We start from the raw sequence: 55,395 nt of genomic DNA on the forward strand, positions 1-55,395 counted from the left end.
CCCATGGAGGGTCAGCGTCGAGGGTGGTACCGAGCGTTCGGACAGTCTGCCCGGGTCCAGGCCGGCGCATTTCAGCTCGAACGTGCGCCGGTAGTAGTCGAGGCTCTCGGTCAGGGCCTGCCGCTCGCCCGCGACGGGTGTCGGGTCGATCCGGTCGCCGGTCAAGCGGGCCGGGGCGAGCACCGGCGGGGTGTGTTCGGTCATGAGCGGAGCGTGCCACAGGGGTCCGACAGTTTTGGATCACCGCAGGTCAGGATGGTCGCCCACGGAGGAAAGCGACCCGGCGCCGGACCGCGTCGACTGTCTCGTCGATCGTCTGGCCGGAAGTGTCGATGACGTCCTGTTCGAGCTCGGCCAGGTCGGCGAAGGCGCCGTGCATCCCTTTGATGGGCTCGACCTCGGTGAGCTCCCGGCCTTCGCGGGCGGTCCCGCGGGCGAGGGTGACCTCGAGACTGGGCCGCAGCACGACGTAGAAGAAGTCCAGACCGTCCCGCTTCGCGGCGTCGCGGAAGGGCTGCAGGGCCCACGGCCCGACAATCCCGTCGAGCACGACGTCGTAACCCCCGCGGCCATAGCCGCAAGCGGCTTCGGCGATCACCCCGAGCACAACCTCGTTCTGCCGCGCGGCCTCGGGCAGGTAAGGCGGCACGAACCCGGTCCGGATCCAGCGGTAGAAGCTGTCGGTGTGCAGGTGCACGGCCGCCCGCGGCGCATCCTCGGTGATCAGCCGCGCAACGGTGGACTTCCCGGCCCCGGGCGGCCCGGTGAGGATCAGCAGCGAACCAGACATGCAGGCATCATGGGCGGCCACCCCGGCAAGATCCAGTCTTGACCTTCGCCAACGCCTCAGCCGGACCCGGTGTGCGGGTGGGTGACCCGGCCCTGGCTAAACTGAAGCCGCGGGCCGTTAGCTCAATTGGTAGAGCTGCGGACTTTTAATCCGTAGGTTCTGGGTTCGAGCCCCAGGCGGCCCACTCGAAATCCCCAGGTCAATGCAGCCACCAGGCTGCCGAAGGCCAGCCCGGCTCACTCCTCGCCCGAGGCCGAAGGCTCGGCGGACACCGGCGCCGGCTTCTCCTCGGCCGGCGGGTCGACAACCTGCAGCAGCTCGTCGATGACGTCTTCGTGGTGTTCGAGGAGATGCACACCCGCGGATTCGAACGGCTCCTCGTCCTCCGGTGAGTGACCATCTCCGAAGCCGACCCAAGCGACCGTCGTCGACGCGCAGAGTTCCGCCAGCCGGTTCCGGGTGTCCTCGCCCACGTGCGGCAGCGCGCCCGCGACGAAGACCACCGCCGTCCGTGTGGTCTCGACGCCTCTTCGCCGAAACGAAGACCGGTCCCGCGCGCCGGCGTCCAAAATGTCGCGGACCGTGTCGAACAGATCGAGGTGATCGCCCCAGTGATCGGGGAAGTCGCGGGGACGCAGCAGATCGGGTGTGGTCAGAGGCCGTCCCCGGTGGAGCTTCCCGTCGGCGCTGAACGCCCGGACGAACCAGGGGTCGCCGTCGGTTGCGGTCAGCACCGAGCGGGTGAGCGCACAGGCGAATTCGGCCCGGGCCTTGCGCTCCGCGCGGGGTGGCTTCACGGGCGCCGACACGAAGATCAGGTAGAGCAGGACCACGCGGTCTGCATGTTCACTCAGACCTTCGATCACGTCGACGCCGGTGGTCGGCCGCCGTCGCCTGGCCATGAGGTTCCGAGAGCGGTCCAGCACCAGGTTCGGCACCAAGGCGCCCACAGTCAGCTTGATCCGCTCCCCGTACTCGGCCGGCGGAAGCGCCGAGGGTGGTGGCTCGTATTTTCGTGTCACCGCCGTCGGTTCGGCGGCGGGTCGCTGCACGGGCCCGGTCACCTGGGTGTTCACGGCAAGCCGGGAAAGGTGCGCGGCCTCGAGGTGAAAGTCCGGGTTCTTGTCGGCTTCGTGGGCCGTCGCGTTGATTGCGTCGACGATCTGCGGGACACCCCACGTGGCCGGGTCGGCGTCAGGCCCGTCGGACGGCGGGGCGGCCGTGCGGAAGATGATCGGCAGCTCGCCGAGACACGGTGTCTCGGCCAGTGCGGTCACCAGCCGATCGGCTTCCTCGAGGTCCGGGTGCACCACCAAGACGCAGAACGTCGTGCACGGGGCGGGGTTGCGTGCCGGGGACGCGCCCCAGTACACCAGGTCGCGGTACAACGTGAACGCGACGGTGTCGAGGTCGCCGCTCAGGGGGGCGTCCGTGTTCGCAGTGGACACGCGTGCCGAGTCGACGTACACGGGATCGTCGTGGATCATTCGCTCGACTCGTGCCACCGCGTCGGCGATCGGTGCCGACAGCTGCTTTGGCGCGACCACGAGTACGAGGCACCCGATCCAGGTGGCCACCGGATCCGTCACGGCGTGCTCCCGTTCGTCGCGCTGATCTTCTTCCCGTTCGGCAGGTTGAACTGACTGCGCACAATGCGCTGCCCGTTCGACGGCGGCGGTGACGACGGGTGCGGCTGCCCGCCGTTCGTCGGGCCGCCCGCGGCTTGACCGGTCGGCTGACCTGCGCCGGCCCCGGTCGCGGTGTGCAAGGTCTTCTGCACGTCCTTCGCCCACTGGGCCAGCGCCGCGTCGAGGATCTTCTCCATCTCCTTGCCGACCCGCGCGTTCGCTTTGATCCCCAGGTCCCGTTCGCGCGAGCGCATGTCGTCGACGACGGCGCCCTCCTTCTTGACTTCCTCCGAGGCCCGTCGCTCGGCCTCGTCGCGGTCGCGCGCCTGCTTGCGCTTCTCGACCTTCGCGTTCTCGACGTCGGCGTCTTCAGAGGCTTCACGGTTGCGTTCGTACGCCGTCGGCGGGCCCATCCCGGTCATGATCTTCACCAGCACCGGGAGGAGTTCGATCATGAACAGCAGCCCGGCGACGGCGTAGTGCGCCATCGCGGCGGAGTTGCCACTGCTGTTGAGGTGACCCAGGGCCACGATCTGGGCGAGCAGGCCCTTGTTGTCGCTGTTCGTCTTGCTGACGCCGTCGACGTCCCCGCTGACCTGCGCCTGCAGCGCATTCGCCCGGTTGCGAAGCCCGGGGAGCTCGGCGTTGGCGACTTCCTGTGCGTGCTTGAGGGCGTCCTCGCCCTGAGTGGACACCGAGTCGCGCGCTTTTTTGAGATCGGCCTCGGCCTGGGTGACCGTTCCGCTTGCGTCGTCGGCCTGCCGCTGGGCGTCGCGGTACTCGGCTTCGCGGGCCTTCGCCAGGTTTCCGTTACCCGGCACGTTGGTCGAACCCTCGCACGAGGAGCCGTACAGCTCGCACTGCCAGGCACGGTACTTCGCCTCGGCCAATTCGCGTGCCGTGTTGTACGTCTGGCGCGCCTTGTCCAGGTAGTCCTGGCGGTTCTTTACTTCCGGCGAGTCCGCGGCCGGCAGCACACCACGGAGGATGTTCTCGTCCGTTGCGATCTTGTCCCGGGTGTTCTTGAGCTCGACAGCCGCCGGGGTTTGGTCGGCGGTCTTGCCGCTCTGCACGGACTTGTCGAGGTTGTCCTGGACGATCTGGGCCGCGATCTCGCCCTGGAAGATCTGCAGGACGAGCGGGGTCGAGATGACGATGCCCAGGAGCGCCGCGATGGCGACGCGGGCGCCGACGACGACGACAGCCTTGGCGAACCCGCCGCGCAGGTTGAGGCTCATGACCAGGAAGCGGTCGATCACCGCGATGATGCAACCCCAGACCAGGCCGCCGAACACAGACAGTGCCACGGGCAGGTGCAGGCCGCTGTGCAGGGCGAACGACATCGACAGGACCCCGAGGCCCGCGGTCGCCAGCACGACCAGTCCCATTTGGACGAAGGAGCTGCGGTTCGTGGGCGCTGTCCGGAGGATGGCCCGATCGGCGCCGCCGATCCAGGTGAGCGTGTCGCCCAGTTGCCGGCGGGGAGCCGCGGCCGGGCCGTGGGGGTGCGTCATGGTCTTGTGCTTCCCTGTCGCAGGGCGGTGGCGACGTCGGCCGCCACCCGGTCCTTGAGGAGCTCGCGCGCGTCGGCGAGCGTTTCGTGTACGTCCAGCACGGTCTTCGTGGCGGCGGCGGCCAGGTCGGGCCCCGGCGTGTCGTGGAGGCGGGCCCACGCGGCGACCTGCCGCGGCCCCGCCTCGCCACCGGCCACCGCGGCCGTCACTCGTTGCATCGGCGCGGGGGAGGCGCCCACCGAACCGAGCGCGGCGGCGACGGCGTCCATCGGCGGGAGCTGGATCCGAGGCACCGGGTGTTCCGCGGAGCTCACCCCCGGAACGGACGGCAGCGCGTGCAGCACGGGCGGGACCTGCACCGCGGGTACGTCCGGAACGACCGGCCGCGGGAGGCCGAGGAGGTCGACGTGGAAGGCCGGGAGGTCGTACAGCCGGACATCGCCCGCGTGCATCCGGGCACTCCCGTGGTTGTTGACGACCTCCACGTCGATCGGGCCGGAAGCCAGGGGAGTCACCGTGTGGGCGCCCGTGGCGGTGCCCTGGTCCGGCAGCCGGACGTGCAGGCCGTTGGCGCCCCTGATGACGATCTCCTTGGCGCCGTCGCTTTCCCAGTGCACGCGGACGTCCTGGCCGCGAACGGTCACGGCGGGGTCGACCCAGGCCGCGCGCAGGGCCGGCGGAGAAGCCAGGTGCAGGAGGTTGCGCTCCAGGCAGTCGAAGAGTTCGCGCGCGGTCGGCCGCCGATCACGGTCGGCGCTCACCGCCCGCGCGACGACGTCGATCGCCTGCTGGTCGAGCTTGCCGGCCAGCAGGGCGGGATCCTTGGCCTGGGTGATCCCTTCGCCCTGGGACAGACAGCGGATGACGCACAGGCCGAGCTTGTAGATGTCCGTGCGATCGTCCTGCAGTCGGACGCCCGAGGAGATCTCCGGCGGGTTGAACGAAGGGGAGTGCAGCTGCTTTCGGCCCGGGTCGGTCAACGCCGCCGTGGCGTCGCAGTCGAGCAGCTTCACCCGTATCGGGTTGAGGGCGAGGGCAGCGTTCTTCAGGCTGAGATCGCCGTAGACGAGCCCGTGCTCGTGCAACCGGCCGACGGCGTAGACGAGCTGGGCCACCAGCGCGATCCGGACGAGCAGATCCTGGTAGCCGGCGCGGTCGATGCCGAGGCGGCGCACGAGAACGTCCTTGGCGCACAGCCACTGGAGCTCCATGACGAGGCTTCCGGACTTGCCGTTCGGGGGGTTCGTCCGCGTGAAGAAGTCAGACGGGATCAACGCCATCACGGCGCCGCACGGCTGTCCGCCGTCTTCCACGACTTCGACGGGCCAGGTGGTGTACTCGTCGAGGTCGTCGCGGTCGGCCTGGCCGAGACCGGCTCGGAAGGTGACGGCTTTGACAAGGCTGTCGAGCGCTTGCGCACGGGTCGCCGCGTCGATGGCGCCGACCGGCTTGATTTCCTTGTACGCCAGCGGTGGGCAGCCGGGCAGGGTGAACTTCGTCAGCCGGTGGACCTTGCCGACCGCGCCGGCGGCGATGAAGTCCATCGGACCCAAGTCCGTCCTGCGGATCACCGTTCTCCCCCCTCCCGGGTGCGCGTCCAGATCCCGACCACCGTGCGGTCGTCAAGCTGTCCCTTGCGGCCGAAGCCGACTTGGCCGCCGAAGTCGAAGATCGGGGGTGGCGCGCTCCACCACTCGGCCAGCTGCGCGCGGACCTCGGCCGAACTCCGCAGCGGCCCGTCGACGCCGTCGGTCATGACGAACAGCGCGGTGCCGTCCAATGTGGTCTGGGCCAGCTGCAGGACGGGCTTCTCGGCCGGCAGCGCACGGACCGATCCCGTGTGCAGCTCGCCTTCCCCGACCGTGGCCTGCCCGAGTTCGGACCACGCGCCCGCCGGGGACAGCTCCCACGCCGTGCTGTCGTCGCTGCGGGCGAAGTCGACCTGCAGGCCCTCCTGCGTCGGGGAAATCGCAACGGCGACCACCGTGGTCGCCATGGTGGCTTCGGGATCGTGATCGGCGCGATGTGCGGCGAAGGTACGGAGCTCGGCGTTCACGGAGTTCACTGCCTTCTCCCAGCTCCGGCCGGCCAAGTAGTGCCCGGGCAGCCGGTCGGCCACGAACGCGGCCGCCTCCTGCGAGCGGGGTAGCGAGCCGACGCCGTCGCACACGACCACGATGACGATGCCGCTCTCCAGGTCGCGTACGACGGAGAACGCGTCCTGCCGTGGTTTGCCGAGGTAGCGGTGCAGCAGGCCCCGCACCGAGGCGGCGCGGATCTCCAGGTCCGGCGTCGAGTGCTCGGACAGGGCGTGGTCGGGCACCTCGGGCTCGCCCGGCGGCTCGCCCGCCGCAAGCTCCTTGGCCGCACGTCCGGGAGCGCCGATCGCGGGTGAGCCGCGGCCGCCCACGAGCGGCGGCCGGGAAGCGGCGTCCGCGGCCCCGCTCACACCTCGCCTCCGGCTTCGCCGAACTGGGTGTCCATGTCCGCTGTCGGCTGCGGAGGCATGATCTGCGGGACACCGGCCGACGCCGACTGGCCGGAACTGAGCGCCGTCTGGCCGATGACCTCCGTCATCGCCCGCAGGACCTCGCGCACCTTGGTCGAGCGCGACAGGAACCACCGGCCGCGGGTCTTCCCGAAGTCGGGGTACGCGAGGGACTGCATGACGTTCTCGGACGCGGACCGGAACCCGAACGGCACGAAGTACGGGAACGCCTGGTTCCCGGTGCGGGCCGCGGGGTCGTAGGCGAACAGCGAGCGGAAGGTCGTGAGGTAGTCCTGGTCGCCCGGGGCTCCGTCGGTCAGGAAGAAGACGCAGGGCCGGTAGACCCGCATCCCCTTGCCCTTCAGGCGGGCGCGGTCCTCTTCGAAGACCCGGTTGTACTCGCGGAAGGCCGCGCCGTAGCTGGTGCCACCGGACGACTGCAGGGCGGGCACGGTGATCTCGCTGGGTGGCGACAGGGGCACGAGGGTCGAAGCCGCGTGGTTGAACGTGATGACGCTGAGCATCACCAGGTCGTCCACGACCGGATCGGTGAGAATCGCCTGGATCATGTCGTTGATGGCGACGCTGAGATCGGCGACGTCGCCGCTCATCGAGCCGGAGACGTCGACGATCAGGTAGAACGGCATGATCAGCTGACCGGCCGATGCAGACGTTTCCGTCATGGCTTCACTGGATACCTGGGTCATTGTTTCAGGTCCTTCTGTGTCGATCGAATTGCCGGTGATTTCTGCGCCGGATCGGAAGAAATTGTCAGCGGCTGCGCAGCCATTTTCTGGTAAGGCTTCCGGTCGTCGCCAGCAACAGGAGAAAGATGACGGCTCGCCACAGGTCGCCGCTGTCTTCCTGGCGTCCCGTGTAGGCGACGGCGCCGTAGAAGAAGAACGCGATGTCGACGGCGATGAACGTCAGGAGTACCCACCCGCTCCAGCCGCGCTGCTTCGGGACCGGGAACTGCCCGTTCTGGTAGATGTTGGTGGTGTTGAACTGGGGCCCGTTCTGGTTGACGAAGCCGTTGCCGCCCTGGCCGACGTTGATCTGCTGGTTGTTGTGCGAGCCGCCGTGCTGAGGTGTGCTCATCCCCGGCTCCGGCCTCGGCCGGGTGGGAGAACGCTGTTCACCTGGCGGCCCTGGTTCACGTAGACGGTGCTCCGGTCGGCGTTGACGTGCTGGACGTTCTGGCCCGCGCCGGGTTCCGGAGTCCTTTGTGCAGCGTGCGGCGCGCCGCCCGGGAGTGCTTCGATCAGCCCGCGCACGTCGGACTCGAAACTCCGGTGGCGCACCTGCCAAAAGGTGTGCACGCAGAGCTGCGCGAGATCGGCCGGGAGGTCCGCCGGGCTCGGAAGCGGCGTGCCGTCCAGGAGAACCGGCACAACGGGGATCCGGCGCTCGAACGCCGTCCTGAGTTCGGTGCGGACCCAGTCGTGCGGGGCGTCGAGCCTCCGGCGCCCGGACTCGTCCCGGATGTCGAGCCACTGTGGACCGATCAGGGCCAGCACGACGTCGCACGTCGCCAGCGCGTCCCGGATTCTCGCCGGGTAGATCTCGCCCACCGGCAGCGAATCCCGGTCACGAAAGACGTTCTCGGCGCCGAAATGGCGGCCCAACCGGTCCGCGATCGCCGCCGCGACATGAACGCTGTCGGCTACTCTGTAGCTGATGAACAGTCTCGACACAGTACGCCCTTCGCGCTCTTGACATCCCCGTCCAGCGAATCGTCGGACCTACTCGTCTCTTCGTTACAGGCGACCTGAAGTTCCTGATGAAACCGTTGGCGCAGTGCTCGGAATAGTGGTCAATTAGTGGACATTCACGAGACGTGAAATGTTCGCGAGATGAGGATCCTCTTCGTCGATTCGGTGGCTGTTAGGCTCCGGTATGGACGCGACGAGGTGGCTCATCGTGCTGCGGCACGCCAAATCGGACTGGACGGACGACCTGCCCGATCACGAACGGCCGCTGGCGGCCCGTGGGATCCGCGCCGCGCCGAAGCTCGGCCGGTGGCTGGCCGAGGGTGGGCATGTTCCCGACGCGGTCCTCTGCTCCACGGCTCGACGCACGAAAGAGACCTGGCACCTGGCCGGCGGTGAACTCGCCGGGCGGCCGGCTGTCAAGTACGACCGCGCGCTCTACGGCGCCGACGGCGACGAGGTGCTGGCCATCGTCCGCCGGACATCGCCGGACGTGACCCGGCTGGCCGTCGTGGGGCACGAACCTGCGGTCAGCGAGCTGACTTTGCTCCTCGCCGGAAACGGCGAAGACACCAGGCAGGTCCAAGCCAAGTTCCCCACCGGCACTGCCGCCGTACTGGCCACCGGTGACAGCTGGGAGGCACTGACCGACGCCCGGCTCGTGGCCTTCTTCCGGCCCCGCGAACAATGACGGCAAAGGGCCCGGCCACGAAATGGCCGGGCCCTTTCAGGGGAAATCAGACCCCGGCCACCTGGGAAATCCAGCTGCGATAACGCGTGATGTTCGTGTACGCCGTGTTGTTCGAACGGTCGCTGGTCGACGCCACACCGACCTGGCGGCCGGAGGCGAACATCGGGCCGCCCGAGTCGCCGCCGGCCGTGATGCCGTTGACGCGGTTCGCGCACACCGCCGTGCCGCCCGTGTAGTCGCTGCAGCCGATCGAGTTGACGCGGACCGTCGCGACCTTCAGGTACCGCGACTGGCAGTTGATCTCGGAGCCGCACTGGCTGGTCGCGCCCCAGCCGTAGACCGAGACGTTCTGGCCGACCGAGACGTCGCCGACGCTGCCGAGCGGGGAGTACGTCGCGTTCACCGAGGTCGTGAGCTTGACGATCGCCAGGTCGGCGGCACCGTTGTAGCGGGTGATCGTCGATCCGGTGGCCATCGTGCCGCCGCTGGACTGGTCCAGGCTGCCGATCCGGAACGTGTAGGTGCCGGAGCTGCTCACGCAGTGCTTCGCGGTCAGGATGTACTGCGGCGCGATGATCGTCGCGGTGCAGTTCTGCTGGCCGTTCACGAACAGCCGCGCCGCCCAGGGCCCGCTCGACGCGGTGCTGCCGCCGATGATCGACGGCTGGGCCTGCGGGGTGCTCTCGGCCGCCGCGGGGCCGCCGAGGCCGACGACGGCCAGTGCGGTGCTCGCGGCCAGCAGGACGAACTTGCCGAATTTCACGCTGACTCCTTTTCGCGCGGGAACCCGCACGGGGGAAAGCCGGTGGGGACCGAACTCCGAAAGTGTCCGAGTTCGCAGGGAATGTCCGGAACCGACGAAAGTCCGGTCGCGTCCGTATTTATTTCCCCGAACGGGCTACGTGCAGTACCCCGTACTGTTCCGCGCTCAACCCACGGGTGGAGGCTCTCGCGCCGGGATCAATCCGGGGCTTGAGGACTCCGGCGTCGCGCCGCCCTAGCGTTTTCGGCGGGAACCGGAGGGGGAGCCATGACGGTGACGGCCGAGGTGCGGACCGGGCGGGGCGAGCGGATCGCGGTGGGGGTGGTCCTGGCCGTGGCCGCGGCGCTGTGGGGATGGGCGCTGGGCAGCCGGCCGCTGCAGCCGTACTACGTCTCCGCCGTCCACTCGATGTCCCGCGACGTCTCGGCGTTCTTGTTCGCGGGCTTCGACCCGGCGGGCGTCGTCACGGTCGACAAACCGCCACTCGCGTTCTGGGCGCAGACGCTCGGCGTCGCCGTGTTCGGCTTCCACCCGTGGGCGATCGCGCTGGTCCAGGTCGTTGAGGGGGTCGCCGCGGTGTTCGTGCTGCACCGGGTCGTGCGTCGCTGGGCGGGCCCGCGGACCGCGCTGCTCGTCGCCGCGCTGTTCGCACTGACGCCGATCACCGCCGCGGTCAACCGCGACAACCTGCCGGACGCGCTGCTGGTGTTCCTGCTCCTGCTCGCCGCTTACTGCGTCACCCGGGCGGTCGAAGACGACGGGATGCGATGGCTGGTGTGGGCCGGCGTGTTCGTCGGGCTCGGGTTTCTCACGAAGATGCTCGCCGCGTGGATCGTGCTGCCGGGCCTGGCGCTGGCGTACTTCGTCGCGGCGCCCGGCTCGCGCGGCCGCCGGCTCGCCCGGATCGGGCTGGCCGGTGGTGTGACGCTCGCCGCGTCGCTGGCCTGGCCGGTCGTCGTGAGCTTCTGGCCGGGGGCGAAACCGTTCGTCGGCAGCACCACGGACGGGTCGGTCTGGCAGCTCGCCTTCGGCTATAACGGCCTGACGCGCCTGGTCGGCGGCTCGACCGGGGTCGGCGGCGGTTACGCCGCGACGGTCGGCGCGGCGCTCGGCGGCGGACCGGGCCCGTTGCGGCTGTTCGACGCCGAGGTCGGCGGGCAGATCGCGTGGCTGCTGCCGCTCGCGTTGGTCTCCTTGGTCGTCGCCGCGTGCCGGGCTCGTGGCGCCGCGCCGCGGACGAAGGCGGGCTGGGCGCTGTGGGGCGGCTGGCTGGTCGTCGGCGCCGTGGTCTTCTCGTTCACCGGTGGTGTCTTCCACGCGTACTACACCGCCGAGCTCGCCCCGGCCATCGCCGCGCTCGCCGCCGCGGGGCTGGTCACGGCGTGGCTGTGGTTCCGCTCGGAGGGACCGGCCAGGTTCGTGCTGCCGGCCGCGGTCGCCGGGACGGCGGTGTTCGCGTACGTCCTCCTCGACCGGACGCCGGACTGGGCGCCGTGGCTGCGCTACGCCGTGCTCGCGCTGGCCTTGCTCGCCGTCGTCGCGGCGCTGGTGCGAGCCCGGGCCGCGACGGTCGTGGCCGGCCTGGCCGCCATCGTCGCCGGTCCCGCGGCCTTCGTCGTCGACACCGCGGTGCGGCCGGTCAGCGTGCTGGAGACAGCCGACCCGGGCGCCGGGCCACCGTCGACGGCCGCTTTGCGCACCGTCGTCGGCGTCAACACCGGTCAGGGCGCCGAAGCCGGATACATCCGGTTCATCGAAAGCGCGTACCGGCTGAGCCCGGGGCAACGGGAGGTCCTCGACTACGCCGAAGCGCAGGCGCCGTCCGCGGGCGTTGCCCTTGGTGTCGAGGGCGGCACGTACGGCGCGGACCCATTCCTGTTGAACACCGACGCCCGCGTCGCGCCGCTCGGCGGTTACCTCGGCTTCGACCCGGCGCCGTCCGCCGCTGACCTGCCGCGATGGGTTTCGGCCGGGAAGCTGCGCTTCGTGCTGTTGCCGCGGGTGTTCCTCGAGATCCGTGGCAGCGGTTCGGCCTCGCAGACCGTGGTCGACGCCGGTGAGCTCGTCCGGCGGATCGCCTGGGAGGCGAAGCACTGCCGTCCGGTGCCCCCGGCGCGGATCGGTCCGGACGCCACCACGGCCGGGGTGCTGTTCGACTGCGCCGGGGTCAGGCCGTGACCTTGGCCGGGGCCGTCCGGCGCAGCCAGTACAGGCCGACGACCGGCAGCACCAGCGGGATGAACAGGTAACCCTCGCCGTAGACCGACCAGACGGTCGGGTGCCGGAACGCGGCCGCGTCGACGAGGCTCAGCGTGCCGATGGTCAGCACGCCCAGCAGCTCGATCGAGCAGGCGGTGAGCGCCACGCGCCACCAGCCGTCACCACGGCGGGCCAGCGCGATCGTCGCGACGATGTAGACGACTGCGGCGAACGCCGAGAGCAGGTAGGCCAGCGGGGCTTCGTGGAACTTCGTGCCGATCTGGACGCCCGCTCGCGACGTCGCCGCCAGCGCGAAGATCGCGTACACGGCGACGAGCACCCGTCCGGGCCCGCTGGCCGTCCTACGCTGTTGCTCCACTCCACACCTCGTTCAGTCGCAGCACCATCACCGGGATGGCCAGGCAGGCGATGCCGAGCACCGCCGTGCTCGACCGGCTCCGCTCGGCCAGCGCCCACGCGGCGCCGACCGGCAGCACGACCAGGCTGCCGATCAGGTAGGCCAGGTAGGTCGCCAGGCTGCCGGGGCGGTCACCGCCGGCGAGCAGCACGATCCCGACCACGAGCTGGGCGACCAGCAGCAGTTCGAGGACCGCGAGCGCGACCAGGAGCGGGTTGTCGGGCAGCCGGTTGCGAGCCGACTGGACGAAGCTCCACAGCGCGACGAGCGTGGCCGCCACGGCGACCGTCACGGCGAATCCGAAGACCACCCGTTCCTCCTTCCGGTCCGCCGGCCGCCAACTTACTCCGTAGTACCGGTGGGGCCGTTCGCCGCGTGCCGCGGGCGTGGTGTGCGCCACGACGACGTCCACTGTGGACGTCCAAGAGGTCACGGGACGTGGTGATATCGAGAAAATTCATCACCAGGTGGCCTTGATGGCATTCTGCCAATTCGGTGGTTTATTCCGGACCACCCTTGTGTAGACCTGCGGGAATGTCGTAAAAAGCTTCGTGTTACACCCCGACAGAGTGGTTGCCGGTCACGCCGGAATCACGCTGAGTTCGGCTACCGACTGGTAAGTGACCTTTTTGCCTACCTCGGATAGCCCAGTTGAACCCCCGGGTTGGCGGATTGGCCCAGGGCCGTTCGGCATGGGGGAATATTCCTCGTCCCGGAGCCGAGGCGCGCCGGGGGATCGCACCGGAGGGGTATCTCGGATGGACCTGCGCTACGAAGCTTTTTGCTTCGCCGACCCGTTGTTCTACGACGAACAACAGGAAACCGGCGCGCTGGTCGACGATTACGCCACCGCGCTGCCGGCGCCGGAGACCGGCTGGGTCACCGCCGACCGCGGCGTCTGGCGGGTGCTGCACCCCGAGGGCCGCGAACTTCCCGGCCAAGGCTGGAAAATCCACGTTTCCGCTGGTCTGGACAACGCCCGCCGCGTGCTCGTGCAGGTGCACGAGTATTGTCTCGAGTACCGCGTCGCCTACAAGCACCTGCGCTCGCCGCTCATCCTGCTCGCCCGGAACTCGAAATACGCACCCCGCGACGGCAGCGGGAAACTGATCACGATTTATCCGGCGAATGAAGACGAGCTCAAGTGTGTGCTGGACGACCTGTCGGTTCGCCTTGAAGGCGAGCACGGCGCCTATATCCTGAGCGACTTGCGCTACGGTGACGGCCCCCTGTACGTGCGCTACGGCGGATTCGCCGAGCAGTGGGTCGAACACGACGGCAACCGCGTCCTGGCAATCCGCAAGCCGGACGGACAGCTGGTACCGGACAAGCGGGAACCGACGTTCTCCGTCCCCGAATGGGTGAAAATTCCGGCCTGTTTGCGCAGCAGCATCGCAGCGCGCAAGGCTGGTGACCCGAGCCAGTTCCCCTACCGGGTGACGAGCTCCCTGCACTTCTCGAACGGCGGCGGCGTCTACCTCGCCGACCCGAAGGCAGGCGGCGACCAGGTCGTGCTCAAGGAGGCCCGGCCCCACGCCGGCCTGGACCGCGCCCAGATCGACGCCGTCGCCCGGCTGCGCCGCGAGCACGAGGTGCTCGACGCGCTGGCCGGCGTCCCCGGCGTGCCCCGCGCCCTCGAGCACTTCACCGTCTGGGAACACCACTACCTCGCCATGGAGTACATGCCCGGCACGTCGCTCGGCAACTGGCTGGCCCGCAACTACCCGCTGACCAGGCGCGACACGACCGAAGCCGACCTGACCGCCTACGCCGCCCGCGCGCTGGCCGTGCTCGCGAAGGTCGAGGAGACGATCGAGGAAATCCACGCACGTGGCTTCGTCTTCGGTGACCTGCACGCGCTGAACATCCTGATCGACGAGGACGACGAGAGCCGCGTCTCGCTGATCGACTTCGAGATGGCCGCGACCCTCGAGTCCGGTGAGCGGCCCGCGCTCGGCGCGCCGGGCTTCCGGGCACCGGCCGACCGGACCGGCTTCGAGATCGACGAGCACGCTCTCGCGGCGCTGCGGTTGTGGATGTTCCTGCCGCTGTCCGCGCTGCTGGAGCTGGCGCCGGCGAAGCTGCGAGGCATCGCCGACTTCGTCGAGCGCCGGTTCGGCCTGCCGGAGGGGTACGCCGACGCCGCAGTCGCGGTGCTGGCTTCGCGTGAGGCGACCGCGGAGCCGGCACCGGTTCACACGGAGCTCGACCAGGAGAAACCGGACTGGCCGCTGGTCCGCAAGCAGATCGCCGAGGCGATCCTGGCCAGCGCGACCCCCGAGCGCCAGGACCGGCTGTTCCCCGGCGACATCGAGCAGTTCCGGGTCGGCGGCGCCTGCTTCGGCGTCGGCGCCGCGGGCGTGCTGCACGCCCTCGACGTCACCGGCGCCGGCCGGTTCCCCGAGCACGAGCGCTGGCTGATCGACTCGGTCCGCCGTGAACCGCCGACCCGGCCCGGGTTCTACGACGGCAGCTACGGCATCGCGTACGTGCTGGAGAACCTCGGTCACCACGACGAGGCGAGCCGGCTGCTGACGTCGTCGGCGCGGCTCGTCGAACAGACCACCGACCACGGGCTGGAGGGCGGGCTGGCCGGCATCGGACTGACCCAGCTGCACTTCGCCGCGGCCCGGCAGGACAACGAGTTCGGCCGGCAGGCGCTCTCCACCGCCGTCCGACTGGCCGAGGCGCTCGAGACCGCCGCGCCGCCGGGGAAGTTCGCCCGGGCGGGCCTGCTGTCCGGCTGGTCCGGTCCGGCGCTGCTGTTCATCCGACTCTTCGAAGGCACTGGCGAGCCCGCGTGGCTGGCCTTCGCCGACCAGGCGCTGCGTCGCGACCTCGAGGAATGCGTGCTCGCCGACGACGCGTCCCTGCAGGTCCGCGACGGCGCGACGCGCACTCTCCCGTACGCCGCGATCGGCAGCGCGGGGATCCTCTTGGTCGCCGAGCAGCTGGCTCGCCACCGCCCGGACGCCGTCGCCTGCGAAAGCCTGCCCGAGCTGCGTCAGTCGTGCCGCGGCGAGTTCGTGATCCACCCAGGCCTGCTCTACGGCCGGCTCGGGCTCGCGGTCGCCCTCGGCATGGGCGCCGAACCCGAGCAGCGCGTCCGCGAAGCGATCGACCTGCACCTGGCTCGGCTGGCCTGGTACGCGGTGCCGTTCCGCGGCGGGCTCGCCTTCCCCGGCAACCAGCTGCTGCGGCTGTCGATGGACGTCACCACCGGCGGCGCGGGGATCCTCCTCGCACTCGCCGCCCTCCTGGACGGCAAGGAGGTGCTGCCCTTCCTGGGCAGCACGCCGTCCCCACACACCTCCGGTCGCTGACGACCGGCGGACACGAGAAAACCGAGGAAAGGAACACCATGGAACTCGTTCTGGAGCTGCAGGCCCTGGAGACCCCCGAGGTGCTCAACGGCGGTCACGGCGGCGGGGGCGGCGCGCCGTCGAACCTGAGCCTGCTGGCCTCCTGCACCAACAGCACCCTCTCGCTGCTGACCTGCCACTGACCTGGCAAGTCCGCCGGCAAGTAGTGCCTAGGTGAACAGTGCGGGAGCGGCACAGGCCAAGTGCGCCGCTCCCGCACGTTCATTCTGGCCCCGGAACCGCCTCGGCGGTACCTCGTCCGAAGGAGTGAGATGCGCGGCTCCGCCGATCGGCTGCTGGCCCGGGTGGCCGGCCTCGATCGACCGAGGCTCGCCGCGATCATCGTCACGGCCCTGGTCGCCACCGCGGCCGGGCTGCTCCTGCCCAGTGCGCTCGCTGCCGCGGTCGACGCCGTTGTCGCCGGCCGCCCCAGCTGGCCCGAAGTCTCCTGGCTCCTGATCGTCGGCGGCGCGGAAATCGTCGCCGACGTCGTCGGGGGAATCCTCACCACCCGCGTGACAGCGACCGCGTCGGCCTGGCTGCGCCGCACGCTGACCGACAAGCTTTTCGGCCTGGGCGCCCGATCCCGTTTCGCCGAGGGTGACGCGATCAGCCGCCTCACCGGTGACTGCGTCGGTGCCGGCGGCATCGTCACGATCGTCGTCCAGTGCGGCTCGATGCTGGTCATCTCCTCCGGCGCCGTAGTGCTGCTCGCCTTGCTGGACTGGCGGCTCGCGCTCGTGTTCCTCGGCAGCATCCCGTTCGCGTTGCTGCTCGCGCGAAGCCACCTCCGGAACACCGCCGACGACGTCCTTGCCTACCAACGGGTCTCCGGCGAACTCGCGGCCGGCATGGTCGACGCCGTCGCCGGCCTCCGGACTATCGCCGCGTCCGGCACCGCGGACCGCGAAGCCGAACGCGTGCTGCGCCCGCTCCCGAAGCTGGCCTTGGCCGGGATGGGCATCTGGCGCACCCAGGCCCGCATGGTCTGGCGGGCCGGCCTGCTGACGCCGGCGGTCGAGCTCGCCGTGCTGGCCGCGGCCGGGTTCGGCGTGCTCGCCGGCCGGCTCAGCGTCGGCGACGTTATCGCTGTGCTCGGCTACGTCGCGCTCGGCCTCGGGCTGGTCACCCAGATTCCGCTGCTCACGACGCTGTCGCGGGCGCGCGGCTGCGCCGAACGGCTCGTCGAGGTCCTCGACGAGCCCGCCCCCGTGCCCGGCAAGCTCCCGCTCCTGCCTGGCAACGGCACTCTCGACGTCCGTCACGTCGGCGTGACCGGCGCGCTCGCTGAGATCGACCTGCGCGTCGACGGCGGCACCTTCCTCGCGGTTGTCGGCCGCTCGGGCGCGGGCAAGTCGGCGCTGGCCGGCGTGCTCGGCGGGCTGGTTCTGCCCGACGAGGGCCAGGTCGTGCTCGACGGCCGCCCGCTGCACCGGATCCGCCCTGAGGAGCTGCGCGCGGTCGTCGGTTATGCCTTCGAGCGGCCCGCGCTGCTCGGCACCACCGTCGCCGACGCGGTCGGCTACGGCTCCTGGGCGGGCGAGTCCGCGGTCCGCAGCGCTTGCCGGACGGCGCAGGTCGACGAGGTTGTCGTCCGGCTGCCCGAGGGCTACCGCACGCCGCTGACCGAGACGCCCCTTTCCGGCGGCGAGGCCCAGCGCCTCGGACTGGCCCGCGCGATCGTGCACAACCCGCGCGTCCTGATCTTCGACGACGCCACGGCCAGCCTCGACACGGTCACCGAGGCAGCCGTCGAGCGCGCGTTGGACGGCGTGCTGCCCGGCCGGACGCGTGTCGTCGTGACTCACCGCGCGGGCACAGCGGCTCGCGCGGACCTGGTGGTCTGGCTCGAGGAAGGCCGGATCCGCGCAGTGGCCCCGCACGCCGCGCTTTGGCAGGAACCGGGCTACCGGGGCGTCTTCACGGAGGACGACGAGTGAGCCTGCGCCGGTTGTACTGGTCCGCACTCGCCGGTCAATGGCGTGGCGGTGTTGTGCTGCTCGTCTGTTCCGTGCTCGAAGGACTCCCCGCTTTCTTCTCGGGACGGCTGGTCGAGCTGTCCGTGGACCGTGGTTTTTCGGTCGGCAACCCGGCGGCCGGCCTCGGCTGGCTGGCGCTGTTCGGGCTGGCGGCCGTGCTCGGTGCGTTCGGCTCGCGGATGGTGTGGCACCAGCTCGGCAAGGTGGTCGAACCCCTGCGCGACGCGCTCGTGACAGCCGTCGTCCGAGGTGTCCTGCACGACGACTCCCCGCCGCGCAACCAACCGGACTCCAGCGGGGTCGCCCGGATCACCCAGCACGTCGAGGTGGTCCGCGACGCGACCGCCGGCCTGCTGGTGCAGGCGCGCGGCATGCTGGTGACGACGGCCTCCGCGCTTGCCGGGCTCGTGACCGTCGCCGGTGCGCTGGTGGTGCCGGTCGCCGTGCCGGTGGTCGCTTCGTTGATTGTGTTCGCCTTCCTCCTTCCCTCGCTGGCCCGGCGCCAGCGCGCGCTGGCGCTGGCCGACGAGCACACGGCCGCGACAGCCGGCGGATCTCTGGCCGGGATGCGCGACATCGTGGCCTGCGGCGCCGAGCCGATCGCCTCGCTGGCGATGTACGACGCGGTCGACGCCCAGGCGGTGGCTGCGATCCGCGTGGCGCGATCGAGCGCCCTCCGGTCCCTGGTGATCTCGCTCGGCGGGTTCGTCCCGTTGCTGCTCGCGCTGGCTCTGGCGCCGGGGCTGGTGGCCCGCGGAGAGCTGACCGCGGGCGCCGCTCTCGGCGCGCTGGTCTACCTGGCCACGACGATGCAGCCGGCCCTGCGTGGGCTCGCGGCCACGGCCGGCACCGTCGTCCTGCGGCTGCTGGTCGCCCTCCGCCGGCTCGCGGAGACGGCCGAGCTGCCCACCACTCACGAGGGCACGGCGACCCCGCGCGGCACCGACATCCGGGTCCACGGCCTGACGTTCGGCTGGGGCGCGACGGCCGAACCCGTGGTCCGCGGTCTGGACGTGGGGTTGCGGCCGGGGGAGCACCTCGCCGTCGTTGGGCCGAGCGGGATCGGCAAATCGACACTGGCCGGCTTGCTGACCGGGATGCTCACGCCGCAGGAGGGCCGGGTGCTGCTGGGCGGCGTCCCGGTCCGAGACGTGCCCGCCGCACTTCGGCACGAGCTCGTGGCGCTGATCCCGCAGGAGGCGTACGTCTTCGCGGGAACCGTGCGGGACAATGTCGGTCTCTTTGCGCCGTCAGCCCCGGACGAGGCACTCGTGGCCGCCGCGGATGCAGTGGGCGCTGGAGCGCTGCTGAGGCGCCTGGGCGGCCTCGACGCCGAGATCGGTCACGGCGGCGAAGGCATCTCCGCAGGCGAAGCGCAGCTGCTCGCGCTAGCGAGGGTGCACGCCAGTTCGGCGAAGTTCGTGATCCTCGACGAGGCGACCTCCCATCTCGACCCGGTGTCGGAAGCTCGCGCGGAGCGGGCCTTCGCCGCTCGGGGTGGTGTTCTGGTGGTGATCGCGCACCGGCTTTCGTCCGCCCTGCGCGCGAACCGTGTCCTCGTCATGGACGGCCGGGAGACCGCAGTGGGCAGCCACGCCGACCTGATGGCGGGCTCGGCGCGTTATGCGGAGCTCATGCAGGCCTGGGCGACACCGGCGGCTCGGAAAGGAGCCACCGGTGCCACCGGGCCAGCGAGCGGCGGGCCGGCTGGTACCACCGGACCGCCAACGGGCGGTGCGGTCGCGATCGTCGCCGGGGCGCCTTCCGGCGACTGACCGCGAGCACCGTCGCTTCGTCCTGTGGACGATGGTCCTCCCGGCCGTGGGCGGGGCGCCTTCCGCGAACGGCCGGGCGACCATCGTTCAGCTCTCTGCGCCAGTGGGTGTTCCTTCCCCGCGGGCGGGGCGCCTGCCGGCAACAAGGTCGGTCACCACTGTCGACCGCATGAAGCAGTGGGTTCGCGGCCGCCGACGCATGGCGGACCCGTTACCACTGCCGGGCTTCCTGCTCACTCGGTCCGCCGCAGACGCCGATCGACGCCTAGGCCGCCCTCCGCGCTGCGTGCGGATCCGGGTGAGCCGATTGCCCATCCACTGTGGACTTTTGCACTGTATCGCCGTGGACGGCCCGCGAAAGGGGGTGATCCAAATCTGTGGACAACACGCCGATGTGCACGGCCCCTGTGGACAACTCAGGCTGATCGCCGCGTTCTGTCGGTGCCGTCGTGCATGATCGGAATCGCGGGAAGAACACGGCTCGGAACCGGCACCGTCAAGTAAGGAGGTGACCCGCCGGCGGTGCAGGTCAACCGGGCCGCAGTGCTTCCAGCGCCTCGCGCAGCTTGCCGGAGAGCGGTGTCGGCCGGCGGGACTCGCGGTCGACGAAGACGTGCACGAAGTGCCCTTCGGCGACCAGGGACTCGTCGGCGGCGTACATGCCGATCTCGTAGCGCACGCTGGACTTCCCGAGGTGCGCCACACGCAGTCCCACCCGCAGCGAACCAGGAAAGGACACCGATGAGTGATACCCGCAGTGCGACTCGACGCACAGCCCGATCACCTCCCCGGTCTCGATGTCGAGGCCGCCCTGCTCGATGAGCCACGTGTTGATCACGGTGTCCATCAGCGAGTAGTGCACCACGTTGTTGACGTGGCCGTAGACGTCGTTGTCCTTCCAGCGCAACGGAACCGTCTGCCAGTGCGGGTACCCGTTCACCGCAGCGACACCGAGTCGCGGAGGATTGCGGAAAGGTCCTCCGTGGACGCCTCTCGGGGCGCGGTGGCCAGCAACCGCTGCTGCTTCAGGGTTCCTTCGACCAGGGAGTCCACATCGGACTCCTGGTAGCCGACGGCGCCGATGCCGTCCGGGATGCCGATCTGGCGCATCAGGTCGATCAGCACCGCGGGCAGGTGGTCGGCGAAGTCGCCGGGCCACTCGAAGTCGGGCGCCAGCAGGCGCGCGACGCGCAGGTGGCGGTCCGGCGCGGCGTCGAAGGTGAAGCGGAACGCGGCGGGCGCGGTCAGCGAGACGGCCATGCCGTGCGGCACCATGGGCTCTTCGTCCGTGTAGCCGTCCGGGTGGAAATCCCTGACCTGCCCGGCGATCGGGTACGCGTTGGCGTGCGGGATGTGCACACCGGCGTTGCCGAACCCGAGTCCGGCGAACGTCGCGGCGAGGGCCATGGCTTCGCGGGCCTTGAGGTCGGAGCCGTCGCGCACCGCGGCGGGGAGGGCCCACGACAGGAGCCGCAGCGACTGCTCGGCGAACATGTCGGCCAACGGGTTCGCGCCGCAGTACGGCACGCGTTGCTCCGGGCGCTTGCGCTCGAACTCGGTGTACGGCTTGGCGGTGTAGCTCTCCGCGGCGTGGCAGAGGATGTCCATGCCACTCGCGGCGGTCACGCCGGCGGGCTGGCTCACGGTGAGCCGGGGGTCGACGACCGCGAGGGTTGGGCGCAGCCGCAGGTGGCTGATCCCGCTCTTGACGCGCAGGGACAGCACGTCCAGCACGCAGACCGTGGTGCTCTCCGAGCCGGTGCCGGTGGTGGTGGGGACCGCGACCAGCGGCTTCAGTGGGCGGCTTGGCGCGCGGCCGCCGCCGACGGGGGCGTTGACGTAGTCCATCAACTCGCCGTCGTTGCTGGTGAGCAGGTTCGCCGCCTTGGCGGTGTCGATGGCCGACCCGCCGCCGACGGCGACGAACGCGTCGTATGGGCCGGTGCCGCGGGCGAAGTCAACCGCCTTCTGCATGCTGACATCGGTGGGCTCTACGTGTACACCGTCGAAGATCTCGGTCTCGATGCCGTAACCCGTGATGCCGTCGGCGATGCGGCGGGGCCAGCCGGTCGCGGCCACGCGCGGGTCGGTCACGACCAGCACGCGGCGGGCGCCGAACTGCGTGAGGTCGTAGCCGATCTCGTCGCTGGCTCCCGTGCCGTACTTCAACCCCGGTGCGCCATAAGTAAAAACTGTTTCACGTTCGGTCGCGGTCAAGCCTGCGTCCTCGCTCCCTTGATCGGCTGACAGTCGGTCAAAGCGGACATTCGGTCCATCCTTGCCGGGTTTCGGCGAAGATCACTTGACTGCACTGAACGGTGCCCGCCTAAGCTCTCCTCATTAGATACCAACTGGGAGCGACCGTCGCCCAGACGGCCGTGCGGATCCTGACCGAGGCGCGTGTCCGCCGCGTGTACGCGGTGGTCGGTGAGTCCTTCCTGGAAGTGCTCGACGCCCTGCAGCGCGAGCGGGAGATCACCCTGGTCTCGGCGCGCCACGACGCGGGCGCGGCGTTCATGGCGGAGGCGGAGGGCAAGCTCACCGAGCGGCCCGCCGTACTGCTCGCCAGCCGGGGGCCGAGCGCGGCGAGCCTGGCGATCGGCGTCCAGACGGCCTACCAGGACGAAACGCCGATGGTCGTGCTGCTGGAGACGCCGGCGACCGAGCCGATGGCGTCGTCCTCCGGTGAGCTGCCGACCGCGGACCTGACGGCCATGTTCGAGTCGATCGCCAAGTCGACCCTGCGGGTGACCGACCCGGACGGCCTGCCGGGGTTGCTGGCGCACGCGCTGACGACGTCACAGGAGGGACGGCCGGGGCCGGTCGTGCTCGGCGTGCCCTGCGACATCTGGGGCATGCCCTACGACGCGGCGAAGCCGATGGCGCGGGTGCGGCCGCCGGCGTCCGGGACGCTGGGCCGTTCGGCTGATGCCGTGGCGCAGCTGGTGGACGAGGCGAAGTACCCCGTGGTCATCGTCGGCGGGCGGGCGCGGTCGGCGCGGGACGAGCTGATCGCGGTCGCCGACGAGCTCGCGCTGCCCGTCTACAACGCCTTCCGGCGGCAGGACTCCTTCCCGGAGAACCACGCTCGCTACGCCGGGCACCTCGGGCTCGGCATCCCCGCCCGGCAGCTGGACGCCCTGGAACGGGCGGACCTCGTGCTCGCGCTCGGCACCCAGCTCGACGAGGTGACGACGCAGGCCTACCGCTACCCGACCGCCCAGCAGACGCTGGTCATGGTGGGGACGGGCATCGAAGTCAGCCCGCGGCGGCGGGGGCTGACCTTCCGCGTCGACTCCGAAGTGGAGCCGTTCCTGCGGGAGCTGCGGGAGGTCGCGTCGCCGCGGACGCGGCGGGCCTCGGCGGCGAACGCGGCCGTCCACACCTTCATGACGCCGCCCGACACGAGCGGGAACACGCGTGTCCACCCAGTGGACGTCGTGCGGGCGCTGCGGAAGCTGGCGCCCGAGGACACCATCGTCACCAGTGATGCCGGCAACTTCGCCCAGTTCATGCACCGGTACTGGTGCTTCACGGCGCCGCGCAGCCAGCTCGGGCCGAGCAACGCCGCCATGGGGTACGCCGTTCCGGCGGCCGTCGCGGCGAAACTGGCCGAACCGCGGCGGACCGTGGTAGCCATGGTGGGAGACGCCGGGACGCTGATGACCGGCCAGGAGATCGAAACGGCCGTCCGGTACCGGGCGCCGGTGATGGTGGTGGTGTTCCAGAACGGCGTTCACGGGGCGCTCGCGATGCACCAGGCGCGCACGCAGGGCCGGCTGTCCGGGGTTTCCATCCCGTTGACCGACTTCGCTTCGTGGGCGCGTGGGCTCGGCGCGGCCGGGTACACGGTGGACGATCGTGAAGAGCTCGAGCCGATCATCGCCAGCGCGCTGGTGCGGCAGCGGCCGTGCGTCATCGACGTGCGCACCGACCCCGATGTCGTGACCCCGGACGTGCGGCTTTCGGCCCTGCTCGGTCAAGCGCGCCCGCAACCTCCCGCCCAGTAAAGGGTTTGGCGGCCGACACGGGCGGAAAACGCCGGGAATGTCGTGTGGTAGCACGGCCTTGGCTCAGGTAGCCTGACGGTGTTCCGGTGGTGGTTCGCCGCTGAACCTTTCCCGGCCGGGTCCCGGCGGGAGACAACCGGTTTCTGTCGGTGCCGCATGGCACCATCACGGTCATGACCCGCGCCGAAGCGGGCAGGGAACGAGGGGAGTTTCGACGTGACCGATCACCAGCACGTATCCGACTCAACGCGGAAGTCCTCGGGCGTCGTACCGGTGCTTTTCAGTGCCAGCGCGGAGGCGCACGACGACGCCGTCGTCGCGGCCGAACGCGACACGACCTGGCGTTCGCCGTTCACCACGGAGGGGCTGCGCCCGGCGAGTGGCGAATAGCTCACCCCGCTTGGGTGAAGACCGCTTGTCCGCCCAGGTCAAGGTGTGCTTTACTGCTGTCGGTCTCGATTTTTGTGTTCGTGTTGAGTCACGCTCGCAGAATTCAGCGGGCGTAGTGTCTCCTCGCCGAGGAAGCAAACCGTCCTGGTGGTGACCCGGGACGCCGAAGTGGCTTCCTGTTTTGTTGTTACACATGGAGATTTTTGATGACTCAGGGCACTGTGAAGTGGTTCAACTCCGAGAAGGGGTTCGGCTTCATCACCCCCGACAACGGTGGCGGCGACGTCTTCGTTCACTACAGCGAGATCCAGGGTAGCGGCTTCAAGAGCCTCGAGGAGAACGCTCGCGTCGAGTTCGAGATCGGCCAGGGCCAGAAGGGCCCGCAGGCCACGTCGGTCACCGTGATCTGACTTTGATCTTGAAAAAGGGCCGTCACCCGTTCGGGGTGGCGGCCCTTTTCGTAAGCTCCGCTGCATGATCGAGCACGGCTACACCGTCTCCGGGATGAGCTGCGGGCACTGCGCCCAGTCCGTCACCGAGGAAATCACCGCGGTGCCCGGAGTGACCGAAGTGGACATCGACGTCGCGGCCGGCCGGGTGGTCGTGCGCGCCGAAACCGCGTTGGCGGAAGACGATGTCCGCGCTGCGGTCGAAGAGGCGGGCTACGCCTTCGAAGGCGCCGTCGACCTCGTCTCGTAGCCGGCTGCCGGGGCTCGGCCCCGGTTGGTTCTTCTCCGGCCGTGCGGTGTTCGTCTCCAGGATGGACAGTCCACTGGAGATCAACCGCGCCCCTGTGATCTTCGACGCTCTCGGCGCGCGCCCACCGCGATGACCTCGTACGGCGCTGTGTGCCGGTGAGTGCAACGCCCTGCAACCCTTCCCTTCGCGGCCGTCCGCGGAGTCTCCTGTCCTCCGGTGAAGTATCGGGAGGTCAGGTGGGAGAAACGGTGGCGGGGATCGTCGCGAATCCGGCTTCGGGGCGGGACATCCGCCGGCTGGTCGCGCAGGCGTCGGTGTTCCCCACCGCGGAGAAGGCGAACATGGTCCAGCGGCTGCTGGCGGCGTTCGCCGTGACCGGGCTCGACCGCGCCCTCGTCTCGACCGATCTCGGCGGGATCTCCGCCGCGGTCCTGCGCGCCCTGGGCCGGGGCGGCACCTGGCCGAAGGTCGACTTCTGCGAAGACGACCCCATCACCGGCACCGCGGCCGACACGACCAACGCGGTGCGCCGGATGGTCGACGCGGGCGCCGGCGTCATCGTGGTCCTCGGCGGGGACGGGACCGCCCGGGTCGCCGCCGCGGCCTGCGAAGACGTGCCGATCCTCGCTCTCTCGACCGGGACCAACAACGCCTTCCCGCAGATGCGGGAGGCGACCGTCGCCGGGCTGGCCGCCGGGCTGATCGCCACCGGGCAGGTCGACCCCGACCTCGTCACCCACCGGGTCAGCGTGCTCGAGGTCGTCACCAAAGCCCGCCGCGAGATCGCGCTCGTCGACGTCTGTGTGTCGCTGAGCAGGCACATCGGGGCTCGGGCGCTGTGGGACCCGGCGTCGCTCACCGAGCTGTACTGCACCTTCGCCGAGCCGGACGGCATCGGCCTCTCCAGCGTGCCCGGCCAGCTCTGCCCGAGCCCGCGGTCGAGCCCGGACGGCGTCGCGCTGCAGCTCGGGCCGGTCGGGGAGACGCCGTACGTCGTGCAGGCGCCGATCGCGCCCGGGCTGGTGCGGCCCGTGGGGGTGCGCGGGTGGGGTGTTCTCAAACCCGGGGTGCGGGTCGAGCTGGCCGCGGCCGGCGGCGTCATCGCGCTCGACGGGGAACGCGAACTCGAGCTGAAGACGGGGGAGAGCGCGTTCGTCGAGCTCAAGCCGGACGGGCCGTGGTGCGTCGACGTCCGGGCGGCGATGGCGGAAGCGGCGAGGAAAGGGCTGTTGCGCACGGAAACCGATCAAGGGAAGGAGCGTCGAAGATGACGGACACCCTGCGGGAGGCGTATCGCGTGATGCGGACCATCCGGGCCTTCGAAGAGCGCGTGCGCGAAGAGTTCGCGACCGGCGAAATCCCGGGGTTCGTGCACCTGTACTCCGGTGAGGAGGCCTCGGCCGCCGGTGTCTGCCTCCACCTCGACGACCGGGACACGATCGCCGGCAGCCACCGCGGCCACGGCCACTGCATCGCCAAGGTTGTCGACGTGAAAGGCATGATGGCCGAGGTCTACGGCCGCCGGACCGGGTCCTGCCACGGCAAGGGCGGCTCGAGGCACATCGCCGACCTCGCGAAGGGGATGCTCGGCGCGAACGGCATCGCCGGCGGGGGCCCACCGCTCATCTGCGGCACCGCGCTCGCCGCGAAACAGCAGAACACCGGCGGTGTCGGGGTCGCCTTCTTCAGCGACGGCGCCGGCAACCAGGGGACGACGCTGGAGGCGCTGAACCTCGCGTCCGTCTGGAACCTGCCCGCGATCTTCGTCGCGGAGAACAACGGTTACGCCGAAGCGACGTCGAGCTCCTGGTCCGTCGCGTCGGACAACATTGCCGACCGGGCCGCCGGCTTTGGCGTGCCCGGGGTGATCGTCGACGGGTTCGACTTCTTCGCCGTGCACGAGGCCGCGGGCGAAGCCGTCCAACGCGCCCGCGAAGGCGGCGGCCCGACGCTGATCGAGGTCAAGTTCACCCGCTGCTCCGGGCACTTCGAAGGGGACCTCGACTGCCTCAAGCGGTTCCGGGACCAGGTCACCGACAGCGGTGACCTGCCCGGACCGGTCCTCGACGACCTCGACGCCGAAATCGCGAAGCTGATCGAAGACGCCGTCACCGAGGCGAAAGCTGCGCCGAAACCGACGAAGGAAGACCTCGAGACCGATGTCTACCTGACTTACTGAGAAGGGCGCGTCGTGGCCAGGACGATCAGCTATCGCGAGGCCGTCAACGAGGCGCTCGCGCAGGAGATGGCCCGGGACGAGTCGGTCATCGTGCTGGTCGAGGACAACGCGGACAGACCCGGGGATGGTGTCCTCGGCGTCACGAAAGGCCTGGTCGACCGGTTCCCCGGGCGGGTGCTCGACACGCCGGTCTCGGAGTCGGCGTTCGTCGGCGCGGCGATCGGCGCCGCGACGCGGGGACAGCGGCCCGTCGCCGTGCTGATGTTCATCGACTTCATGGGCGTCTGCTTCGACCAGATCTTCAACCAGGCGGCCAAGTTCCGGTACATGTTCGGCGGCAACGCGCGCACGCCGGTCGTGATCCGCACGAGGTACGGCGCCGGGCTGCGGGCCGCGGCGCAGCATTCGCAGTGCCTGTACCCGATCTTCACGCACGTCCCCGGGCTGAAGGTCGTGGTGCCGTCGAGCCCGTACGAGGCAAAAGGCCTGCTGGTCAAGTCGATCCGGGACGACGACCCGGTGATCTTCTGCGAGCACAAGGCGCTCTACGACACCAGCGGCGAGGTGCCCGAGGACAGCTACACGATCCCGTTCGGCGAGGCGAACGTCGTCCGCGAGGGCCATGACGTCACGATCGTCGCCTTCGGACGCATGGTCGCGGTCGCCGAAACAGCGGCTGACGAGCTGGCCTGCGCCGGGATCGAGGCCGAGGTCATCGACCCGCGCACCACCAGCCCGCTCGACACCGAAACGATCCTGGAGAGCGTCGAGAACACCGGACGGCTGGTCGTGGTCGACGAGGCGTCGCCCCGCTGCAACCTCGCCACGGACATCTCCGCGCTCGTCGTTCTCGGACGCGCTCGAGGACCTCTACATCCCGGACTCGCAGAAGGTCCTCAACGCGGCGAAGTCGGTTGTGGAGTACCGGCGATGACCAGGCGCATCGACACCGCCCAACCGTGCTTGCCACCACCTTCCGATCACCGAACCGAAAAGGCAGACTGAGGAGGCGGAGCGCAAGGAGCGGCGGTTGGGGCAGCAGAACCTCGAGGCAGCGTTGCCGGCCGGGGCGGACCCTCGGCGGTACGCGCGCGTCCTCACGCAGGTGCACGAGGCAGCGCTCGCCGGGAAAACCCTGCCCACGCGCCCGCGCGCGGTGATCGGCGCGTCCTGGGAGCGGATGCGCCGCCTCGGCCTGGACCCGGACAGCCGCGCCGCCGCGCCCGTCCTGAGCTTCGAAGAGCTGGAGACGCGCCGCCGGACCAGCCGGCTGGCCGAGGCGCTGCCGACCCTGCGCGGCGGCCTGATCAGCCTCGCCGAACAGGCTTCGCACATCATGGTGATCGTCGACGCCGGTGGCACCGTGCTCTGGCGCGACGGCAGCGCCGCGGTCCGCCGCCGCGCCGACGGGCTCGGGTTCGTCGAAGGCGCTGACTGGCAGGAAGAAGCCGTCGGCACCAACGCGATCGGCACCGCCCTGGTCACCCGCCGCCCGGTGCAGGTCTACTCCGCCGAGCACTACGTCCGCGCCCAGCACTCCTGGACGTGCGCCGCCGCGCCGCTGCACGACCCGCGTGACGGCTCGCTGCTCGGCATCGTCGACCTCTCCGGCCCGGCCTCGACCGTGCACGCGACGACGTTGGCGCTGGTCGACGCCGTGACGCGGCTCGCCGAGGCGCAGCTGCGCACCGCCCACCTCAGCGAGCTGGAACGGCTGCGGGGCTTCGCCGTCCCGATGCTCGCGAAGGTCGGCGGGCAGGCCGTTGTGGCCGACGACCACGGCTGGGTCGCGGCCGCCGCCGGGCTCGCGCCGATCGACCGGGTCGCGTTGCCCGCCGACCTCGCCCCGGGCGGGGTCTGGCTGCCGGCGTACGGCAACTGCGCGGTCGAGCCGGTGCCCGGCGGCTGGCTCATCCGGGTCGTCGAGCACGGGGCCGCCCCGGCCACCCGGGTCGTCCTCGACGTCCGTTCGCCGCGCCGGCCCGAGCTGACCGTCGCCGGCGCGTCCGGGACGTGGACGCACCGGCTCAGCCCGCGCCACGCCGAGATGCTGTACGTGCTGGCCAGCTGGCGTGACGGCCGCTCGGCGTCCGAGCTGGCGCTCGACCTGTTCGGCGACCCCGGCCGCACGGTCACCGTCCGCGCCGAGATGTCCCGGCTGCGGCGCCACTTCGGCGGCATCCTCGGCGCGAAGCCGTACCGGTTCGCCGACGACGTCGAGGTGCTGGTCCGGCGGCCGCCGGACCCCGAAGCGGTGCTGCCGCACTCGCTCGCCCCGGCCATCCGCGGCTGAGCCGCCCGCGCGGGGAAGATGGGGGTGTGCCGAAACGTCCCGCGCTGCCGGACACCATCGCGCCGAGCTGGCTCGTCGTGCAGCTGCTCGGCACGCTCTTCTTCGCCGCGACGCTGCTGACGGCGCACGAGCCGGACCCGCGGATCTGGACGTGTTACGGCGTCGCGAGCGTGTGCTGGTTCGGGTTCGTCGTGTTCGCGTCGCGGGCGCCGAAGACCGCGGCCGTGCTGCTGGCCGTGGCAGGCACGCTGCCGGCGGTGATCGTCGGCTGGGCGGGGGACTCCTCGGCGATCGTGCTGTCCGTCATCGCGCTCGGCCGGCTCGCGACGCTCACCTCGGTCGGGGTCGCCGCGATCCTCGGGACCGGCCTGCTCGACATCGTGCTCGCGGCCGGTTCGCACCTGGTCGCCGGGCAGTCCCTCGCCGACGCGTTCTCCGACGCCGGCGTGATGCTGCTGCTCGTGCTGGTCGGGCTCAACCGGCGCCAGTACGAGGTCCAGGCGCTGCAGGCCGAGGCGCTGCTCGAACAGACCCGCGTCGCGCAGGCCGAGCACGCGCGGGCCGCCGCGCTCGACGAACGCACGAGGATCGCCCGCGAACTGCACGACGTCCTGGCGCATTCCCTGGGAGCACTGGGGGTCCAGCTCGAACTCGCCGAAGCGCTGCTCGAAGAACGGTCCGATGTGGACGGTGCGCTCAGGTCCGTCCGGCGGTCGCGCCGGCTCGCCGCCGACGGGCTCGTCGAAGCGCGCAACGCCGTCACCGCGCTGCGCCGGGACGTCCTGCCCCTCGCCGACGCGCTCGCCGCGACCGCCGCCACGCACGCCCGTGACCACCGCGTCGCCGTGTCCTTCGACGCGGACGGCGAACCCCGGCCGCTGCCGTCCGCGGTGGTCGTCGCGCTGGTCGGCATCGCGCGCGAAGCGCTGACGAACGCCGGAAAACACGCGCCGGGCCAAGAAGTCCGGATGCGGCTGACCTACGAACCGGACGCCGTCCGGTTCGACGTTCGCAACAAGCTGGGCGAATTCACTCGGACAGGTGAAGGTTTCGGCCTGGCCGGGATGCGCGAGCGGCTCGCCCTCGCCGGTGGCACGCTGAGTTCGGGGCCGGAAGACGGCTATTGGCGCGTGCTCGCGGAGGTGCGGAGTTGATCAGGGTGGTCGTGGCCGACGACCAGCAGTCGGTGCGCGAAGGGCTCGTCGCGCTGCTCGGCCTGCTCGACGACGTCGACGTCGTCGCCTCGGCCGGCAATGGCCGCGAAGCCGTCGACGTCCTCACCGCCTGCCCCGCCGACGTCGTGCTGATGGACCTGCGCATGCCCGAGCTCGACGGCGTCGCCGCGACCCGGCTGATCCGGCGCGACCACCCCGGCACCGCCGTCGTCGTCCTCACGACGTACGCCGACGACGCCTCGATCGCGGACGCGCTGCGCGCCGGCGCCCGCGGTTACCTGACGAAGAACTCCGGACGCGCCGAAATCGCCGCCGCGCTCCGGTCCGCGGCGGCCGGGCAGGCGATCTTCACCGCCGAGGTCTCCGACCGGCTCGTCGCCGCGCTCGGAACCTGGTCCGCGTCCGACGAGAAGCCGCCGGACGGCCTGACAGCCCGCGAAGCCGAAGTCCTCACGCTCGTCGCGCGCGGCCTGACCAACCCGGAGATCGCCACCGAGCTCTACATCGGCGAAGCCACGGTCAAAACGCACATCAACAACACCTTCGCGAAGATCGGCGCCCGGCACCGCGCGGAGGCCGTCAGGTACGCGTTGACGCACCGCCTCTGAGATCACGTGCTGATGACGGCGGGCGGTGCCGGTGGCTGCGCGCACGGCGACTCGGCTACCTTCTGCGAGTACAGCTTTCGGGGAGGAATCGGGGATGACCAGCACTGCGACGGCCCCGGGTCCCACGGCGCCCGCGCCGGGACCCCCGCCGTCGCCACCGGAAGGCCGCGACCGCGCCGGGGGCCGCAGCGGCTTGCTGGGCCTGCTGGACCTGCCGGGGCAGGGGGTGCGCGCGATCGTCCGGTCCGCCGCGACCACCCCCGGCCGGCTCACCGTGATCGCCGTCGGGCTGGTGCTGCTGGCCCTGGTCGCCGGGCTGGTCGCGACGCTGTCGGTGCAGGACCGCGACAACACGATCAGCGGGGTCATCGACCACCGCGAGCCCCTCGCCGCCGCTTCGCAGCAGGTCTACCGCTCACTCTCCGACGCCGACGCGACCGCCGCGAGCGCGTTCCTTTCGATCGGCACCGAACCACCCGAACTCCGCCAGCGCTACGAGCGTGACATCGCCGAAGCGGGCGCCGCGCTCGCGAAGGCGGCTTCGGACGCTTCGGACGTCGCCGACGCGGCCGGTCCGGTCGACGTGCTGAACCAGCAGCTGCCCGTCTACACCGGGCTCGTCGAGACGGCGCGCGCGAACAACCGCCTCGGCTACCCGGTCGGCGCGTCGTACCTGCGCGAGGCGTCCGAGCTGATGCGCGCGAAGATCCTTCCCGCCGCGCAGGACCTCTACCGCGTCGACACCGCGCGGCTCGTCGAAGAGCAGGACAGCGCCACCGGATTCCCGTGGCTCGCCACGATCCTGATGGTCGCGCTGCTCGCCGCGCTCGTCGTCGCGCAGGTCTACCTGACCCGCCGCACCAACCGGTTGCTCAACGTCGGGCTCGTCGTCGCGACGGCGGCCGTCGTGGTGTCGCTGCTGTGGGGCGCGGTCGCGCTGATCTTCCAGGGCGCGCTCGTCGGCAGCGGGCAGGACGACGGATCGCACCGCGTCGACGTCCTGGTCCGCGCGCGGATCGCCGCGCTGCAGGCCCGCGCCGACGAAACGCTCACCCTGGTCGCCCGCGGTGACGGCGCGGCGTACGAGCGGGACTTCGGCACCAACGCGGCCCAGCTGCTGGGCCCCGACGGCCAGGCCGGCCTGCTCGGCGAGGCCCGCGGGCTGATCACCGACGGCGAAGGCGCCGCGAAGGTCGCCGACGCGACGAAGGCCGCGAACGACTGGCTGAAGGCCCACGCGCAGGTGCGCGCCCAGGACAACGGCGGGCTGTACCAGGAAGCCGTCGACGCCGCCGTGCTGGAGAGCAAGGACGGCGGCTCGGCGCCGGCGTTCCGGCGGCTCGACGACAGCCTCCAGGCCGCGATCGACGTCGGTCGGCAGCAGTTCCTCGACGACACCCACAACGGCGACCGCGCGCTGACGTTCCTCGCGCCCGGCCTCGCCGTGCTGGCCATCGTCGCCGCGGCGGGTGTCACCATGGGGGTCCGGGAGCGACTGAGGGAGTACCGGTGAGCAGGCGGGGGAACACGGTCCGGGCGGGCGTGCTGGCGCTCGTCGCGCTGCTGGCGGCGTCCTGCGGCAGTCCCGGGCAGCCGGTCGACCCGGCGCCGGTGAGCAACGCCGCCTGGCCGCAGCCCGCGCACGTCGCCGGGCCGGACGCGAGCGCCGGCGGGGGCACCGACACCAGCTGCAACCCGCTGGCCAGCCTGTCGCCGAGCAGCACGAACGTCCCCGACAGCTCGACCATGGGCGAGATCAAGCGCCGCGGGAAGCTGATCGCCGGGGTCGACCAGACCACCTTCCTCTTCGGCTTCCGCAACCCCACCACGGGCAACCTCGAGGGCTTCGACATCGACATGGTGAACCAGATCGCGCGCGCGATCTTCGGCTCACCGGACGGCCACGTGCAGTTCCGCGCGATCACCTCGGGCCAGCGCGAGGAAGTCCTCCAGAAGCACCAGGTCGACATCGTGGTCCGGACCTTCAGCATCACCTGCTCGCGGAAGAAGAACGTGCAGTTCTCGTCCGTCTACTACAAGGCGGGGCAGCGGATCCTGGTCACCAAGGAGTCCAACGTCACCAAGCTGGCCGACCTGAGCGGCAAGAAGGTGTGCGCGGCGAAGAAGTCGACCTCCGCGGCGAAGATCGCGACGGACCCCGCGAAGCCGGTGGCGGTCTCGGTGGACAACTGGTCGGACTGCCTGGTGATGCTCCAGCAGGGCCAGGTCGACGCCGTGTCGACCGACGACACGATCCTCGCCGGCATGGCCGCGCAGGACCCGGCGCTGCAGGTCGTCGGCGACCAGTTCAGCGAGGAGAACTACGGCATCGGCGTGCCGAAGGACAACGAGGACATGGTCCGCTTCGTCAACGCCGTGCTCGAAAACGTCCGCACCGGTGGCGCGTGGCAGGACAGCTACCGCAAGTGGGTGGAGCCCTCGCTGGGCCCGGCGTCCCCGCCGTCGGCGCAGTACCAGTGAGCCGGACGCGACTAGGATCGATCTCCGCACGCCGGGGATCTGGGAGGTAGCAGTGTCGGAGGAGCCGCGCCGTCCTCGGCACGCCGCGCCGGACGACGAGCCGCAGGTGGCCACGCCCAGCTGGCAGCCGCCACCGCCGGTGCGGTGGGAGACCCCGGAGCCGTCGATCTCCGGCCGCCTCGACGACGCCGAGCCGGGCCAGGAGACCGTCTTCCACGCGCCCGTGCGCCGCCCGCCGACCCCGCCGCGCGGCCAGCAGGCGCCCCCGCGCGGGCCGGTCCCGGGCGCCGACGACCCGACCCGCCCGCCGGGCAGCTTCCAGCCCGTCGCGCCGCCCACACAGGCCGTGCAGCCGCCGACACAGGCCGTCCGCCCGGACCCGAACGCGCCGCAGCCGACGAGCGTGCTCGCCGCGCCCGCGCCGGAGACCCAGAGCATCATGCCGCCGGCGCACCGGCCGGAGACCGGCCCGGGCCTGCCGCTGCCGGACCCCGGCACCGAAAGCGTGCTGCCCGAGCGCCCCAGCGAAGGCCGGCACACCGGCACCGGGACGGGCACGGGCAGCGGGAGCGGTTCGGGCTCCGGGCCCGGCGCGTTCCCCGGCACTTCGCGGCGGACGTCGTCACGCAGCACGCGCTCGCGGCGCGGCCGGCTCGGCGCCGGGCTGGTCGACGTCCCGCCGGTCCCCGCGCGCGACCCCGCGTCGGCGGTGCTGGCGAACCCGATGGTGTCGGAGGAAAAGCGCTTCTGCAGCAAGTGTTCCGCCAAGGTCGGCCGGAGCACGGACGGGAAACCCGGTGCGGCGGAAGGGAAGTGCGACAACTGCGGCACGTCGTTCTCGTTCCTGCCCAAGCTGCAGCCGCACGAGCTGGTCGGCGGCCAGTACGAAGTGCTCGGCGCGCTCGCCTACGGCGGGCTCGGCTGGATCTACCTGGCGCAGGACCACAACGTCAGCGACCGCTGGGTCGTCCTCAAAGGACTGATCGACTCCGGTGACCCGACGGCGCTGGCCGCCGCGGCCAACGAACAGCGGTTCCTGGCCGAGGTCGAGCACCCCAACATCGTCAAGATCCACAACTTCGTGCAGCACCCGGACCGCCAGAGCGAGACGACCGTCGGCTACATCGTGATGGAGTACGTCGGCGGCCAGTCGCTGCGGCAGCTGGCCCTCGCGCACCACCGCGAAAGCCGCCGTCCCGAGCCGCTGCCGATCGGCCAGGTCATCGCCTACGGGCTGGAGATCCTGCCCGCCATGGGCTACCTGCACAGCCAGGGCATGCTCTACTGCGACCTCAAGCCGGACAACGTGATCCAGACCAACGAGCAGCTGAAGCTGATCGACCTGGGCGCCGTCCGCCGGCTCGACGACTACGAAAGCCCGCTGTTCTTCACCACCGGGTACAGCGCGCCGGAACTGGCGACCCAGGGCGCCTCGGTCGCGTCGGACCTGTTCACCGTCGGGCGCACGCTCGCCGTGCTGAGCTTCGAGTTCACCGGCTACACCACCAAGTTCAAGACGACCCTGCCCAGCCCGGACGCGGTCCCGCTGTTCGCGCTGTTCGGCTCCTACTACCGGTTCCTGCGCCGCGCGACGCACACCGACCCCGACCGCCGGTTCCTCTCCGCGGAGGAGATGTCCGACCAGCTCACCGGCGTGCTGCGCGAGATCATGGCGCTCGGCACCGGCAAGCCGCGGCCCGGCGCGTCCACGGTGTTCGGCCCGGAGAGCCGCACGTTCGGCGTCCAGCTCGTGGTGCCGGAGGCCGGTGCCAGCGTGCCGTTGCCCGGGGCGGCCGAGGTGGTCGCCGGCCTGCCGATCCCGCAGGTCGACACCGACGACCCGGCGGCGGGCGTGCTCGCCACCACCACCGCGCTCGACCCGCGCGGCGCCATCGAAGCCCTCGCCGGCGCGCCGCGGGAGTCGATCGAGGTGCGGCTGCGGATCGTGCGCGCCCGGATCGAGCTGGGCGAGCTGTCCGAAGCGCAGCGGCAGCTGCAGGCGGCGCAGTACCTGGCCATCAAGAACGGCTTCCCGCACGACTGGCGGATCGACTGGTACCGCGGCCTGATCGAGCTGGCCGGCGGCCGCTCCCGCGTCGCGCACGTCGCGTTCGAAGCCGTGTACGACGACCTGCCGGGCGAAGTCGCGCCGAAGCTGGCGCTGGCGATCAGCGCCGAAGGCGTCGGCGACTACTTCGCCGCCGCGCGGTTCTACGAGCTGGTCTGGCGGACCGACCGGAACTACGTCAGCGCCGCCTTCGGCCTCGCCCGCGTCTACCTCGCGCAGGGCGCGCGGGCGAGCGCGGTCGAGGTGCTCGAGACCGTGCCGCCGTCCTCGACGCACTACGTCGACGCCCAGGTCGCGGCCATCAAGATCAAGACGACGGCCACCAAGGCGAACGGCCGGGAGACCCCGGTCACCGAGCACGACCTGCTCGACGCGTCGGCCCGGCTCGAACGGCTCCGCCTGGACGTCGAGCGTCAGACCCGGCTCAGCGCCGGAGTGCTCGAAGCCGCGTACGAGTGGCTTCGCGGGCCCAAGCAGAGCGCCCCGACGCAGGGCGCGCGCGTGCTGGGGTGCTCACTCGAGGAGCGTGAGCTGCGGTTCGGGCTGGAGCGGTGCTACCGCGCCCTGGCGCGGCTGGCGGCGACGATCGAGCAGCGCGTCGAGCTGGTGGACCGCGCGAACGCGATCCGGCCGCGCACGCTCACGTGAGCGTGCGCGGGCACGTCAGGGGTTGATCTCCCAGTCGCCGCGCTGCCGCTGGTTCTTCTCGTGCTGCTCGGCCAGCTTCTCCAGCGCCTGCGGGTCGCCGTGCGTGCTGAAGTGCTCGAAGCCGACGACGATGAACAGCGCCCGGGCGCTTACCGCGATCGGGCCGTCTTCGGCGTCGAGCCGGCCGTCGGCGCTGACGTAGATCTTGCGGCCGGCGATGCCGTCGAGGCGGGCCTCGATGAACAGCGTCGAGCCGACCGGCACCGGACGGCGGAAGTCCGTCTCGAGCTTGCCGGTCACCGCCGGACGGCGCATCAGGTTGCCGACCGTAGAGCCGAGCGCCTCGTCAAACGCGCAGGCCAGCAGGCCGCCATGGGCCAGCCCCGGCGCGCCCTGGTGCGCCGCGGTCACGGTGAACCGTGAGTGGACCACCTGGCCCTCGCCGACGGTCGAGCGCAGGTGCAGCCCGGCGTCGGCCTCGTCACCGCACCCGAAGCACTCGCCGAAGTGCACCCCGAGCTCGGTGCCCGGCGCCGGCGCCTTGGGGTGCGGGACCGCCGGTTCGACGGCCACCGGCGGCCAGGGTTGAGAAACACGACTCATGCGCTGACGTTAACTCGCCGGTAGACCCCGCCCGCGCGCGACCCGCGGCGTATGCAGGCAACGTATACCTCTCAGTAGCCGGAAAGTTCCCCACCGTAGAAGTTTTCCGGTTCAGGCTGCCGAGCTCCGACGCCCGGGCAAGACTGGGTTGATGAGCTCGAACGGCCCAGTGGGCACTGCACGGAGGAGGTCGTCGCCGGCATGAGCGAACCTGGAGCAACGACGAGCAAGCCGCCGGCGGACGAGAGAACCGTCAAGCGCGCGGTGTGGGCGTCGGCCATGGGCAACGCCACCGAGTGGTACGACTACGGCGTCTTCACCTCGGGCGCGATCGCCGTCAGCATCGGCTCGGAGTTCTTCCCCGGCGAGGGCAACGCCGTGCTGAAGTCGCTGGCGCTGCTCGCGGTCGGGTTCATCGTGCGGCCGTTCGGCGGGGCGTTCTTCGGACCGCTCGGCGACAAGATCGGCCGCAAGAAGGTCCTCGCCATCACCATCCTGCTGATGTCGGGCTGCACCTTCCTGGTCGGCGTCCTGCCGACGTACTCCGGTGGTTACAGCATGGGCATCGCGGCGCCGATCGCGATCCTGCTGCTGCGGATCATCCAGGGCTTCTCCACCGGTGGTGAGTACGGCGGAGCGGCGACGTTCATCGCCGAGTACTCCCCGACGAAACGCCGTGGCTTCTTCGGCAGCTTCCTCGAGCTCGGCACGCTGGCCGGCTACGTGCTCGGCAACCTCGTGGTGCTCTCCGTGACGCTCTCCCTGTCGGCCGACCAGGTCGACGCCTGGGGCTGGCGGATCCCGTTCTTCGTCGCGCTGCCGCTCGGCCTCGTGGGGCTCTACCTGCGGAACAAGCTCGAGGACACCCCCGAGTTCCGCCGGATGGAAGCCGCGGGCCACAAGCCGCACAAGGCGCCGCTCAAGGAGATCTTCACCCGCAACTGGCGGATGATCCTCAACCTGATCGGCATCGTGCTGCTGCTGAACGTCGCGGACTACCTGCTGCTGACCACGATGCCGACGTACTTCACCGAGACGCTGAAGATCAACGACAACACCTCGACGCTGATCATCATCGCGGTCGAAGTGCTCCAGATGGCGATCATCATCCCGCTGGGCGCGCTGTCCGACAAGATCGGCCGGAAACCGCTGCTGCTCACCGCGGCCATCGGGTTCCTGGTGCTGAGCTGGCCGTCGCTCAAGCTGATGCAGTCCGGCAGCATTTTCTGGCTGTTCGTCGGGTTCCTGATCGTGGCGATCCTGCTGGTGCTGATGCTCGCGGTGATCGGCTCGACGTTCCCGGCGATGTTCCCGACCCGCGTCCGGTACGGCTCGTTCGCGATCGGCTACAACGTCTCGACGTCGCTGTTCGGCGGCACCTGCGGTGTCATCGTGACGGCGTTGATCCAGAGCACCGGCAACCCGGACTGGCCGGCGTACTACCTGATGGCGGCCGCGCTGATCGCGATCATCCCGATCATCAAGATCCCGGAGACGTCCCAGGTGCCGATGGACCAGATTGAGACCGAGGGCAGCGGCGGCAAGCTGACTTCCGCGGGCGCTCAGCGCTGAGCTTCCGCCGGGAACACGAGTGCCCCGTCCGGACCACCGGGCGGGGCACTCGTGCGTCGCGGGTCAGCTGGCGTCGTTCCGAGGAGCGAAGCGCTTACGGGACCAGGCGGCGAGTGCGCTCGCGACCACAACAGCGATTCCGGTTTCGACGATGAGTGCGGCGAACACCATGTGCTTCCTCCTCGGGTTCTCGGGCCGGCGACGCGGCGTCCGGCTGAGCAGTTGTCCGGCGCCCGATCGGAACACCACCCGGTTCATCGCCACGGGAAGCCCCGGTATTTCGTCGGAAACCGACATCGGCGCGGTGATCTGCGTCACGTCGCTGACCTGCGGAAACGGCTAGCGCGTCTGGGTCGGCGTCGGCAGCTGCGTGACTGTTTCGCTCGGGTTCGCCGACGGCGGTGACGACGGCCGCTCCTTGCGGCTCGTGGTCGGCGTCGGCACCGTCGTCTTCTGCGAACGCGGCGGCGGTGTCCGGCCCGGCTGCGCCGCGGGCGGCGCCACCGACGTCGCCGGGACCTCGGTGGCCGGCTGCGGGGCGGGCACGGAGGTGCCGATCGTTGACAGGACCGGGCCGGCGGGCTCGACCGGCTCCGGCGGCCCGGCGCGGTGACCGGCCAGGAAGCCGGCCACCGCCAGGATCACCGCCGTCGCGGTCGAGGTGCCCACGACCGCCACGCGCTTGCGTCGTCGCCGGATCCGGCCACCGCGTTCGATCACGTCGGCGGCCTCGAGGCGCATCGGCGGAGTGTCACCGGCGGCGCCGGTGAGGATCGCGCGGACGTCGTCTTCGGGGTCCATGTTCGTCACCTCCCCTCCGTGGTCACGCTGAAGGACAGCGCTTCGTAGTGCGGGCCGAGCCGGTTGCGCAGGGTTGCCAGGCCGCGGGAGGCCTGGCTCTTCACCGTGCCGGTGCTGCAGCCGAGGGCCTGCGCCGTCTCCTCGACGCTCAGGTCCTCGAAGTACCGCAGCACCAGCACGGCTCGCTGCTTGGGGCCCAGCACGGCCAGCGCCTGCCGGACCAGCATGTCCTGGTCGCTCCCGGCCGGCTCCGCCGGGAGCTCCGGCGGTGTGTCGGTGAGCCGCTCCCGCTTCCACCTGCTGCGCCGGTGCTCGGCGAGGAACGTGCGCAGCACGACCTTGCGGGCGTAGGCGTCCAAGGCGTCGTGGCGCGACAGCCTCGGCCAGGCGAGGTACAGCTTCAGCAGCGCGGCCTGCGTGAGGTCCTCGGCCTGGTGCCAGTCACCGCAGAGCAGGAAGGCCGTGGACCGCAGGCTGTGCGCGCGCTCGCCGAAGTACCGGGCGAACTCGCCGTCCCACGGCGAGCCCGGCCCGGTCGACGGACGGGAGCGGGAGATCACCGAGCTACCGGGTCACCCCGATGGCCGGCAGGTGCAGGTCACCGGTCGGGCCGGCGGGCACGGCACGCGGGACGCGCTGCGGACGCGCGGAGGGCGCCTTCGTCGCCTCACGCGGCGGCGCGGGCACGGCGGTCGGCGCCTGGGCCGGCTTGCGGCTGGTGGTCGGCTCCGCGGACGGCGGAGTGGTGGGCCGGGTGGTCGCGGTCGGGGCCGGCGGCTGCGCCTCCGAAGCCAGCGCGATGCCACCGGTCAGGGCGCCACCGGCGAGCACGAGCGCGCCGAGGGACAGGGCGATGCGGATACGCAAGACAGCTCCTCATTCTCGCGGGCGCGGCGGGGGCCGTCGCGCCTCTGCCCTTAGTCATGCCGTGGGTGATCACCGGGGTTGCATCGGATTCCGCGGGTTTCGTGAGAAGCACGAACGGCCGGGAAGCCCGTGTGGACTTCCCGGCCGCCCGGTGTTTCCCGATGGTCTGTCGCGTCGTCTCAGCTCGCGAGGGCCGACAGCTTCTGCCAGCTCGCCCAGTCGTACGTCCAGTCGCTGTAGTCGCCGTCCTTGGCCGTCAGCGTCTGCGTGCTGCCGGTGATCTCCACCGGGTCGCCCGTGAGCACGCCGTCGTAGTACTCCTTGGCCCGCGCCGGCGAGAGGTTCAGGCAGCCGTGCGAGATGTTCTTCTTGCCCTGCGCCCAGACCGACGCCGCGAGGCCGTGGATGAACTCGCCGTTGTTGGAGATCCGGACCGCCCACGGCACCACGACGTTCTCGTAGTGGTACTTCGGGTTGCTCATCGCGTACGTGGCCTGCTTGCCCATGACGACGTGCGTGCCGCTGTGCGTGACGCGGCCCGGGTCGGAGTCGAGGCCGTAGCTCACCGGGTAGTCGGCGATCTGCTGGCCGTCGCGGATCACCTGCATCGTGTGCTGCGTGGTGTTGCCCTTGACGATCTGCGAGCGCCCGATCGCGAAGCTCGCCGAGACGTCCTGCTTGCCGTACACGCCTTCGCCGATCTTGACGCCGTAGATCTTGGCGTTGACCTTCACCTGCGTGTTGGGCTTGAAGTACTCCTTCGGCCGCCAGTGCACCGAAGTGTCGCCGTTCAGCCAGGCCCAGGAGCCCTCGGTCTTCGGCGTCGTCTCGACCGACAGGGCCTTCTCGACGGACGCCTTGTCGGTGACGCGGCTCGGGAAGGTCAGCGCGATCGGCATCGCGATGCCGTACGTCTGCCCGTCACCGACGTTCAGGCTCGCCTGCATCTGCCGCTTCGGCTTGACGGTGGTGAACGCGCCGCCGATGGGCACGTTCTTGCCGTCGGCGCCCTGCGCCTGCCCGGTCCACGTGTAGGTCTTGCCGTAGCCGAGCTGCTCGGTGGTGCCCCAGCTCTTCTTGTCCGCCGACGTCTGGCCCTGGACCTGCTTGCCGTCCGGGTTGGTCAGCGTGACCGAGACGATCGTGCCGCTGTCGACCTTGACCCCGACCGGTTCGCCCGGCGCCACGTCCTGCGCGCCGCCGGCCGGCGTCACCGTCAGCTTCGCCGGCTGCGCGGTGGGCGCGGGCGGCTGCGTCGGGCCCCCGCCCGACGTCCCGCTCGCCGAGACCGTCGGTTCACTGCTGCACGCCCCCAGCGTGAGCACCGCGACCAAGCCCAGTGCCACCGCCGCGCCCCGGCGCCGCGTGGAAGTCCTCACCGTCACACCCATTCCCCTTTGCCCCTTTGGTGCTTCCCCTCATCGAGACGTCCCGCGGACCGGCGACGTTGAGCAAGAGTCGCGTGACGAAGGTCACAGTGGTCCCGGCGGGCTCTTACCGAGGGGGCACGGGCGACTCCGAGCCGTATCCGGTGATCACGGTGTCGCTGTGCTGCGCAAGACTATCCGGTGGGTCCGACAGAACGTGGTGGGGAGCCCTACGACGTTCCGGTGACCTTGGCCCGGACCGGCATTTTTGGGCTCGATCACGGGGTTCAACTTTGGCCAGATCCCGGTAGTCTGCTTGCAGGCCGTCGTTTTGCGTGTTCGTGGCTTCACACTCGCGGAACTTCTGACGCGAGCCATGGAGCCGACACGCTCTTGACTCGTCTCGTTGGAACCGCCCGGGACGGCCGGGGTGCCGCTTCGGTGGCATTCGAAGCGGATCTGTGTAACGAGGAGAACAGCGGTGGCGCAAGGCACTGTGAAGTGGTTCAACGCGGAGAAGGGCTTCGGCTTCATCGCGCAGGACGGCGGCGAAGGCGACGTTTTCGTTCACTACTCGGAGATCGAGGGCCGCGGCTTCCGCACCCTCGAGGAGAACCAGCGGGTGGAGTTCGAGGTCGGCCAGGGCCAGAAGGGGCCCCAGGCCCAGAAGGTCCGCGCGATCTGACAAACAGGCCCTCTGCGTTGTCTAAGGCCTGAGCGAAGGGCCCCCGGCGAGCTTGTTCGCCGGGGGCCCTTTCTCGTGTGTCCTGGTGGGGCAGCTGGGGTTCAGCGGCGCCCGGCGACCGGCGCGTCGAAGGCGTCGGCGGGGAAGTGGAACTCATCGGTGAGCTCGGTGAGCTCGCCGGCCTGAACCTGCCGCTGGTCCTGCAGCGAGGAGGCCTGGCCTTCCCAGTTGAGCCGCTCCAGGATCCACTCCTGGGCGAGCGCCTGGGGCGAGATGTCCCGGGCCTCGGCGATGTCCTTCAGCTGCTGGCTGGCAATGAGGCTCATCCGCAGCTGGAAGACCTGCGCTTCACCGAAGCGCTTGCCGGTCCCGGTGCTTTCGTTGTCGGCATCCGGCGCCAAGGCGGCCAGATACGAGGTGAGTTCCTTGTCCTCGACAACACCATCGTCCGCAGGCTTCGCGGCACCACGATGGCGTCCGGAGGACGCGGCTTTGAGGTTCGTCCGGCTGCTCAAGCGGCCAAGGGAGGGAAGAGGCACGCTGGCCACGATAACGGTTAGGTCTCACCACACAAACCACTGTGAGCCACAACACGCCGACAACCATCCCCAATCAGCCCAACCCCGCCCCAAAAGGCCCAACCCCCAAACACACCCAGCAACCTGTCACCAACCCACCGAGTCGATCACCCAAACACACAAGCGCGAGGGCGCCCAGCGCCCGAACCGGCGGCCGCACCACGCAAACCAGCGAGGGCGCCCAGCGCCCGAGGCGACCCACGGCCGCACCACGCAAACCAGCTAGGGCGCGCAGCGCCCGAAGCGACCCACGGCCGCTGAAGAAGCGAGGGCGCGCAGCGCCCGAGGCGAAACCACGCTGGAAGCCGAGCAAGAGGCACCGTGGGGGGTCCGGGGGGCTCGGCCCCCCGGGTCAGCACACCGGAATGAATGGACCCACGAAGGGCGTCAGCCCGAGGGGGTCCGAGAAATGGAGGACCCCCGCGCCAGGGGGAGGAACGCGGGGGTCGGAGGGGATCTCCACAGGCGCTGACCGGGGGTGTGTCAGCACCTCGATTGTTGCACGAGTTGGCTGGTTGGGCGAGTGGAGAGCGGGAAATTTCCGCTCCGGGTGTCACTTCGGGGCGGGGGTGACCGTCGTTCGGGTGGTGTTCTTCTCCGTGGTTGCCGATTGCGCTGCGTTGAGCGGAGCGTGGCCTCAGGTTCACTCTCCGGGGGGCTGTGTGTGGCGCCCGGCGCTGGTTAGCCTCGCGGCCAAGTTGTTGTGAGCCGTATGGAGGGGCTATGAGCGGGTCTGTTGAAGTGCGGCAGTTCCTCCTTCGGTACGAAGGTGCCGATGGGGGGAGTGCTCCGTTCGCCGGGGGGTTGCCGGCGCAGCGAAGCGGGGCTGCCGACGCGCAGCGGGTGTCGGACGACCAGGTGCGGCGGGCTCGGCTGGCGGTGGCGAACGGCGCGCTGGGGGTCGAGGACTGTGCGCAGCTGCTGGAGATGCTGGGGCTGAACGTGGACGAGGACGGGCAGGCGCCCGTCCAGCGTTAGGCGGGGTGGGCCCGGCGGGCAGGGTGGCTGCCGCCGGGCTCTTCCGGTGATGTTCGTGCAGGTTGTGGCTGTTTCCGGTCGATGATTCCCATCGTGGTCCGCCTTGCTTGACGCTAGTTTCGTAACACTGTTACGGTAACGGCGTCGAAAGGGGTGGTCATGACGACGATCGAAGGTGCGGCGGGGCTGGCGAGCCGCGTGAGGCCAGTGGTGCAGGTGCTGGGTGGCCGGTTCATGACGTCGCCGGAGCTGGCGGCGGTCGAGGCGGAGGCCGGGCTCCCGGCGCGTTCGCTGTACGTGCGGGGGCGGTCGGCGGTGCTCGGCGACGTCCCGCCGAAGGTGGCCGCGGAGCTGTTCGGGATCTTCCCGCACTGGCTGTTCGAGTTCGTCTTGCCGCCCGCAACGGCGGCCCTCGACGCGCCTGCCGCCGTCGCCGCCTACACGGAGTCATCGGCGCGGTGGTCACGCGTCCACCTTTCGGCCGTACCGGAGTCCGGCCGTCTGGCGGACCTGCTGTTCCGGGTAGTCGACGCCGCGGACGCGAGCGGGCTGGCGCTCTTCGCCGGCTGGAAGAACGCCGAACGCCCCGAGGGCGACGCCGAACGGCTCGGGTTCGCGCTGATGGTCTTCCGCGAGCTGCGCGGCGGCCTGCACTTCGCGGCGCTGCGGGCGCTGGGGCTGTCCGTGCCGGAGGCGGTGGTCGCGGACCCGGAGGGCGGCCGCGCGCGGCTCCTGCGCACGGCGTGGCCGGCAGAGGCGGCCGACGAGCTGATCGCGTCGGCGGCGCGCAAGCCGGACCTGCTCGACCGGTGGCGGCGAGCCGAGGCGCTGACCGACGAGCGCGTCGGCGAGCTGCTGGCCGCGGCGCTGACGGAGCCGGAGCAGATCGAGCTGGCGCGCCGGGTGGCGGATCTGGCTGCGTTTGCGCAGGTCCCCGGGGTGCCGGAGGCTTAAGGAACCCCCGGTGCAAAGCGGTGGTGGCGTGCCCTATGCTTGTAATCGCTCCCGGGGGGACCTGAGAGCGCGGTCGGTCGGTCACCCGAAACCGGCCGGGCTCCCATCGTCCAGCGGCCTAGGACTCCGCCCTTTCAAGGCGGCAACGCGGGTTCGAATCCCGTTGGGAGTACGCAGTACAGTAGTTCAAGCAAGGCCCTGTGGCGCAGTTGGTTAGCGCGTCGCCCTGTCACGGCGAAGGTCGCGGGTTCGAGTCCCGTCAGGGTCGCAAGATCGTTCGGCTCCTTGCCGGCGTTCCCGGCCAGGTAGCTCAGTTGGTACGAGCGTCCGCCTGAAAAGCGGAAGGTCGCCGGTTCGACCCCGGCCCTGGCCACCGCTACGAAAACCACCCCGATCCCTCGGGGTGGTTTTTTCGTGTACCGGGCAGGATTCCCCGCGTGAACCCTTGGGACGCCGAAGCCGAGACCTTCGATGACCAGCCCGACCACGGCCTCCGCGACCCGCGGGTGCGCGCGGCGTGGACGGACCTCCTCCTCCCGCTGATGCCCCCGGAACCGGCGGCGATCGCCGACCTCGGGTGTGGGACCGGGAGCCTCTCCGTTCTGCTCGCCCGGGCCGGCCATGACGTCTGCGGCATCGACCTCTCCGCCGCGATGCTCGACGTCGCCCGCCGGAAAGCCGAGGCGGCCGGGGTTCGCCTCGAACTCCGGCAGGGTGATGCCGCCGATCCGGCCGGTTCCTACGACGTTGTCCTCGCGCGGCACGTCCTGTGGGCCCTCCCCGATCCCGCCGAGGCTCTGGGGCGCTGGCTGGGGCTGCTCAAGCCGGGCGGCCGGCTGGTCCTCGTCGAAGGCCGGTGGTTCACCGGGGCCGGGATTTCCGCCGCGGAGTGCGAGCGGCTCGTCCGGGAACGGCGGGAAGAGGCGAAAGTCTCGCTGCTGGACGACCCGGCGTTGTGGGGCGGGCCGATCGAGGACGAGCGATACCTCCTGGTCAGCCGCCGCTGAGGTGCGAGAACCCCGACGATCGGACGCCGGGGCACTAGGCCGAACGAGTGAAGCCGAAATCCCCGTGTCCGGAAGTCCGGACGGGCTCCGACCACCGGGTGAAGGCAGCCCAACCAGGGCCGCCACCCACCCAAGGGGACCGACATGCGCTACCTCCTCACCCTCCACATGAACCCCACCATCTGGGCCACGCTCACCGACGACCAGAAGGACGGCGTCTACGCGGGCCACGGCGACTTCATCAAGCTGGTCACCGAGTCCGGCGAGATGGTCGAGACGAAGGCGCTCGCCGAGCCCGGTGAGTCGAAGACCGTCCAGGTGAAGAACGGCGTGCCGCAGGCCAAGGACGGCGTCTACGTCGAGGCGGAGTCCTTCTTCTGCGGCTACTACGTCGTCGACGTCGAGAGCGAGGAACGCGCTGTCGAGCTGGCGGCGAAGATCCCCGACGCGCAGTACACCGCCGTCGAGGTGCGGAAGGTCGTGCACGAAGGTTGACCTCGATCTTGGTCGAGGTTGCATCCTCGACCCATGAGCGCTGAATGGGCTATCGAAGCCGTTGACCTCGACGCCTACCTCGAGCGGGTCGGGCTGGAGCGACGCCCGCCGTCGGTGGCGGCTCTCGAAGACCTCGTGCGGGCGCACGTCCGCGCCATCCCGTTCGAGAACGTCGACGTCATTCTCCAGCAGCACCAAGGGATTTCGCTCGACGTCGTGAACGCCAAGCTCGTCGGGCGGCGGCGGGGCGGCTACTGCTACGAACAGAGTGGCCTCTTCGCCGCCGTCCTCGAGCGGCTCGGGTACCCCGTGCACCGGCTCGCCGCGCGGGTGCAGCCGCGGCGGCCCGGGCCCTACACGCACATGACGCTGGTCGTCGACGTTGCCGGGCAACAGTTTCTGGCCGACGTCGGGTTCGGCGCCGGGATCCTCGCCCCGATGCCGTTGATCGACGGCCACGAGGTCGACCAGGCCGGCTGGCCGCACCGGCTGCGGCACCGCGACGGCTGGTGGACGCTGCAGAAGGGCGACGAAGACCTGCTCGAGTTCCGGCTCACCGAGATGCACCCGATCGACTACGAGGTCTACCACCACTACACCTCGACCCACCCGAAGTCGCCGTTCACCGGACGGCTGGTGATCATGACGCTCGAACCCGGGACGAGCCGCAAGCTTCTCGGCCGCGAGCTGACCGTCGAAAAGCCGGACAGCACCAGCGAAACCACGGAAATCGCGCCGGACGAGCTCGACACCACCCTCAAGGACTTCGGCATCGAGCTGACCGCCGACGAGCTCGCCCGGCTGAAAGAGCTCTACTGACTCCCGAACAGCTCGTCCGCCGGGACCGGGTGGCCGAGGTGGTAACCCTGCGCCTGGTCACAGCCGAGCGCCCGCAGCAGCTCGAGCTGCTCCGCGGACTCGACCCCCTCGGCGATCACCGTCAGGTCGACGGCGTGGGCCATCGCGATGATGCTCGTGACGATCGCCTCCGCGTCCCGTGACTCGGCGATGCCGGTGATGAACGAGCGGTCGATCTTGAGCGTGTCCAGCGTCAGCCGCCGCAGCTGGGCGAGGGACGAATAGCCGGTGCCGAAGTCGTCGATCGCCAGCAGCACCCCCAGCGACCGCAGGGACGCCAGCACTTCCGCGGCCGCCTCCTGGTCGCGCATCAACGCGCTTTCGGTGACCTCCAGGCAGAGCGCGCCGGCCGGCAGCCCGGTGCTCGCGAGCGCGTCCTGGACCGCGGGCACCAGGTGCGGGTCGTCGAGCTGCCGCGTCGACAGGTTGACCTTCAACGTCAGGTCCAGGCCCTGGCCGGTGCGTCGCGCGGCGAGCTCGCGGGTGGTCGCGCGGAGCATCGCCTTGCCGATCACGTTGATCAGGTCGCTCTCCTCGGCGAGCGGGATGAACTCCGCGGGCGAGATCGCGCCGTGCCGGGGGTGGGTCCAGCGCAGCAGCGCCTCGACCGCGACCATCTCGCCGGTCCGCAGGTCGACGACCGGCTGGTAGGCGGGCCAGAGCTGGCCGTCCTGCACCGCGTCGCGCAGGTCCTGCTCCATCCGCAGCCGCCGCTGCATCCGCTCGCGCAGGCCGACGTCGAAGAAGTGGTGCCGGCCCCGGCCGAGCGTCTTCGCCTGGTACATCGCGACGTCCGCGTCCCGCAGCAGGTCCTCGGCGCTGCGCCGGTCCGCCTCGCCGACGAGCACCACGCCGATGCTGGCGTCGAGGTGCAGCTGCCGCCCGAGCACGCCGATCGGCTCGGCCAGCGCGGCCCGCAGGTGCTCGGCCAGCGCGCGGACCTCGCCGGGCTCGGTGACCTCACCGGTGACCACGACGAACTCGTCCCCACCGAGCCGGCCGACCAGGTCGTCACGCCCGGAGCAGCGGCGCAGCCGCTCCCCGACGATCCGCAGCACCTGGTCACCGACCGAGTGCCCGAGCGAGTCGTTGATGACCTTGAACTTGTCCAGGTCGAGGAACAGCACCGTGCCGGCGCCGCGCTCGCGGACGGCGAGCCGGTCGAGCACCAGGGTCCGGTTCGCCAGCCGCGTCAGCGGGTCGTGGGTGGCGTCGTGGGCCAGCTGCGCGCTGATCGCGCGGGTCTCGGTGATGTCGGTGAACGACGTGACGACGGCCAGCGCCGCCGGGTCGTCCGGGTTGAGCAGCCGCGACGTCAGCGAGACCCAGACGTCGCGGCCGTCGGGCCGGCGCAGGCGCACGACCAGGCCGTTGTGCGAGACGCCGGTCCGCCGCGTCTGCACCGACGGCGTCTCGTCCGGCGGGATCCAGTGCCCGGACTCGGTGAACAGCACCAGCGTGTGGCACGGGACGCCGATCAGCTCGGCTTCGGTGACCCCGAGGATCCGGCACGCCGCCGGGTTCGCCGCCTCGATGAGCCCGCCCGGGCCCATCACCAGCACGCCTTCGTCGAGGGACGCGACGACCGTGCGGTAGTTCTGCTCGGCGCGCCGGCGCGCGGTTTCGTCGGCGCAGACGAGCACGTAACCGTCGTTCATCTCAGCTGCCGAAACGCGGACCGCCAGGGGCGCGCCGTCACGCCGCCGGTGCACCGCCTCCACGACCCCGCCGCCGCGCCGGATGGCCGGCAGGTCCAGCGGCGCGCCCACCAGCTCGCTCGCGCGCCGCCCGACGGCTTCGGCCGCGGTCCAGCCGTACACCGCCTCGGCGGCCGGGTTCCAGCTGGTCACGACCCCTTCGCCGGTGGTCGCCACCAGGGCGTCACTGACGTGCGACACCAGCGCGGCCTGGTAGCGCAGCGCGTCGGCCGCCGCCTTCTTCGCGGTGATGTCCCGCATGACGACCTGGAAGGCGTGCGGCCTGCCGAGGCGCACCAGGACCGTCTCCACGGCGAACTTGCTCCCGTCGAGCCGGGACATCAGCGCTTCGACGGGTTCGCTCGCCTGACCCGCGACGGTCAGCTGCGCGAGCTTCTCCACCAGCGCGGCGCGGGCGTCTTCGGCGACGAAGTCGCTGAACCGGCGTCCGACGACTTCAGCGGCGGAGCGCGCCGCGAACGTTTCGAGGGCCGCGCGGTTGGCGTAGGTGAGGACGCCGTCCTCGTGGACGCAGATCGCGTCGGGACTCGACTCGACCAGTTCGGCGAGCGAGTCGGCCTCCATGAGCGTCCATCCCCCGTGCTCCTCGGCTGTGGCCCGTCGATTACACCACCGACTCCGGCTCGTGCATACCCGCCGGAATCGCGGCCCGGCCTGCGGCTGGACCGCGCAGCCGCGGCCCCCAGAACAGCAGCCCGAAGTGCGCGGCGAAGGCGTGTCCGAGCAGCGTGACGATCGAATCGAGGCCGGTCGGGTCGTCGCCGAGCCAGATCACCGCGATGAACGCCTCCAGCACGGCCAGCGCCGCCGGCCGGGCCCGGCCGCGGAGCAGGAAGACGAGCGCGCCGGCCGTGGTGAAGAAGCCGTAGCTGACGCCGATGTCGAGCCAGTGCCCGGCCGAGCTCGGCAGGACGTGCGTGCTGATCAGCGCCATCACCGGCAGCTCGGTGACGAGCGTGGCCAGCACGTGCCCGGAGAAGAACACGATGGCCGCGCGGCGGGCGCCGAACCGGCGTTCCAGCGGGGCGACGGCGATCGCGAAGATGACGACGTAGGCGAGCCAGCCTTCGTCCGAGAGCCAGATCGCGCTGGTCAGCAGCGAGGTGAGCGGCCGCCGCCAGAGGTTGTGGGCGTCGGTGCTCGACAGCCGCAGCAGCCGGTCGGTCAACGCCGGGTCGGCGAACCGGAGCAGCAGCGTGGTGCCGAGGAGGAGGACGAGGTAGCCGAAGGTGAAGGGGGTCGCCTTCGGGTTCGGGACGAAGCGCGCCCACCGCCGGACGACCGCTGTCCGCGGGACCGGCCGGGCGGCTTTCAGCAGCATGGACCGAGCCTCGCTGGTCATGCTGGGAGTATCACGAAAGCCAGCTGTGAAAACGCTGTGGATTGTCACTCACGGTCAGATTCGACGTTACGTGACGAATTTTTGCCCCTACCTCACCCGTTCGGGTGCTTTGTGCGGTAAAAATACGGCCACGATGTCGGCCGAAAGGCCTTTCGGGAAGGTCCTTCGGGTGAACGACGAGGTATCGGTCGCCGAGCTGCTCGTCCGCGAGGGCTGGGGCGACCGCGACGCACCGGCTCAGTCGCGGTGGCGCGTGCTCGCGGTGATGCTCGCCGTGGTGATGGGCTGCGGCGCCGCCGCGGTGCTGGTCGCCTTCGGCGGTGGCAAGGAAAGCCGGGACGCGTCCCCCGTCGACCAGATCCAGGTCATCCCGTTCCCGCAGCGCACCACCGGCCTCGGCGGCGCGGACCAGGCCACCGACTCCCCGCCGGAGGGCGGCACCGGCGGCGGCGACGTCGTCCCCGGCGTCGGCGTGCCCACCGAGACCGTCACCGAGGTGCCGGGCACCGACCCGGCCACCGAGAGCAGCGCCGGCACCACGACGCCGACCACCACGCCCACGAGCGGCGGTCCGGCGACCACCAGCACCCCGACCTCGACGCCCCCGCCGAGTCACGGCCACAACCCGCCGCCGCCCACCAAGACGTCGACCTGCCTGCTGATCATCTGCTGGTGATCAGGCCAGCTTCTCCGCCAGGTCGCTGAAGTCCGACGTGTTCCAGCGCTCGGGCCGCATCACGATCGCGATGTTGCTCCCGTGGGTGTCGTCGGTCGCGTCCGTGTAGGCCTCGCTGACGCCCGGGGGCAGGTAGCGGGCTGCCATCTCGTGGCGCTCCGCCTTGGTCATCGGCCACGTCTTCACCACCGGACCCTCGACCGAGACGTACTTGTAGACGCCGTCCTGCTGCTGGACGCACAGCGCGAACCGGCCGGCCTCCTCGATCAGCCGGGTCTTCCGCAGCCCGGGCGACGTCATGACCACGACGTCGCCGCCCGGCTCGTAGCGGTACCAGATCGGCGTGGTCAGCGGCGCCCGGCCGGGTTCGGCCGTCACGCTGAGGACGCCCACCTGCGGCTGGGCGAGGAACGCCTCACGCTCGTCCTTGGTCATCTTGCGAGCCATGTCGAGTCTCCTTAAAGCAATCCTGTTTGACTTAAGGCTACGCAGACTCCGGTCGCTAAGGCAAGTGTGATTGCTTTAAGCTGCCCGCATGACCCGACCCGGCGGCCGCAGCGCCCGTGTCCGCGACGCGGTGCACGACGCCGTCGTCGAGCTGCTCGCGGCGGGGGAGATCGACGCGGCCATCCCGAAGATCGCCGAGCGGGCCGGGGTCAACCCGACGAGCATCTACCGGCGCTGGGGCAGCCGCGACAGCCTGCTGCTCGACGCCGCCGTCACCCGGTTGCGCATGACGTCGCCGATCCCGGACACCGGCGCCCTGCGGGGTGACCTGCTCGGCTGGGCCGAGGGGGTCGAAGCCGCGATGCGCGAGCGGCACGGCCAGATCCTGCTGCGCGCGCTCGTCGCGACCCTGGCGCCCGGCGCGGAACCGCTCGAATACCTCCAGGCGCGCGGGGACGACCTGCAGCGGATGCTCGACGCGGCCGCGTCGCGGGGCGAGCCCGTGCCGTCGGTCGACGAGGTGCTCGACTTCGTGCTGGCCCCGCTCTACCTGCGGGTGCTGTTCCGGCGTCCGGTCGAGCCGGGCACGGGTGCCCGGCTCGTCGAGCGGCTGCTCACGGCGCTTCCGGCAGATCCGGCTCCGCGCGCCGGCCGAGGTGGTTGAACAGCAGGTTCAGCGCGAACGCCAGCACCGCCGCCACCGTGATCGAGCTGCCGCAGATCGTCTGCAGCCACGCGGGGAAGTGCTGGAAGAAGTCCGGCGCGAACGCCGGCAGGAGGCCGACGCCGAGCGCCACCGCGACGATGAAGGTGTTGTGGTTGCCCGAAAACTCCACCGTGCGGAGGTTCTGCGCGCCCACCACGGCGACCATCGCGAACATCACCACCGCGACCCCGCCGACCACCGGCTGCGGGATCGCCGCGATGAACGCGCCGATCTTCGGCACCAGCCCCATCAGCACCAGGATCCCGCCGGTCACCGCGACCACCCAGCGGCTGCGCACCCCGGTCATCCGCACCAGCCCGACGTTCTGCGCGAACGCCGTGTCGGGGAAGGAGTTCATCACGCCGCCGAGCACGGCCGAGAAGCCGTCGGTGGCCAGGCCGCGCGCGAGGTCGGAGTCCGTCGGGCGCCGTCCGGTGATCTCGCCGACGGCGATCATGTCCGCGGTCGACTCGGTGAACGTCACCAGCATGACCACGCACATCGACAGGATCGCCGCGACCGGGAACGTCGGCGCGCCGAAGTGGAACGGCGCCGCGAGCCCGAACCAGCTCGCCGCGCCGAGGCCGTCCCAGTGCACGAGCCCCAGCGGGATCGCGGCCACCAGGCCGATCGCGAGCGCGAGCAGCGGGCCGATCTGGTTGGCGAACCCGCGCAGCACCCGCGTGAACAGCACCAGCAGGGCGAGCACGCCGAACGCGAGCAGGATGTGCGACGGCGCCGCGTAGTCCGCCGCACCGGGGTCGTTGCCCGCGATCAGGCCCGCGCCCGGGCCGAGCAGCGAGACGCCGATGACCAGCAGCAGCGTCCCGGTGACCAGCGGCGGGAAGAACCGGATCAGCTTCGCGAACGGCTTCGCGATGAGCAGCCCGAACACACCCGAGGCGATCATCGCGCCGTAGACCGCGGACAGGCCGTACTGCGACGCGATCAGGATCATCGGGTTGACGACGGTGAACGTCGCGCCCGCGACCACCGGCAGCCGGATCCCGAGGATCTTCCCGATGCCGATCGCCTGGATCATCGTGGCGATCCCCGCGACGAACAGGTCGGCGTTGACCAGCAGCCCGACCGTCGCCGCGTCCAGCTTCAGCGCGCTGCCGACGATCAGCGGCACCGCCACCGCGCCGGCGTACATGATCGACATGTGCTGCAGGCCGAGCAGCACGAGCCGCCCGGCGGGCAGGCCCTGGTCGACGGGGTGCACCGCGGGTTCCGTCATGATCAAGCCCCTTCCTCGCGGCACAGCCAACGCCTCGCGCGTGACGGTAGCAAGTCCCGGCGGTCATGATCCGGTTTCCGGGTGCGGCGGAACGGCCCGCGATGTGTGACCATCGGTGCATGACTTCGGGCGGTACTTCCCAGGTGGGCCCGCCGTTTCGCGCCGATCACGTCGGGAGCCTCCTGCGGCCCCCGGTGCTGCGTGACGCGCGACGGCGGCACGAAAGCGGCGAGATCGGCGCGGAGCAGCTGCGCGCGGTCGAGGACGACGCGATCCGCGACGTGATCAAGATGCAGCGCGCGGCCGGGCTGAGCTCGGCGACCGACGGCGAGTTCCGGCGCGCGTCGTGGCACATGGACTTCATCTACGCGCTCGGCGGGGTGTCGAAGAGCGACGAGCGGCTGCACGTCAAGTTCCACAACCTCGCCGGTGACCTCGAGTTCAGCCCGCCGGGCCTGCAGGTCGACGGCAAGGTGCGGCTCGACGAGCCGATCTTCGCCGACCACTTCCGGTTCCTGCAGTCCCATGTGGACGATGGCGTGACGCCGAAGCTGACCGTCCCGTCACCGAGCATGGTCTACTACCGCGGCGGCCGGGCGGCGGTGAGCGAAAGCGTTTACCCGGACCTCGAGGAGTTCTTCGCCGACCTCAGCACGGCGTACTCCGCGCAGGTTGCCGCCGTGCACGGGCTCGGCTGCCGGTACCTGCAGCTCGACGACACGAGCCTCGCCTACCTCAACGACCCGGCGCAGCGCGAGCTCGTCGCGCGGATGGGCGGCGACCCGGACACCCAGCACCTGCGCAACATCGCGACGATGAACGCGGCGCTCGCCGAGCGTCCCGAGGACCTCACGGTGACGACCCACCTGTGCCGCGGCAACTTCCGGTCGTCGTGGGTCGCCTCCGGGAGCTACGAGTTCGTCGCGGAGGCGCTGTTCGGCGAGCTCGCCGTCGACGGGTTCTTCCTGGAGTTCGACGACGAACGCTCCGGCGGCTTCGAGCCGCTGCGGTTCGTGCCGAAGGACAAGAAGGTCGTCCTCGGCCTGGTCACGACCAAACGGCCGGAGCCGGAGGACCCCGACGTCCTGGTGCGGCGGATCGAAGAGGCGTCGCGGTACGTCGACGTCGACCAGCTCTGCCTGTCGCCGCAGTGCGGGTTCTCCTCGACCGAGGAGGGCAACGACCTGACCGCGGACGAGCAGCTGCGGAAGCTGGAGCTGATCGTCGAGACCGCCGACCGCGTCTGGGGCGGCCGGTGATCACGTGCGTCGTCGACTACGTCATCGACCCCGCGAAGATCGCCGACTTCGAACGCTTCGCCGCCGCGTGGATGCGGCTGGTGCAGCGCGAAGGCGGTGTCCACCACGGCTACTTCCTGCCGGCGGAAGGGGCGAGTGACGAAGCCCGCGCGTTGTTCAGCTTCGAAAGCCTGGCCGCGTACGAGCGCTACCGGACGCTGTTCGGCGTCGACCCGGACTTCATCGAGGCCGACAAGATCCGCGACGAGAGCGGCTGCGTGGTGCGGTACCGGCGGTCGTTCATGCGGCCGCTGCTGCCGGACGACGAAGACTGACGTGCGGCACAGCGCGCGGCGGCCGCCGTCAGTCGTGGACCGGGTCCTCGACCTGCTGGGCGCGTTCACGGCCGAGCGGCCGCGGCTGACGCTGTCGGAGCTGAGCCGCCGCGTCGGGCTGCCGCTGTCGACCACGCACCGGCTCGCGGGCGAGCTCACCAAGCGCGGTGCGCTCGTCCGCGACACCGCCGGCGCCTACCGCGTCGGCCTGTGGTTGTGGGAAGTCGCTTCGCTCGCCCCGCACGGCGCGGAGCTGCGAGAGAGCGCGATGCCGTTCCTGGAGGACCTTTACGAGGCCACGCACCAGAACGTCCAGCTCGCGGTCCTCGACGGGCCGGAGGTGGTCTACGTCGAGCGCATCTCCGGCCGCGGCGCGGTCAACGTCCTGACGCGGGTGGGCGGCCGGCTGCCCGCGCACGCGACCGGCGTCGGCCAGGTGCTGCTCGCGCACGCGCCGGTCGACGTCCAGGAAGAGGTGCTCGCGGGTCCGCTGAAGACGTTCACGCCGAAGACGATCGGTTCGCCGGAGCAGCTGCGCCGGGTGCTGGCGGACGTCCGCCGCAACGGTTACGCGGTCAGCGACGGCCAGATCGAGCTGATCTCCCTTTCGGTGGCGGCCCCGGTCTACGACGCCACCGACGAGGTGGCCGCCGCGATCTCGGTGGTCGTCCCGGCCGAAGGGACGGACCCGCGGACGCTGGTCCCGGCCGTGCGCGCGGCCGCGCGGGGGATCTCGCGCGTGCTCGGGGCGCCGCGGGCCCTGCGGACGAGCGGCGAACCCCACTGATCAACTCCTCGACGAGCCGAGCGGGTTGTGGTCGGATGAGGTCATGGGTGAAGAGACCACCGTTCTGATCGTCGGCTCGGGGCAGAGCGGGTTCCAGGCCGCGGCTTCGCTGCGGGACCGGGGCTTCGCGGGCCGGGTGGTGCTGGCCGGGGACGAGCGCGGCGTGCCCTACCAGCGGCCGCCGCTGTCGAAGGCCTACCTGGCCGGGACGGCCGGGCTCGAGCAGCTGCACCTGCGTGGTGAGGACTTCTTCGCCGAGAAGGACATCGAGCTC

General features: G+C 70.7%; 56 protein-coding genes and 4 tRNA genes (2 of these 60 cut by a window edge). 35 read left to right on the plus strand and 25 right to left on the minus strand.

Annotated elements, in window-relative coordinates:
• Window positions 1-204: the 5' portion of a DinB family protein gene (locus ACZ61C_RS42950; RefSeq protein ID WP_465313720.1), read on the minus strand. Its footprint begins 339 nt before the window's first position; only the first 204 of its 543 coding nucleotides appear in the window; it begins with the start codon at window positions 202-204; the stop codon falls past the left edge of the window.
• A gap of 46 nt (window positions 205-250) precedes the next feature.
• On the minus strand, window positions 251-790 hold the full coding sequence (locus tag ACZ61C_RS42955) for an AAA family ATPase (protein WP_465313721.1): 540 nt from the start codon (window positions 788-790) through the stop codon (window positions 251-253).
• Between the two features lie 111 nt (window positions 791-901).
• On the opposite strand from ACZ61C_RS42955, the gene ACZ61C_RS42960 reads away from it, so the two are divergent.
• Window positions 902-974 (plus strand) — tRNA-Lys (locus ACZ61C_RS42960).
• 52 nt (window positions 975-1,026) lie between these two features.
• Here ACZ61C_RS42960 and ACZ61C_RS42965 read toward each other — a convergent pair.
• The 7 genes from ACZ61C_RS42965 to ACZ61C_RS42995 form a co-directional block, all read right to left on the minus strand.
• Window positions 1,027-2,379 (minus strand): hypothetical protein, encoded by a 1,353-nt coding sequence (locus ACZ61C_RS42965; protein ID WP_465313722.1) that lies wholly within the window; start codon window positions 2,377-2,379, stop codon window positions 1,027-1,029.
• Window positions 2,376-3,932: a DUF4407 domain-containing protein gene (locus ACZ61C_RS42970; RefSeq protein WP_465313723.1), complete on the minus strand. Its 1,557-nt coding sequence runs from the start codon at window positions 3,930-3,932 to the stop codon at window positions 2,376-2,378. Before ACZ61C_RS42970 ends, ACZ61C_RS42965 begins: the two co-directional genes overlap by 4 nt.
• Window positions 3,929-5,476 carry a serine/threonine-protein kinase gene (locus ACZ61C_RS42975; protein WP_465313724.1) on the minus strand — a complete coding sequence of 516 codons (1,548 nt, stop codon included), beginning with the start codon at window positions 5,474-5,476 and terminating at the stop codon, window positions 3,929-3,931. The genes ACZ61C_RS42970 and ACZ61C_RS42975 overlap by 4 nt, the downstream gene beginning before the upstream one ends.
• A 23-nt stretch (window positions 5,477-5,499) precedes the next feature.
• Window positions 5,500-6,381 carry a protein phosphatase 2C domain-containing protein gene (locus tag ACZ61C_RS42980; RefSeq protein WP_465313725.1) on the minus strand — a complete coding sequence of 294 codons (882 nt, stop codon included), beginning with the start codon at window positions 6,379-6,381 and terminating at the stop codon, window positions 5,500-5,502.
• Window positions 6,378-7,103, minus strand: coding sequence for a vWA domain-containing protein (locus ACZ61C_RS42985; RefSeq protein ID WP_465313726.1), 726 nt, complete (start codon window positions 7,101-7,103; stop codon window positions 6,378-6,380). Before ACZ61C_RS42985 ends, ACZ61C_RS42980 begins: the two co-directional genes overlap by 4 nt.
• 88 nt (window positions 7,104-7,191) lie before the next feature.
• Window positions 7,192-7,518: a hypothetical protein gene (locus ACZ61C_RS42990; RefSeq protein ID WP_465313727.1), complete on the minus strand. Its 327-nt coding sequence runs from the start codon at window positions 7,516-7,518 to the stop codon at window positions 7,192-7,194.
• Window positions 7,515-8,114, minus strand: coding sequence for a toll/interleukin-1 receptor domain-containing protein (locus tag ACZ61C_RS42995; RefSeq protein ID WP_465313728.1), 600 nt, complete (start codon window positions 8,112-8,114; stop codon window positions 7,515-7,517). Before ACZ61C_RS42995 ends, ACZ61C_RS42990 begins: the two co-directional genes overlap by 4 nt.
• 202 nt (window positions 8,115-8,316) lie before the next feature.
• Between ACZ61C_RS42995 and ACZ61C_RS43000 the strand changes: the two genes are divergently transcribed.
• Window positions 8,317-8,820, plus strand: coding sequence for a SixA phosphatase family protein (locus tag ACZ61C_RS43000; RefSeq protein WP_465313729.1), 504 nt, complete (start codon window positions 8,317-8,319; stop codon window positions 8,818-8,820).
• A gap of 46 nt (window positions 8,821-8,866) precedes the next feature.
• Here ACZ61C_RS43000 and ACZ61C_RS43005 read toward each other — a convergent pair whose 3' ends face one another.
• Window positions 8,867-9,583 carry a S1 family peptidase gene (locus ACZ61C_RS43005; protein WP_465313730.1) on the minus strand — a complete coding sequence of 239 codons (717 nt, stop codon included), beginning with the start codon at window positions 9,581-9,583 and terminating at the stop codon, window positions 8,867-8,869.
• 267 nt (window positions 9,584-9,850) lie between these two features.
• On the opposite strand from ACZ61C_RS43005, the gene ACZ61C_RS43010 reads away from it, so the two are divergent.
• Window positions 9,851-11,761 (plus strand): ArnT family glycosyltransferase, encoded by a 1,911-nt coding sequence (locus tag ACZ61C_RS43010; protein WP_465313731.1) that lies wholly within the window; start codon window positions 9,851-9,853, stop codon window positions 11,759-11,761.
• Here ACZ61C_RS43010 and ACZ61C_RS43015 read toward each other — a convergent pair.
• Complete coding sequence (locus tag ACZ61C_RS43015) at window positions 11,751-12,122, minus strand: hypothetical protein (protein WP_395921846.1); 372 nt, start codon at window positions 12,120-12,122, stop codon at window positions 11,751-11,753. The genes ACZ61C_RS43010 and ACZ61C_RS43015 overlap by 11 nt on opposite strands.
• 22 nt (window positions 12,123-12,144) lie before the next feature.
• The gene (locus ACZ61C_RS43020) at window positions 12,145-12,510 is read right to left on the minus strand and encodes a hypothetical protein (RefSeq protein ID WP_465313820.1); all 366 of its coding nucleotides are present in this window, start codon (window positions 12,508-12,510) and stop codon (window positions 12,145-12,147) included.
• Window positions 12,511-12,958: 448 nt separating this feature from the next.
• Between ACZ61C_RS43020 and lanKC the strand changes: the two genes are divergently transcribed.
• The 4 genes from lanKC (at window position 12,959) to ACZ61C_RS43040 (ending at window position 19,316) form a co-directional block, all read left to right on the plus strand.
• A complete protein-coding gene (gene lanKC, locus ACZ61C_RS43025; protein WP_465313732.1) occupies window positions 12,959-15,523 on the plus strand; it encodes a class III lanthionine synthetase LanKC in 2,565 nt (854 codons plus the stop codon).
• Window positions 15,524-15,561: 38 nt separating this feature from the next.
• The gene (locus tag ACZ61C_RS43030) at window positions 15,562-15,705 is read left to right on the plus strand and encodes a SapB/AmfS family lanthipeptide (RefSeq protein ID WP_155548626.1); all 144 of its coding nucleotides are present in this window, start codon (window positions 15,562-15,564) and stop codon (window positions 15,703-15,705) included.
• 129 nt (window positions 15,706-15,834) lie between these two features.
• The gene (locus ACZ61C_RS43035) at window positions 15,835-17,502 is read left to right on the plus strand and encodes an ABC transporter ATP-binding protein (RefSeq protein ID WP_465313733.1); all 1,668 of its coding nucleotides are present in this window, start codon (window positions 15,835-15,837) and stop codon (window positions 17,500-17,502) included.
• The gene (locus ACZ61C_RS43040; protein WP_465313734.1) at window positions 17,499-19,316 is read left to right on the plus strand and encodes an ATP-binding cassette domain-containing protein; all 1,818 of its coding nucleotides are present in this window, start codon (window positions 17,499-17,501) and stop codon (window positions 19,314-19,316) included. The genes ACZ61C_RS43035 and ACZ61C_RS43040 overlap by 4 nt, the downstream gene beginning before the upstream one ends.
• A 529-nt stretch (window positions 19,317-19,845) precedes the next feature.
• Here the strand turns inward: ACZ61C_RS43040 and ACZ61C_RS43045 are convergent.
• Both ACZ61C_RS43045 and ACZ61C_RS43050 read right to left on the minus strand, forming a co-directional pair.
• Window positions 19,846-20,256 carry an acyl-CoA thioesterase gene (locus ACZ61C_RS43045; protein WP_465313735.1) on the minus strand — a complete coding sequence of 137 codons (411 nt, stop codon included), beginning with the start codon at window positions 20,254-20,256 and terminating at the stop codon, window positions 19,846-19,848.
• On the minus strand, window positions 20,253-21,533 hold the full coding sequence (locus ACZ61C_RS43050; RefSeq protein WP_465313736.1) for a hydroxyacid-oxoacid transhydrogenase: 1,281 nt from the start codon (window positions 21,531-21,533) through the stop codon (window positions 20,253-20,255). The genes ACZ61C_RS43045 and ACZ61C_RS43050 overlap by 4 nt, the downstream gene beginning before the upstream one ends.
• 134 nt (window positions 21,534-21,667) lie before the next feature.
• On the opposite strand from ACZ61C_RS43050, the gene ACZ61C_RS43055 reads away from it, so the two are divergent.
• From ACZ61C_RS43055 to ACZ61C_RS43110, 12 genes are all read left to right on the plus strand, one after another.
• Window positions 21,668-23,326 (plus strand): thiamine pyrophosphate-binding protein, encoded by a 1,659-nt coding sequence (locus ACZ61C_RS43055; protein ID WP_465313821.1) that lies wholly within the window; start codon window positions 21,668-21,670, stop codon window positions 23,324-23,326.
• A gap of 596 nt (window positions 23,327-23,922) precedes the next feature.
• Entirely contained in the window at window positions 23,923-24,126 is a 204-nt protein-coding gene (locus ACZ61C_RS43060; protein ID WP_086855961.1) for a cold-shock protein, read from the plus strand.
• 64 nt (window positions 24,127-24,190) lie between these two features.
• Entirely contained in the window at window positions 24,191-24,415 is a 225-nt protein-coding gene (locus ACZ61C_RS43065; RefSeq protein WP_465313737.1) for a heavy-metal-associated domain-containing protein, read from the plus strand.
• A gap of 236 nt (window positions 24,416-24,651) precedes the next feature.
• The gene (locus tag ACZ61C_RS43070) at window positions 24,652-25,686 is read left to right on the plus strand and encodes an ATP-NAD kinase family protein (RefSeq protein WP_465313738.1); all 1,035 of its coding nucleotides are present in this window, start codon (window positions 24,652-24,654) and stop codon (window positions 25,684-25,686) included.
• Window positions 25,683-26,594 (plus strand): thiamine pyrophosphate-dependent dehydrogenase E1 component subunit alpha, encoded by a 912-nt coding sequence (locus ACZ61C_RS43075; RefSeq protein WP_465313739.1) that lies wholly within the window; start codon window positions 25,683-25,685, stop codon window positions 26,592-26,594. The genes ACZ61C_RS43070 and ACZ61C_RS43075 overlap by 4 nt, the downstream gene beginning before the upstream one ends.
• A 12-nt stretch (window positions 26,595-26,606) precedes the next feature.
• The gene (locus tag ACZ61C_RS43080) at window positions 26,607-27,599 is read left to right on the plus strand and encodes an alpha-ketoacid dehydrogenase subunit beta (RefSeq protein ID WP_465313740.1); all 993 of its coding nucleotides are present in this window, start codon (window positions 26,607-26,609) and stop codon (window positions 27,597-27,599) included.
• Window positions 27,600-27,624: 25 nt separating this feature from the next.
• On the plus strand, window positions 27,625-28,887 hold the full coding sequence (locus ACZ61C_RS43085) for a GAF domain-containing protein (RefSeq protein ID WP_465313741.1): 1,263 nt from the start codon (window positions 27,625-27,627) through the stop codon (window positions 28,885-28,887).
• Between the two features lie 26 nt (window positions 28,888-28,913).
• Entirely contained in the window at window positions 28,914-30,041 is a 1,128-nt protein-coding gene (locus ACZ61C_RS43090; protein ID WP_465313742.1) for a sensor histidine kinase, read from the plus strand.
• Complete coding sequence (locus ACZ61C_RS43095) at window positions 30,038-30,670, plus strand: response regulator transcription factor (protein ID WP_465313743.1); 633 nt, start codon at window positions 30,038-30,040, stop codon at window positions 30,668-30,670. Before ACZ61C_RS43090 ends, ACZ61C_RS43095 begins: the two co-directional genes overlap by 4 nt.
• Before the next feature lie 94 nt (window positions 30,671-30,764).
• A complete protein-coding gene (locus ACZ61C_RS43100; RefSeq protein WP_465313744.1) occupies window positions 30,765-32,183 on the plus strand; it encodes a hypothetical protein in 1,419 nt (472 codons plus the stop codon).
• Window positions 32,180-33,151 carry a glutamate ABC transporter substrate-binding protein gene (locus ACZ61C_RS43105; protein ID WP_465313745.1) on the plus strand — a complete coding sequence of 324 codons (972 nt, stop codon included), beginning with the start codon at window positions 32,180-32,182 and terminating at the stop codon, window positions 33,149-33,151. Before ACZ61C_RS43100 ends, ACZ61C_RS43105 begins: the two co-directional genes overlap by 4 nt.
• Before the next feature lie 52 nt (window positions 33,152-33,203).
• Entirely contained in the window at window positions 33,204-35,867 is a 2,664-nt protein-coding gene (locus ACZ61C_RS43110; protein ID WP_465313746.1) for a serine/threonine-protein kinase, read from the plus strand.
• Between the two features lie 15 nt (window positions 35,868-35,882).
• On the opposite strand, the gene ACZ61C_RS43115 is transcribed toward ACZ61C_RS43110, so the two are convergent.
• Window positions 35,883-36,470: a PaaI family thioesterase gene (locus tag ACZ61C_RS43115; RefSeq protein WP_465313747.1), complete on the minus strand. Its 588-nt coding sequence runs from the start codon at window positions 36,468-36,470 to the stop codon at window positions 35,883-35,885.
• 201 nt (window positions 36,471-36,671) lie between these two features.
• On the opposite strand from ACZ61C_RS43115, the gene ACZ61C_RS43120 reads away from it, so the two are divergent.
• The gene (locus ACZ61C_RS43120; protein WP_465313748.1) at window positions 36,672-38,042 is read left to right on the plus strand and encodes an MFS transporter; all 1,371 of its coding nucleotides are present in this window, start codon (window positions 36,672-36,674) and stop codon (window positions 38,040-38,042) included.
• Between the two features lie 63 nt (window positions 38,043-38,105).
• Here the strand turns inward: ACZ61C_RS43120 and ACZ61C_RS43125 are convergent, their stop codons facing one another.
• The 5 genes from ACZ61C_RS43125 to ACZ61C_RS43145 all read right to left on the minus strand — a co-directional run bounded on the left by ACZ61C_RS43125 (window position 38,106) and on the right by ACZ61C_RS43145 (window position 41,101).
• On the minus strand, window positions 38,106-38,360 hold the full coding sequence (locus tag ACZ61C_RS43125) for a hypothetical protein (protein WP_465313749.1): 255 nt from the start codon (window positions 38,358-38,360) through the stop codon (window positions 38,106-38,108).
• A gap of 21 nt (window positions 38,361-38,381) precedes the next feature.
• Entirely contained in the window at window positions 38,382-38,843 is a 462-nt protein-coding gene (locus ACZ61C_RS43130) for a hypothetical protein (protein ID WP_465313750.1), read from the minus strand.
• A gap of 5 nt (window positions 38,844-38,848) precedes the next feature.
• Complete coding sequence (locus ACZ61C_RS43135; protein ID WP_465313751.1) at window positions 38,849-39,403, minus strand: SigE family RNA polymerase sigma factor; 555 nt, start codon at window positions 39,401-39,403, stop codon at window positions 38,849-38,851.
• Window positions 39,404-39,407: 4 nt separating this feature from the next.
• A complete protein-coding gene (locus tag ACZ61C_RS43140) occupies window positions 39,408-39,710 on the minus strand; it encodes a hypothetical protein (protein ID WP_465313752.1) in 303 nt (100 codons plus the stop codon).
• A 179-nt stretch (window positions 39,711-39,889) separates the two neighbouring features.
• Window positions 39,890-41,101 carry a L,D-transpeptidase gene (locus ACZ61C_RS43145; protein WP_465313753.1) on the minus strand — a complete coding sequence of 404 codons (1,212 nt, stop codon included), beginning with the start codon at window positions 41,099-41,101 and terminating at the stop codon, window positions 39,890-39,892.
• A gap of 457 nt (window positions 41,102-41,558) precedes the next feature.
• On the opposite strand from ACZ61C_RS43145, the gene ACZ61C_RS43150 reads away from it, so the two are divergent.
• Window positions 41,559-41,762 (plus strand): cold-shock protein, encoded by a 204-nt coding sequence (locus ACZ61C_RS43150; protein WP_003097368.1) that lies wholly within the window; start codon window positions 41,559-41,561, stop codon window positions 41,760-41,762.
• A 101-nt stretch (window positions 41,763-41,863) separates the two neighbouring features.
• Here the strand turns inward: ACZ61C_RS43150 and ACZ61C_RS43155 are convergent, their stop codons facing one another.
• Window positions 41,864-42,301 carry a hypothetical protein gene (locus ACZ61C_RS43155; RefSeq protein ID WP_465313754.1) on the minus strand — a complete coding sequence of 146 codons (438 nt, stop codon included), beginning with the start codon at window positions 42,299-42,301 and terminating at the stop codon, window positions 41,864-41,866.
• 762 nt (window positions 42,302-43,063) lie between these two features.
• Here ACZ61C_RS43155 and ACZ61C_RS43160 point away from each other — a divergent pair.
• The 8 genes from ACZ61C_RS43160 to ACZ61C_RS43195 all read left to right on the plus strand — a co-directional run bounded on the left by ACZ61C_RS43160 (window position 43,064) and on the right by ACZ61C_RS43195 (window position 46,593).
• Entirely contained in the window at window positions 43,064-43,318 is a 255-nt protein-coding gene (locus ACZ61C_RS43160; protein WP_465313755.1) for a hypothetical protein, read from the plus strand.
• Window positions 43,319-43,477: 159 nt separating this feature from the next.
• Entirely contained in the window at window positions 43,478-44,272 is a 795-nt protein-coding gene (locus tag ACZ61C_RS43165) for an SCO6745 family protein (RefSeq protein ID WP_465313756.1), read from the plus strand.
• Between the two features lie 99 nt (window positions 44,273-44,371).
• Window positions 44,372-44,444 (plus strand) — tRNA-Glu (locus ACZ61C_RS43170).
• A gap of 22 nt (window positions 44,445-44,466) precedes the next feature.
• A tRNA-Asp gene (locus ACZ61C_RS43175) sits at window positions 44,467-44,540 on the plus strand.
• Window positions 44,541-44,571: 31 nt separating this feature from the next.
• Window positions 44,572-44,645 (plus strand) — tRNA-Phe (locus tag ACZ61C_RS43180).
• Between the two features lie 64 nt (window positions 44,646-44,709).
• On the plus strand, window positions 44,710-45,279 hold the full coding sequence (locus tag ACZ61C_RS43185) for a class I SAM-dependent methyltransferase (RefSeq protein ID WP_465313757.1): 570 nt from the start codon (window positions 44,710-44,712) through the stop codon (window positions 45,277-45,279).
• A gap of 144 nt (window positions 45,280-45,423) precedes the next feature.
• Entirely contained in the window at window positions 45,424-45,774 is a 351-nt protein-coding gene (locus tag ACZ61C_RS43190; RefSeq protein ID WP_465313758.1) for a YciI family protein, read from the plus strand.
• Window positions 45,775-45,807: 33 nt separating this feature from the next.
• Complete coding sequence (locus tag ACZ61C_RS43195; protein WP_465313759.1) at window positions 45,808-46,593, plus strand: arylamine N-acetyltransferase family protein; 786 nt, start codon at window positions 45,808-45,810, stop codon at window positions 46,591-46,593.
• Here ACZ61C_RS43195 and ACZ61C_RS43200 read toward each other — a convergent pair.
• A complete protein-coding gene (locus ACZ61C_RS43200; RefSeq protein WP_465313760.1) occupies window positions 46,587-48,914 on the minus strand; it encodes a sensor domain-containing protein in 2,328 nt (775 codons plus the stop codon). The two genes, ACZ61C_RS43195 and ACZ61C_RS43200, sit on opposite strands and share 7 nt — an antisense overlap.
• Window positions 48,915-48,954: 40 nt before the next feature.
• Window positions 48,955-49,692 carry a rhomboid-like protein gene (locus tag ACZ61C_RS43205; protein WP_465313761.1) on the minus strand — a complete coding sequence of 246 codons (738 nt, stop codon included), beginning with the start codon at window positions 49,690-49,692 and terminating at the stop codon, window positions 48,955-48,957.
• Between the two features lie 169 nt (window positions 49,693-49,861).
• Here ACZ61C_RS43205 and ACZ61C_RS43210 point away from each other — a divergent pair, with 169 nt between their 5' ends.
• Window positions 49,862-50,368: a hypothetical protein gene (locus tag ACZ61C_RS43210; protein ID WP_465313762.1), complete on the plus strand. Its 507-nt coding sequence runs from the start codon at window positions 49,862-49,864 to the stop codon at window positions 50,366-50,368.
• Here ACZ61C_RS43210 and ACZ61C_RS43215 read toward each other — a convergent pair whose 3' ends face one another.
• Window positions 50,369-50,815 (minus strand): pyridoxamine 5'-phosphate oxidase family protein, encoded by a 447-nt coding sequence (locus ACZ61C_RS43215; protein ID WP_465313763.1) that lies wholly within the window; start codon window positions 50,813-50,815, stop codon window positions 50,369-50,371.
• 88 nt (window positions 50,816-50,903) lie between these two features.
• On the opposite strand from ACZ61C_RS43215, the gene ACZ61C_RS43220 reads away from it, so the two are divergent.
• Window positions 50,904-51,479: a TetR/AcrR family transcriptional regulator gene (locus ACZ61C_RS43220; protein ID WP_465313764.1), complete on the plus strand. Its 576-nt coding sequence runs from the start codon at window positions 50,904-50,906 to the stop codon at window positions 51,477-51,479.
• Here ACZ61C_RS43220 and ACZ61C_RS43225 read toward each other — a convergent pair.
• On the minus strand, window positions 51,430-52,761 hold the full coding sequence (locus ACZ61C_RS43225; RefSeq protein WP_465313765.1) for a nucleobase:cation symporter-2 family protein: 1,332 nt from the start codon (window positions 52,759-52,761) through the stop codon (window positions 51,430-51,432). The two genes, ACZ61C_RS43220 and ACZ61C_RS43225, sit on opposite strands and share 50 nt — an antisense overlap.
• Before the next feature lie 119 nt (window positions 52,762-52,880).
• Here ACZ61C_RS43225 and ACZ61C_RS43230 point away from each other — a divergent pair, with 119 nt between their 5' ends.
• The 4 genes in view from ACZ61C_RS43230 to ACZ61C_RS43245 are tightly spaced (at most 43 nt apart) and all read left to right on the plus strand, a layout consistent with a single transcriptional unit that may run on beyond the window.
• Window positions 52,881-54,020: a 5-methyltetrahydropteroyltriglutamate--homocysteine S-methyltransferase gene (locus ACZ61C_RS43230; protein WP_465313766.1), complete on the plus strand. Its 1,140-nt coding sequence runs from the start codon at window positions 52,881-52,883 to the stop codon at window positions 54,018-54,020.
• Window positions 54,017-54,334: an NIPSNAP family protein gene (locus ACZ61C_RS43235; RefSeq protein WP_465313767.1), complete on the plus strand. Its 318-nt coding sequence runs from the start codon at window positions 54,017-54,019 to the stop codon at window positions 54,332-54,334. The genes ACZ61C_RS43230 and ACZ61C_RS43235 overlap by 4 nt, the downstream gene beginning before the upstream one ends.
• 1 nt (window position 54,335) lies before the next feature.
• Window positions 54,336-55,121 (plus strand): IclR family transcriptional regulator, encoded by a 786-nt coding sequence (locus tag ACZ61C_RS43240; protein ID WP_465313768.1) that lies wholly within the window; start codon window positions 54,336-54,338, stop codon window positions 55,119-55,121.
• Window positions 55,122-55,164: 43 nt separating this feature from the next.
• On the plus strand, window positions 55,165-55,395 hold the 5' portion of the coding sequence (locus tag ACZ61C_RS43245) for an NAD(P)/FAD-dependent oxidoreductase (protein WP_465313769.1). 999 nt of this gene lie beyond the right edge of the window; 231 of the gene's 1,230 nt are visible here — the first part of the coding sequence; it begins with the start codon at window positions 55,165-55,167; its stop codon lies beyond the right edge, outside the window.

The organism is Amycolatopsis sp. NPDC104587 (genome assembly GCF_055583645.1).

Excerpts from the sequence above, each read along its gene's own strand:
- ACZ61C_RS43230 (WP_465313766.1), top strand. The coding sequence starts at position 52,881 with ATGACTTCGGGCGGTACTTCCCAGGTGGGCCCGCCGTTTCGCGCCGAT.
- ACZ61C_RS43225 (WP_465313765.1), bottom strand. The coding sequence starts at position 52,761 with ATGACGGAACCCGCGGTGCACCCCGTCGACCAGGGCCTGCCCGCCGGG.
- ACZ61C_RS43100 (WP_465313744.1), top strand. The coding sequence starts at position 30,765 with ATGACCAGCACTGCGACGGCCCCGGGTCCCACGGCGCCCGCGCCGGGA.
- lanKC (WP_465313732.1), top strand. The coding sequence starts at position 12,959 with ATGGACCTGCGCTACGAAGCTTTTTGCTTCGCCGACCCGTTGTTCTAC.
- ACZ61C_RS43075 (WP_465313739.1), top strand. The coding sequence starts at position 25,683 with ATGACGGACACCCTGCGGGAGGCGTATCGCGTGATGCGGACCATCCGG.
- ACZ61C_RS43010 (WP_465313731.1), top strand. The coding sequence starts at position 9,851 with ATGACGGTGACGGCCGAGGTGCGGACCGGGCGGGGCGAGCGGATCGCG.
- ACZ61C_RS43145 (WP_465313753.1), bottom strand. The coding sequence starts at position 41,101 with ATGGGTGTGACGGTGAGGACTTCCACGCGGCGCCGGGGCGCGGCGGTG.
- ACZ61C_RS43115 (WP_465313747.1), bottom strand. The coding sequence starts at position 36,470 with ATGAGTCGTGTTTCTCAACCCTGGCCGCCGGTGGCCGTCGAACCGGCG.
- ACZ61C_RS43130 (WP_465313750.1), bottom strand. The coding sequence starts at position 38,843 with ATGGACCCCGAAGACGACGTCCGCGCGATCCTCACCGGCGCCGCCGGT.
- ACZ61C_RS43160 (WP_465313755.1), top strand. The coding sequence starts at position 43,064 with ATGAGCGGGTCTGTTGAAGTGCGGCAGTTCCTCCTTCGGTACGAAGGT.
- ACZ61C_RS43120 (WP_465313748.1), top strand. The coding sequence starts at position 36,672 with ATGAGCGAACCTGGAGCAACGACGAGCAAGCCGCCGGCGGACGAGAGA.
- ACZ61C_RS43205 (WP_465313761.1), bottom strand. The coding sequence starts at position 49,692 with ATGACCAGCGAGGCTCGGTCCATGCTGCTGAAAGCCGCCCGGCCGGTC.
- ACZ61C_RS43195 (WP_465313759.1), top strand. The coding sequence starts at position 45,808 with ATGAGCGCTGAATGGGCTATCGAAGCCGTTGACCTCGACGCCTACCTC.
- ACZ61C_RS43065 (WP_465313737.1), top strand. The coding sequence starts at position 24,191 with ATGATCGAGCACGGCTACACCGTCTCCGGGATGAGCTGCGGGCACTGC.
- ACZ61C_RS43220 (WP_465313764.1), top strand. The coding sequence starts at position 50,904 with ATGACCCGACCCGGCGGCCGCAGCGCCCGTGTCCGCGACGCGGTGCAC.
- ACZ61C_RS43215 (WP_465313763.1), bottom strand. The coding sequence starts at position 50,815 with ATGGCTCGCAAGATGACCAAGGACGAGCGTGAGGCGTTCCTCGCCCAG.
- ACZ61C_RS43035 (WP_465313733.1), top strand. The coding sequence starts at position 15,835 with ATGCGCGGCTCCGCCGATCGGCTGCTGGCCCGGGTGGCCGGCCTCGAT.
- ACZ61C_RS42970 (WP_465313723.1), bottom strand. The coding sequence starts at position 3,932 with ATGACGCACCCCCACGGCCCGGCCGCGGCTCCCCGCCGGCAACTGGGC.
- ACZ61C_RS43030 (WP_155548626.1), top strand. The coding sequence starts at position 15,562 with ATGGAACTCGTTCTGGAGCTGCAGGCCCTGGAGACCCCCGAGGTGCTC.
- ACZ61C_RS43190 (WP_465313758.1), top strand. The coding sequence starts at position 45,424 with ATGCGCTACCTCCTCACCCTCCACATGAACCCCACCATCTGGGCCACG.
- ACZ61C_RS42990 (WP_465313727.1), bottom strand. The coding sequence starts at position 7,518 with ATGAGCACACCTCAGCACGGCGGCTCGCACAACAACCAGCAGATCAAC.
- ACZ61C_RS43200 (WP_465313760.1), bottom strand. The coding sequence starts at position 48,914 with ATGGAGGCCGACTCGCTCGCCGAACTGGTCGAGTCGAGTCCCGACGCG.
- ACZ61C_RS43060 (WP_086855961.1), top strand. The coding sequence starts at position 23,923 with ATGACTCAGGGCACTGTGAAGTGGTTCAACTCCGAGAAGGGGTTCGGC.
- ACZ61C_RS43165 (WP_465313756.1), top strand. The coding sequence starts at position 43,478 with ATGACGACGATCGAAGGTGCGGCGGGGCTGGCGAGCCGCGTGAGGCCA.
- ACZ61C_RS42955 (WP_465313721.1), bottom strand. The coding sequence starts at position 790 with ATGTCTGGTTCGCTGCTGATCCTCACCGGGCCGCCCGGGGCCGGGAAG.
- ACZ61C_RS42975 (WP_465313724.1), bottom strand. The coding sequence starts at position 5,476 with ATGGACTTCATCGCCGCCGGCGCGGTCGGCAAGGTCCACCGGCTGACG.
- ACZ61C_RS43000 (WP_465313729.1), top strand. The coding sequence starts at position 8,317 with ATGGACGCGACGAGGTGGCTCATCGTGCTGCGGCACGCCAAATCGGAC.
- ACZ61C_RS42985 (WP_465313726.1), bottom strand. The coding sequence starts at position 7,103 with ATGACGGAAACGTCTGCATCGGCCGGTCAGCTGATCATGCCGTTCTAC.